We start from the raw sequence: 56,102 nt of genomic DNA, 5'->3' as shown, positions 1-56,102 counted from the left end.
GGACCACAACCGCAACGTCACCAAATGGCGCGAGGTCCAGCAAGGCCGGCAGCCGGAGCATGGCGAAACGTCATCGGATTGACGGCCGATAACGATCCGCTTGGTTGCGCGCATTTTAGGAATTCGGCAGTCTTTGCATCGCAGCGAAACTGACCACCATTCCCCGGGGAGATGTAATGAGCGTGGATGTCGAACAGCGCATCCGTGATCGCGCCTATGCGATCTGGCTGGAAGAGGGCTGTCCCCACGGCCGCGATGCCGACCATTGGGTCCAGGCCGAACGCGCGGTCCTGGCCGAAGCGGTTGCCGTTCCCGATCATGCGCCGGTCGTCGCCGTGGTGAAGGCTCCGCGCAAGACCACCAACGCCAAGCCGCGCAGTGTGGTGAAGCCCGCCGAAGCGGAAGCCGCGCCTGCCGAGCCCCCGAAGACGCGCAAGCCGCGGACCCGCAAGGCGGTCACCGCCTGATCGGTCGCAGGATGGCTTCCGGGGTCAGGCGGCGTTCGAAGCCTGCGGCAGTTGCAGGTTGGAAATGACCATCACCCCGGCGGTCGTGCCGTAGGACTTGCGGGCGGCGCGCAGAGCCTCCAGCGCCTCCGTAAGGCTTTCCTCGGCGAAGCCCGGAGCCAGCCCGGCCAGTTCCCGCTCCGTCAAATCGATGAAGGCGTCCAGCAGGCGCGCGTGGATGCGGCTGGCCAGGCGGACTTCATCGGCGACCTTCTGTGCGGGCATGGGGAACTCCCTTGGTGTCGTGTGGGTCTAATGTTCGGTAGAGCGTCTTCTCGGGATCGAGCGTTCCCGCAAACCGATTAGGCGTGGAATAGGGTTAAAAGAACTTTAAATGCCATATAATCCGGGATGGGATTAAGAATTACCACTTCAGAGACTGCAGCTGGTGGTCCTGCGCAGCAGCATGCAGCACCGGAAACGCTTCCGGGTCTCGCTTCCTGTTCAGAACTTCGGCAAGGGCCAAGCGTCAGCCGGCCTGGAAGCGCGACACCTGACGGCGCGTTTCATCGGCGAGGCGGGAGAGATGCACCATCGTCGCGGCAATCTCCTCCGACGCGGCGGCATTCTTGGAGGCGACGGTGCGCACGCTCTCGACCGACCGCTCGATCTCGCGGACGGAGGCCTGCTGTTCCTCCATGGCGACCGCGACCGACTGGAAAGCGCTGTCGATGCGGTCGACCCGTTCGGCCAGACCGTCCATCCGGCGCCGTGCCTGTTCGGTGACGGTCTTGCCCTCTTCGGCCAGTGCGGCGGCCGCTTCGATGATCTCGGCGATCTGGCGGGCGCTTTCGACGGCGTTGTCGGCGAGCTTGCCGACCTCCTCGGCGACCACTTCGAAGCCCTTGCCCTGTTCGCCGGCGCGGGCGGCTTCGATGGAGGCGTTGACCGACAGGATGTTGGTCTTCACCGCGATCTGGGTGATGGCCTCGGTGATGCGGCCGATGCGGCGGCTGTTGTCGGCGATGGTCTGCGAGACGCGCAGCAGCCGCGCCATGTCCTGCCGCCCGCCATCGGCGAAGCCGGCGGCATCCTTCACCATGTCGGACGCATCGCGTGTGCTGTCGGTGACATGGGCGATGGCGCGGGCCGATTGCCCGACCGCCGTCGCCACCTGATCCAGATCGTCGGTCTGTTCCGATGCACCGTCCGACACATGGGCGATGGCGGTGCTGGCCTGCCCGGCGGCGACGGCGACCTGGGTCGCCTGCTCGCCGATGGTGCGGAAGGCCGTGCCGGTTTCCTGCAGCAGGTCCACCATCTCGCCATAGGCCCCATGGAAGTCCGGTGCCTGCCGCGTCCCGACCGTCTCAAGCGATTCCACCGGCTTGCCGGACAGCCTGTGCATCTCACCATGCAGTCCGTGCAGCACCTGGATGACGGTGGCGAGGGCACGGCCGATGGAGCCCAGCTCGTCCTGCCGGCCGGTGTTGGGCACCGCCACCGTCAGATCGCCGTCCGACAGGCGCTGGACCGCCGCGGTGGTGGCGGCGATGGGGCCGGTCAGGCTACGGGCGATCAGGATGGACAGGATCGTGCCGGCGGCCAGCGCGCCGAGCGCCCCGCTCCACAACAGCATGACCGCGCGCGACCGTCCGGCCTCGCGCTCGGCCGTCTGGGCGGCCACCAGCTGCGTCACCTGATCGTTGACGGTTCTGGCGGCGTCGCGCATGGCGTCCCGCGCGGCGTTGCGCCGTGCGACGATGTCGGCCACCAGCAGGAACTCCGTCTCCACCCCCATGATGGAGGCGGTCAGCTTCTCCGACTCGCGCAGCGCTTCCCCGTCGTTGGCCGCCTTGCGGACATCGCCGACGACCGCCAGCAGCCGGTCGATGCTGGCACTGAGGGAGTTGCGGCCGGAACCGCCATGGTCGATCAGGAACTGCTGCACGTCCAGCAGCGCGCCGCGGGTGTCCTGGATCAGCCGCCCGGCGATGGAGACCAGCAGCGCCGAGGATTCCAGCGCCGTCACCGCCGCACGGTCGCCGGGATCGGCCTTCACCCGCGCCAGCGCGTCGGCATAGCGCGCCGACTGCTCGTGCGTCAGTGTCTGCGCGATCACCAGCAGGGCGGCGGTCTGCTTGCGCAGCTTCGCCAGGCTGGCGAAACGGTCGACCTCCAGCCCGACCACCTCGTCGAAGGACTTGCGGTAGGCCGCCAGCTTCTCCAGCGCCTCGCGCAACGCCTCCGGGGGGACTGCATGATCGGGCAGGGCCAGCAGCGCCTCGGCCTCCGTCCTCAACTGGTCGGTCAGCTGCCGCACCCGCCGGCTGGCGGAGGGATCGACGTCCAGCAGGTAGCGCGACTCCTCCTGCCGGGCGCTGTACAGCAGCGTGTCCAGACGGGCGGTCTGGGCGGCGATCTCCACCCGCGAGGCGTAGGTGTTCAGCCCGCTCCAGCCGACGACGGCGACGGCGAGCGTCAGCAGCAGGACGGCGGCGAAGCCCAGGGCGATGCGGGTGGCGATGGACATGCCGGTGGAGGTCCGATCAAGGCTGCCCCGAGGGCGGCGCCGGGTTGAGCGATGGGCGGACGGCGGAAGCCCCGCGTGAACTGCGGCATCTCAGTCCATCTGCCGGATTCACCTTGCTTCGGTTGGGGTGCATCCGGCAAGTCATAAGGGTGGCGTGCGGTCTCCGCGAGATGTCGCGGGATGCCGCTGGTCGTTCGTGAGGAGCCTGTACTGCGATGTCCCTTCCGGCCAGCTTGCGGATCCTTCCCCGCTTCGGACTCGCCGTTCTTCTGCCCACGGCGGCAGCGCTCGTTCCCCTTCTGCTTCCCCAGGCGGTTCCGGATGCCGCGCCGCAGACCGTCTGGCTTGCCACAGGCGGCGCGCTTGCCCTGGCGCTGCTGATCGGCTGTGTCCTGGCGCTCGATCTGTCGGATGCGATGACGCGGCTGGTGGCTGCTGCGGACCGCCTCGCCGCCGGAACGCCGGACACCGGAACGCCGGACCCCAGGATGCCGGACGATGCATCGGCGCTGTCCGTCCGCGGCGACGAGGCCGGAGGCATTGCCGCGGCGCTCGCCCGTGTCGCCCGGATCCAGGGCAGTCTCCATGGGACCCTCCGCCGCCTGACGCACGAAGCCGGCGGCGACGCACCGGCCGCAGAGCCTCTCCCCGGCCGCTATGGCGAGATGGCGGCGCTGGTGGAGGACGCCCGTGCCTCTTTCCGGAACATCGGCCAGCAGGCCGCCCAGGTCGCTGTCGCCGCCGGGCAGGCCAGCACCGCGGTGTCGCAGGTCGCCGACGGCGCCGCCATCCAGACCGAGGATCTCGACCGGGTGGTGAATGCGGTCGGCCGCTCCGTCCGGGCCATCGCCGACGTCACCGACAGCACCCGCGCCGCCTCCGACATGGTGCGCGTCACCGCGGGTTTCGCCGACCGCGGCAAGGCGGAGATGGCGCGGCTGGTCCGTGTTTCCCAGACCATCGGGGACAACAGCCGCCGCATCGGCCGCATCACCGAGGCCATCACCCAGATCGCGGTGAAGACCAACATCCTGTCGGTCAATGCCTCCATCGAGGCCGCCCGTGCCGGCGAACAGGGCAAGGGTTTCGAGGTGGTCGCCGAAGAGGTCGGCAAGCTCGCCGACAACGCCGTCGAAAGCGCCCGTCAGATCGCCGAGATCGTCGAGGCCGCCGCAGCACTGGCGGAGGAGGGGATGGCCGCCACGGCGGAGGTGGTGCAGATGATGGACGGCATCGCCGAGCGGGTCACCCAGATCGACCGCATGGTCCAGTCGGTCGCCGCGGCCATGGCCCACCAGCAGGACCATATCGTCGAGATCGAATCGAACGTCGGCAACATCCGCACCGTCGCCTCCAAGAATGCCGCCGCGTCGGAGGAGATCACCGCGACCATGGTCCACCTGTCCCGGCTGGCCGACGACACGCGGCGGCTGGCCGAACGCTTCTGGGCGTCGTGACCGGCGGCGCCGCTCCTCCTCCTGCCGGTTCGGATGGCCCGCTGCACGATCTGGTGCGACGGCTGCTGGAGGATGTCCGGCGCAAGGCGGGCATCCGCCACGACCGCCCGCTGGAGCGCAAGCTGGTGCGCATCCTGGCGGCGATGCCGCTGGCGGTGCTGGAAGAGTGGGTGGCGCAGATCGAAGGGGCGCCGGCCGACAGCCCGGACTGGCTGAGCCTGATCGAGAATCTCACGATCCATGAAACCTACTTCTTCCGCGACCTGCCGCATCACACCTATCTGCGCGGCCATCTGCTGCCCCGCCTGATCGCCGAACGCGCCACCACCCGGATTCTGCGGCTGTGGAGCGCCGGCTGCGCCACCGGGGAAGAGGCCTACGGTCTCGCCATCGTGACGCTGGAGGCGCTGGCCGACGCCGGGCACGCACGCCGCACCGCACAGGGGCTGGAAACCGACTGGACCGTCGAGGTCCTCGGCACGGACCTCAGCCGCATCGCCGTGCGGCAGGCCGCCAACGCCTGCTATGGCGGCGAGGGGCTGGGCCCCTTCCGCGAAATGCCGTCGGATTACGAGAGCTGGTTCGTGCCGCTGGGGGCGGAGGCACCGCTGCACCGGCGGGTGCATGGCGATGCTCGCCGGGTGGTGCGCTTCGCCCGCCACAACCTGATGGATGCAGCCCTGCCGGATGGGGTGCCGGCCGGTGGCTTCGATCTCGTGTCCTGCCGCAACGTCATGATCTATTTCGATGACGACAGCCGCGAGCGGGCGCTCTCCCTGCTGACCGCTGCGGTGGCGCCGGGCGGCTGGCTGGTGCTCGGCACCACCGACCGGCTGCCGGACAACTGCAGCCGTGTCTGCGGCTTCGAGCGCCATCGCGGCGACCGCGCGCTCGCATACCGGCGGGGAGGGGCGGCGGTATGACGACCTGCGGCTATCTCACCTTCGACATCGCCGGCACGCCCTTCGCCGTCGCCGCGGATCGGGTGGAGGAAGTGGCGGAGCCGACCGGCGTGACCCGGCTTCCCTTCGCCCCGCCGCAGGTGGAGGGGCTGGCGAATGTGGCCGGCCGCATTCTGCCGGTGCTGGACGTCACCGGCTATCCGTCGTTGCGGCTGGCCTGGGGCGGCGGACGGCGCGGCGGACTGCTGATCGTGCTGCGCGCCGGAACCGGTGTGCTGGCACTCCGCGCCGGCCGCATCGGCGGCACGCTGACGGCGGAGCGGGTGGGGCTGTGCGCGGCGGAGCCGGAGGACGGCGGTACGCCTGTGGCCGGCCGGCTGCGCCATGGCGACCGGTCCCTGCGGCTGCTAGACCCCGACCTGATGCAACTGGGGCGCGGCGGGGCGCTCGCCATTCCGAGACTGGCGGATGCAGATGCGCTGTCCGGCGGTGCTGCCGAGCCTCCCGACCCGTCGCGCGAGCGTGCCAGCATCCGCCTGCTGATGGTGGAGGTCGCCGGCCAACCCCATGCCCTGGAGATGGCCGATCTGCTGCTGGTCTTCCCCGTCGGCGACCTGCATCCGCTGCCCCATGCGCCGGCGCTGGTGCGCGGTGTGGCGCGGGTGCAGAAGCGGTCGATCCTGGTTACCGACCCGCTCGGTGCCGGTGCCGGTATTGAGGATCGGCCCGGCGGCTACGCCGTCGTCCTGCGGACGCGCCGGGGGCCGGTGGGCGTGCGGGTGGATGGGGTGCGCGGCGTGGTGCGCGTGCCGCTGGACCGTCTGCGCGCGGGCGAGGCCGGGGCGGCGGCCCGGATCGTGGATTACGATGGACTCTGGCTCGACGTGAGGAGCGTGTCGCGCATGCTGGGCGATCAACTCGACGACATCGGCCGTTTCGTGCCCGAGGGTGGCGATCCCGACGACGATCTGACGGAAAGCCGTCTGCCGCGCCGTTTCTACCGCCGCTTCCTCACCCTGGTGGTGGAGGCCCGCATCTATGCGCTGGAGTTCGAGAGGGTCCGCCGCGTGGTGGAGGTGTCCGACCGGCTGCGCCTGCCGCAGGGCGCCGAAAGTTTCGACGGGCTGACCGATGTCGACGGCCGCATCCTCCCGGTTCTCGATCTGCGCCGTCTGCTGGCGCGGGCGCCGGTCGGCGCGCCACCTGCCACGCCCGGCATCGCCGTTCTGGTGGAGATCGACGGCGGAACCGTGGCGGTGATCGCCGACGAGATCCAACGCATCCGCAAGATCGACAGCGAGGATGTCGACCCGCTGTCCGACCGGCTGACCGCCGCGGTGATCCGCCTGGACAATGCCCTGATCCCGGTTCTGCGGCCCGAGGGCTTGACCGCCGCCGCGGCTGCCGGCACCAGGGTGCTGCCCATCGGAGACGCCCGGAGCGAGGCTGCCGCGCCATGACCGACCCGCGCATCCGCCTGTTGGTGGTGGACGACAGCAACTTCGTCCGCATCGCGCTCCGCAAGATGCTGGAGCCGGCGCCCGACATCGAGATCGTCGGCGAGGCGCGCAACGGAGCCGAGGCGCTGCGCCTGTCGCGGAAACTGAAGCCGCATGTCGTGGCGATGGACCTGAACATGCCGGTGATGGACGGAATCGAAACGGTTCAGGCCATCGCCGCAGAAAAGGGACCGCCCTGCATCATGGTTTCCAACGAAACGTCGGAGGGGGCGGCCGCCACCATCCGGGCGCTGGAAACCGGGGCGGTGGATTTCGTCTGCAAGAACAGCTCTTTCATCACCTTCGACATGGCGTCCATCGAACGCCAGCTGACCGAGAAGGTGCGCCATTGGGGCCGCTGGCGCATGGCCCTGACGGGGGAGCGGGCTGCAGATTCCGTTCCGGCTCCCGTGGCCGACCTCACACCCGAACCGCCTGCATCTCTCCGCCCATCCGTCCGCGGACACCGCCCCGACCTCGTCGTCGTCGGCGTGTCCACCGGCGGGCCGGTAGCGCTGGCGGAACTGCTGGGCGCGCTTGGGCCGCTGCCCTGTCCGCTGGTGGTGGCGCAGCATATGCCGGCCAGCTTCACTGCCGGTTTCGCCGCGTCGCTCGCCCGTTCGCTCGGCCGGCCGGTGGCGGAGGGGGCCGACGGCGAGACGCTCGACGCAGAAGCCGTCACCATCCTGCGCGGCGGCGGCGACTGGACGGTGCGCCGCGGCACTTCCGGCCGCTTCACCCTGCATGCCGCCGACCCGGCCGGCGCCATCTACCACCCCTCGGCCGACCGGCTCTTCCGCAGCGCCGCGGAAGCGGCGGAGTCGCCGGTCGCCGTCGTCCTGACCGGCATGGGCGACGACGGCAGCAGCGGGGCGGCGGCCTTCGCGGAACGCCGCTTTCCCGTTCTGGTCCAGGATCCGGCGACCTGCGCGGTCGACGGCATGCCCAGGGCGGCAATCCGTACCGGTATCGCCACGGAGGTGTTGCCGGTTACGTCAATCGCCCGCAAGCTGAACGCTCTCTTCACACTCTCCTGACAGTCAGGCAGACCCCGGAATCCGACAGGCGCTGCAAACATAGGAAGCTTTTACTCATGGCGAAGCCGACGATCCTGCTGGTCGATGACTCGGTGCTGATGCGCACCATCATCGGCGACATCGTGCGCGCCGACGACGAACTGTCTCTCGTCGGCGCGGCCGAAAACGGCAAGGTGGCTCTGGAGATGGTCAAGAGCCTGAAGCCCGACATCGTCCTGCTCGACATCGAGATGCCGGAGATGTCGGGTCTGGAGGTGATGGAGCATCTGTCGCTGATGTCGCGCGCCAAGGTGATCATCATCTCCTCCGTCGCGCAGGTCGGCTCGCCCGAAGCGAACGAGGCCCGCGCCCTCGGGGCGGTTGAGATCATCGCCAAGCCGTCCGGCACCATGAGTCTCGACCTTGCCCACAAGAAGGGTCACGACATCGTCGCCGCCATCCGCCGCGCCGCCGGTTTACCCCCGCCCGCGAAGCCCTGAGTTTCCGGTTCGGCGCCTCCTTTCCAGAGCGGTGATCGATGAGCGGTGACCCATGAGCAGCGAACTGATCGAGACCCTGTGGCGACAGTTCGGCGTCGAGGCCGGCGAACATTTCGACCTGCTGGAAAAGCTGCTGTCCGCCGGCCCCGGCGATGGGCCGGAGGCGGAGCGGATCGCCGCCCTGTTCCGCTCCTTCCATTCGCTGAAGGGGGCCGCCCGCGCCATGGACCTCTTTGCGATGGAGGCGGTGGCACACCGGGCGGAAACCATCCTCGGCCGTGTGCGCAGCGGCACGCTCGCGCTGACGGAGGAGGTCGCCGCCCCGCTGCTGGAGGCTCTAGACGCGCTGCGTGGACTTGCCGAGGCTGGCATGCGCGACCGCCGCGATGGGCAGGCGCCGGCCGACCTGCTGGCGCGGCTCGACGCGCTGGGCGGGGAAAGCCCCGCCGCCAAGCCCGCCGCCGCCCCACCGCCGCCCCCGCCGGTGCGTCTGCACGAGAATGAGCGGATGCTCGGCCTGTTCGTCGGGCTGCTGCATGACGGGATGGCGACGCTGACACGCGCGCTCGACCTCGACACCCTGGACGAGGAGGGACTCCGCAGCGTCGATGACACGGCCGACCGGCTGGAGCTGGCCTGCGAGCGGCTGAACTTCCTGCCCTTCGCCGACACGCTGCGCCGGTTCCGCGAGGCGCTGGCCGCCCGTGATGCCGACGCCATCCTGCGCGAGCTTCAGGCCGTCGCCACCGCCAGCGCCCGCATCGGGCGGCTGACCGGCAAGGATGCCGGCGCGGCGATCCTGGCGACCCTGCTGGCCGACCACAACGCCCAGCTCCTTGCCCAGGGTGGCGCCCGCGCCGATGCGTTGCTCGCCGATCCGGCGGCGCTGGCCGATGCGTCCGCTGCCGCTGAACTTGCCGGGTTGCTCGACCGCATGGCGGCGATGCTGGACATCGTCCGGCTGCCGCGCGGCTCCGCCCTGCTGCGGGTGCTGGCCGATGTGATGCGCCGTGCGGCCCCCACCGACCCTGCCCCCAACTCTGCCACCAACCACGACGGTTGGCCGCTCCTGCTGGCCGATGCCCGCACCATCCTTGCCGATCTGGCGGCGCGGGCCGCGCGCGATCCGGCCGAGGATCTGGACGCCGACGGGGTGGCTGCGCTGGAAGGCCGCCTGCGCGCCTTTGTCGATGCCGTCTCGGCGGAGCGGGAGGCGGGCGAGGCGCGCCGGCCGCTGACCGCCGACGAGTTGTCGGCCCTCGGACTCGATCCCGGCCTGCTGCGCTTCCTGTCGCCCGACAGCACCGCCGACCTGCGCGCCGCCATCGCCGATCCGGAGATGCGGCTCTTTGAGGTCACCGCCTTTCTGGAAACCTCGCCGGAGGTCGCGTCCGGCTTCGTCCAGTGGATGGGCAGCAAGGTGCGCGCCATCACCAACTGGCCGGAGTTCATCGACGGCAAGACGTGGCTGCGTGTGCTGATCGCCTCCCCGCAGGAGCTTCCGGCCCTGGCGGATGCCCTGGCCGGCATCGACCCCGGCGGCGGCTTCCTGCGCATCCGCGCCTGCGCGCCGTCCGACCCGGACGAGGATGGCGCGGAGCTGGTCACACCTGACGTGCCGGTCCCTGCCGACGCGCCGTCCCTGCCTGCGGTGCAGTCCGCCGGTGCGCCGGTGACGACCGCCGCCCCGCCGCCGCCTGCCGCCCCAGCCGCCCGCCCGGCGGCGACCGCCGCGGGGGGCGTGCTGCGCGTGCCCGGCGAGGTGATCGACCGCTTCATGGCCCGCATCGACGGCATGGTCCTGCTGTCCGGCGACCTGAACGCCACCGCCAACGACCTGCGGCTGGAGTCCGCACTCGCCGCTTTGACGGAGCGGCTGGGTGCCGGCGATCCCGACCTGCGTGCCCTCCGCGAGGCGGTCGAGCATCACCGCCGCGACCTGCTGGACCTCGACACCCAGCTCAGCCGCTCGGTCGACCGCCTGCGCGAGGCGGCGCTGGACCTGCGCGTCGTTCCCATCGAAACCCTGTTCAACCAGTTTCCCCGTGTCGTGCGCGAACTGGCGCGCGGGCAGGGCAAGTCGGTCCGCTTCGCCACCGAGGGCGGCGAGGTCCGCATCGACAAGAGCATGGTGGAGATGCTCTACGACCCGCTGATGCACATGGTGCGCAACGCCATCGACCATGGCATCGAGCCTGCCGCCGACCGCGAGGCGATGGGCAAGCCGGCGCAGGCCACGCTTTCCCTGCGCGCCATCCAGCGCAACAGCCGCGTCGTGGTCGAGATCGTCGACGATGGCCGCGGCATCGCGACGGAGGCGGTGCGCGCCAAGGCGGTGCGCCAGGGACTGATCGGCGAGGAGGACAGCCTGCATTTGTCGCCCGATGCGGTGCGGGAATTCATCTTCGCCCCCGGTTTCTCCACCGCCGACACGGTGACCGAAACGTCCGGCCGCGGCGTCGGCATGGATGTCGTGCGCAATGCCATCACCCGGCTGGGCGGCAGCATCGCCATCCGCACGCGGGAAGGGGCGGGCACCGCCTTCGCCATCGACCTGCCGCTGTCGGCGGCGATCCTGCGCACGCTGCTGGTCCAGGTCGACGATCAGGTGCTGGCGATCCCCGACCGCTTCGTCGAGGAGGTCTGCGGCTTCACTGCCGACGATTTCCACCGCGTCTCCGGCTGCTGGACCGTCATGCGCCGCAAGCGGGTGCTGCCGGTGGTCCGCCTCGCCGATGCGCTGGGATTTCCCGCCGACGGGGAGTGGCCTCCGTCCGGTCCCGGCCAGCGGCTCGTCGTCGTGCTGCGCCAGGGCAGCCGCCGCATCGGGCTGGAAATCGACAAGCTTTTGCGCCGCGGCGACCTGTTCGTCCGCGAAAGCCATCCCGGCCTTGCCGAGGTGCCCGGCGTCGGCGGCGTCTCCCTGCTGAACGACGGCCGCATCGTCATCATCCTGGACGGCGACGAACTCTATCGCCTCGCTGCCATGGCCCAGCGGCGGGAGGCCGACGCGCCGGCTTGATGCACCCGTTCGGCTTGGCCGGTTCATGAAGGGAAATTCATGGTTGGGTCAGGTTGGGGACAGGGCGGACGGGCTAATGTCCTTCTTGTGACGCGGTCGGGCCAGCCCCCCCGAAACACCGGCCCGTCACAGTTGAGCGTCTTCTTATCTGGTGTCTCTTCCCGATGGTTCCCTGCCATCGGACCCGACCGTCCGGTTCTCCCGTTTGCCTCCGGACGGTACCTATCGGCGGAGCGCGTCCAAGCCAATTTCCAGGCCGACGTTGCCCCCCACCATAGGCCCCCTGGCCTTGGGTGCGCTCCGCCGTCCCTTCTTTTCCCCGCCTTTTCCCCGATGCCGTTCAGCAGCCTTGACGCCGCTGGGTCCTCCCGGCTTTCTGGTGGCCGTCGAAGGCTTTCCCGGTAGCGACCCGCCCGTGCGTCCCGCCATACTGTTTCCGCTGTTCAAACCGGTCACGGCACTCCCCGGCCTCGGCCCCCGGCTGGGCAAGCTGGTGGAGAAGCTGGCCGGCGCCCATGTGGTCGATCTGCTGTGGCATCTGCCCTGCGGCGTGGTCGACCGCCGCTTCTCGCCGAAGATCGCGCAGGCGCCGCATGGGCGCATCGCCACCCTGACCGTGCGCATCGACTCGCACGCGCCGCCGGTGAACCCGCGCCATCCCTACAAGATCCGCTGCACCGACGAGACCGGCGTGCTGGAACTGGTCTATTTCCATGTCCGCGGCGACTGGCTGTCGAAGCAGATCCCCGCCGGCACCACCATGGTGGTTTCCGGCAAGGTGGAGTGGTTCAACGACACTGCCCAGATCACCCATCCCGACGCCGTCGTCCCGGTCGACGCGAAGGAAGAGCTGGAACTGGTCGAGCCGGTCTACCCGATGACCGCCGGCCTGCCGGCCAAGACTCTGCGCAAGGCGGTGCGCGCCGCATTGAACGATGTCCCACCACTCGACGAATGGCAGGACGCGGCATGGCTGTCCCGCCGCCAATGGCCGACCTGGGCCGAGGCCCTGAAGCGTGCCCACACGCCGGAGGACGAGGGTGACCTCGCCGCCACCGCGCCCATCCGCTGCCGCCTCGCCTATGACGAGCTGCTGGCGAACCAGCTGGCTCTGATGCTGGTGCGAGCCAGCCAGCGCCGGCTGGCCGGGCGGGCAACCCAGGGCGACGGCAGCCTGCGCCGCGCCGCGCTGGCGGCGTTGCCCTTCTCCCTGACCGGCTCGCAGGCTGGATCGCTGGAGGAGATCTATGCCGACATGGCCGCCGAACGGCGGATGCTGCGGCTTCTCCAGGGCGATGTCGGCAGCGGCAAGACCGTGGTCGCGCTGATGGCGATGCTGAACGCGGTGGAGACCGGCGCCCAGGCCGCCCTGATGGCGCCCACGGAAATCCTTGCCCGCCAGCATGCCGAGAGCCTGGCGCCGCTGTGCAGGGCGGCCGGTGTCGAGATCGGGCTGCTGACCGGGCGCGATAAGGGCAAGGCGCGCCAGGCGGTGCTCGACCGGCTGGCGTCCGGCGAGCTGCCGCTGCTGGTCGGCACCCATGCGCTGTTCCAGGAGGATGTCGCCTTCAAGGATCTGGCGCTGGCGGTGATCGACGAGCAGCACCGCTTCGGCGTCCACCAGCGCCTGCAACTGTCGGCCAAGGGGCGGGCGGTCGATGTGCTGGTGATGACCGCCACCCCGATCCCGCGCACGTTGACCCTGACCGCCTATGGCGACATGGACGTGTCGCGCCTGACCGAGAAGCCGGCGGGCCGCAAGCCGGTGCAGACCGTCACCATCGCCCTCGACCGGCTGGAGGAGGTCGTCCACGGCATCCAGCGCAAGGTGACGGAGGGCGCACGCGTCTATTGGGTTTGCCCGCTGGTCGACGAATCGGAGCAGAGCGACCTCGCCGCCGCGACCGAGCGCCATGCTTTCCTGCGCGCCACCTTCGGCGACCGTGTCGGGCTGGTCCACGGCAAGATGCGCGGGCCGGACAAGGATGCGGTGATGGCCGCCTTCGCCGAGGGCAGCCTGGACGTGCTGGTCGCCACCACGGTGATCGAGGTCGGCGTGAACGTGCCGGAAGCGACGGTGATGGTGATCGAGCATGCCGAACGCTTCGGTCTTGCCCAGCTTCACCAGCTGCGCGGCCGGGTCGGCCGTGGCGAGAAGCCGTCGAGCTGCCTGCTGATGTTCGAGTCGAACCTGACGGAGACGGCGCGGGCGCGGCTGAAGACGCTGCGCGACACCGAGGACGGCTTCGTCATCGCGGAGGAGGATTTGCGCCTGCGCGGTGCCGGTGAGGTTCTGGGCACCCGCCAGTCGGGCCTGCCGGGCTTCCGGATGGCCGACCTCGCGGTGCATGGCGACCTGCTGGCGGTGGCGCGCGACGATGCCCGGCTGGTGGTGGAGCGCGACCCCGACCTTGCCAGCCCGCGCGGACAGGCGCTGCGGACCCTGCTCTACCTTTTCGAACGCGATGCGGCGGCCAAGACCTTGCGGTCGGGCTGATCGCCGTCCCGATCCTCATCGTCGGGTTCGGCCGGCGATTCCACCAGGGTGGGGCGGCGGTCGGGCGGGACGACGATGCCGCCGGACATCACCAGCTTCAGCCCATCCTCGACGGTCATGTTCAGCACGGTCACCTCGCGCCGCGGCACCATCGCCAGATAGCCGGCGGTGGGCGGCGCGCAGGGGATGAAGACGTTGACGATGTCGTCGGCTTCGCCGGCCAACTTCACCTGCACCTCGGGATGGGCGCTGCCGGTGATGAAGCCCAGCGACCACACGCCGGGGCGCGGATACTGGATCGCCACCACCTCGCGGAAGGCATTCGACTTCTTGGCCAGCACCGTCTCGAAGATCTGCTTCACCCCGCCATAGACGGAGCGGACGACCGGCATGCGTCCGACCACGCCTTCGCCGACGCCCAGCACCAGCCGGCCGACATAGCCGGCGGCGAAGGCGCCGATCAGGGTGACGGCGATGATGACCACCAGAACGCCGATGCCGGGGATCGAGAAGGGCAGATAGTTTTCCGGATTGTAGACGCTGGGGATCAGCGGCCGGATATAGCCGTCGATCAGCGAGACGAACCACCAGGCGATATAGACGGTGATGGCGATGGGGGCCGTTACCAGGATGCCGGCCAAAAAATAAGCCCGCAGGCGCCCCATCAACCCGATGCCTTCGCGGCGATGCCGCGCCGGCTCCCCCGTATGGCCTTTCGCCTGGGGCTTGCCTTGGGCTTTCGGGTCGGCCTTCACCTCGGCCTTCGGTTCAGTCTGATCTCCGCTCACGCCTGCCCATCCGCCCATCGTCCATCCGCGCCATAGTGGGGCAAGCGCGGTCCGCTCTCAACTGCCGCGTAAGGAGACGCGGGAATTGGGAAAAGTGTCAGCCGACCAGCGAGCTCGCGATCACCGACAGCAGCGTGACGGCCCCGGCGATGGCGGCGCCGTCGACATGGTTGGGGAAGGCGCGCCAGAACTCGTCCTTCGAGACCGGTTCCGGTGCGTCGTATTCGTCCATCGACAGGCCGGCGGCGAGGCTGCCACAGGTGTGGTCGGCGATGGCGCCCGACAGATGCGCCATGGCGACGGCGAGATAGCAGAACTTCACGAAATCCAGCAGGAAGCCCAGAGTGCTGCTCGCCTCGCCCAGCGGGCTGGCGGTGAAGCCGGTGGCGGCGACCGTGCTCGCCATGGCGATGGCTGCCGCGAAGGGGATCAGGGCGACCGACAGCAGCCGTTGCCGGTCGATGCGGCGGGCGGTGGGCACGGGGAACAGGCTCGGCATGGTCGGCGCTCCGGACAACGATGGGACTGGCGAATGGGAAATGGCCAATGGGAAATTCGGCGAGGCGTCACCCCCTTCTGCGCGCTCGGCGTTAACGGAGGGTTGACACCGGCCAATGGTCACAGCGCCTTCCACCTTTGCGCAGGTCACGCTATCCTTCGGGGCAACATACAGTCCGGGGCGAAGCCGGAATCTTCCGTGCCAAAGACCGACATGACGAAACCAGAATGACAAAACCCGACAGCCCGGCCGATGGGCTGGCCGAGGCATCCGCCGCCGGCCTGGACCGCATCGCGCTGCTTCGCCCGCTGTCCGCCGACCAGCGCGCCGGGGTGGCGCGCCAATGCCGCTGGCGCCGCTTCGCTCCCGACGAGCAGCTGATCGACCATTGGGCCGACACCCGCGACGTCGCTTTCGTGGTCGAAGGGCGGGTGCGGGTGCTCAGCCATTCGGCCGGTGGGCGCGAAATCAGCTTCAACGACATCGAGGCGGGGGAACTGGTGGGGGAGATGTCGGCGCTGGACGGCCGTCCGCGGTCCGCGTCGGTGGTGGCGCTGGGGGAGGGCGCCTTGATCGCCTTCCTGCCGGCCAAGCCTTTCCAGGCGCTGGTGACCGCCCATCCGGAACTGGCGATGGCGACGATGCTGCGGCTGTGCGACAAGCTGCGCGGCGCCACCGACCGCATCATGGAACTGTCGACGCTCGGCGCCAACAACCGCGTTCATGCCGAACTGCTGCGCCTCGCCAAGCGTGGTTCGCGCCAGGGTGCGTCGGCGTTCATCGCCCCGATCCCCGTTCATTCCGACATTGCCGCCCGCGTCAGCACCACGCGTGAAACCGTCGCCCGCGTGCTGAGCGACCTGACCCGCGACGGGATGCTGGAACGCCGTCCCGACGCGCTGGTGGTGCGCGATCTGTCACGGCTGGAAATGCTGGTCGAGGATGTCCGCGGCGGCGCCTGAGCGCGCCGGCAGGGAGGCGTACCCTGAAACGGACCCTTAAAAATGAAAAGGCCGCGGCAACCCGTATGGTCGGGCCGTGCCGCGGTCGCCTTTCAAACCCTCAAGACTTTTTTTGCTTTTGTTCCGCGATCAGCGGTGCAGAGACCGGACCAGGATCGCTACCGGGGTGGCCATGGCCCATTCGGTCAGGAACGCGGCGACCGGACGCAGCAGGATCGCCGCGGGGGTGGCTTCGAACCAGTCGGCGGCGAACTCGCGGACCGGATGCTGGGTCTGGGTGTCGCCATGGATGCCGTGATCGCCATGATGAAGGCTGAGGATGCTCATGATCGTCTCCGTCGGCTGGAAATGTCGGAAGGGGTGGCGGGGTGTCAGCGCTTCAGCAGGCCGAGCAGGTAACCGGCCGGGGTGGCTGCAACCCATTCGCGCAGGAAGGCGCCGATCGGACGCAGGACCAGATAGGCCGGGGTGGCTTCGAACCAAGCCACCGGGAATTCGGCGACGGCGTGCAGGGCATCGGTCGAAGCGTGGTGTTCGGTGCCGGGCTGGAAAGTGGTGGTGGTCATTGTCGTCTCCTTCGGGCTGTTGAGGAGACTATATACTGGTATACCCAATGCCAAATACGTTGGCTTTGCATTGCTGGATGCTGCAAAAATTACAGCTATACAGAGGTTTCCTTTGGCAAATCGTCTTTGGACAAATCAATCAGCCTTACGAACTATAAACCCTTGGCGACGCCATCCGGACTGCTCCCCCGCGCCCGCCGGATGTTCGGCCGACCAACCAACATCTTGACAGTGCTGCCGGAAAAAACGACTTCAGGGGGATGGTTCAGTATATCGGCCCCGATCCGCTCCGCAGTCTCTACGACGCCGTCCAAACGATGCGGCGCGAACCTTCCGCCATTCCCGAGACCTCCCGCACCGGAAAGCTGCTGGCCCAAGGCCGCGCCCGCATGGCGCGCAAGGTGGGAGAGGAGGCGATCGAGGTGGCGATCGAGGCGATGCGCGGCGACCGAGGCGCGCTGGTGATGGAGGCGGCGGACCTGCTGTACAATCTGGTGGTCCTGCTGGCCGACCTGGATGTCGCCCCCGACGAGATCCTGGCGGAGTTGCGGCGGCGCGAGCTGGCCTACGGCATAGCTGAGAAGTTGCCGAAATCGGACGACCCCATCAACGGTGTCGCCGCCAGCCATGACAAGCCGCTTCCCCCCAAGCCCAATTCCGACAAACCCAATCAGGCCAAGCGCTGCAAGCGTTAGGCGGGGTCCGCCTCCTGCGGGAAGACCAGATCGAACCGCGTGCCCGCGCCCCTGGCGAAATGGTATTCGCCGTGGATTTGCCGGGTGAAGGCCCGGATCAGATCCATGCCCATCGACCGCCGTCCGGGCGGGGCGGCATCCTCCGGTTCCAGCGCGCCGGTGCCGTCATCCTCGATGGTCAGGTGCAGCGATCCGTCTTCCGCTGTCACCGCGATATCGATGGTGCCGGAGCAGCGGCCTGTGAAGGCATGCTTGTAGGCGTTCGACACCACCTCGTTCAGGATCAGGGCGAAGGGCACCACACGGTTCAGGTCGAGGCTGACGGGCTCGACCCGGTGCCTGATGACGATGGTCCGGCCGGGGCGGCTATGGAAGCTGTTGAGGTGCCCGGCCAGCGCCTCGACGAAATTGTCGAGCCGGACCACCGACACGCCGGTCGACCGGTAGATCTGCTCGTGGATCAGCCCCATCGTGTTGATACGGGTCAGGGCTTCGCTGAACGGCGCTTCCAGTTCAGGCGACCGTTGCGCCTGCAACTCCAACAGGCTGAGAATGACCTGCAGGTTGTTCTTTACCCGGTGGTGAATGTCGCGCAGCAGCACTTCCTTGTCGGCAAGCGCCTGATCGAGATGGCGGGTGCGCTCGGCGATGCGGCCCTCCAGCGCCTCGTTGGCGCGGCGCAGCGCCTCCTGCGCATTGACCGCCTGCCGCGACCGGTGCAACGCGATGCCGCCCAGCAGGCCCAGCAGGCCGAGCGCCGGGAAGGCCGTCAGCACATAGGGCAGCACCCGGTCGCGCCAGGCCGCCTCGATGGAGGCGACATCGGTGCCATAGACCACGTAGACGGGCAGGTCGGGCACCTTGCGGCGGGCCAGCAACCGCTCGACCCCGTCGGAGGGCGTAACCGCGCGGAAGATGCCGTTCCTGTCGGGGGCGGAGATCAGTTCCGGAAACCGGCCGATGGCGGCACTGTCCTCCGGCGCGATCATCGGATTGCGGACCAGCGCCTCGCCATCCTCGCGCATCAGCAGGATCACATCGCGGGACCCATGCAGGACCGAACGGTAGAAGTCGGTGAAATAGCTGGGAAGCAACGAGATCTGCGCCACACCCTGGAACCGGTGGTCGGGCAGTTCCATCCGGCGGCTCAGGGTAAAGAAGACCTCCGATACGATCTTGCCGTTCAGCCGCGGGCCGATGTGAAGCATCGTGCCGGGATTCAGGTGGGCGCGGAAATACTCGCGGTCTCCCGCGTTCAGCGGGCGCATCGGCCATTCGTAGCTGCTGGCGCGAACCCGCCCGGTCTCGTCGGTGATCCAATAGGACTGGACCTCCGGCGATTGCGCGACCATCGCCTTCAGCCGCTCGAACAGCAGGGGAGTGCCGTCGATCCGGTCCCAGCCCAGGTCGTCCACCATCCATTCCATGTGCGACAGGGTGGAGGCATGGATACCCAGCGTCCTCGCCGCATGTTCCTCAAGAACGCGGGCGATGGCGATGCTGCGGTTCTCCGCCTCGGAGATCACCTGGCTGCGATACTGGTAGGCTGAGAACACCAGCAGGGCGGCGGTGAGGCCTAGCGACACCGCCAGCAAAGCACCCACAGCCAGGGACGCTGCCTTGCGCCTCTCCTGTTCCGCATCCCGGCTTCCTGCGGCATGTGAGTCCTGTTCGAGGCCAGCAGGGGTCATAGGGGTGAGGTCGTCCTTCCGCAAAGGGGATGGCCGTAATGGAGATGGGTTGGGCGCGAGAATAGCTCAACCGTTGCATTCCGTCATCCGACAACCATGTCGGGTTAAACATTTATACTATTTCTCCGAATGGTAGGCTTCGTCCTCTCTTCCGTCCAATCCGGCATGAATGCCCTGAAACTTTGGCCGAGGGAGCATCCCCGCAGCATGGGAAAGGGAATCCTCCATCCCCTCTCCCGGTGGGCAGCCGTCCCGTGATCAGTGTCGCACCCGCTCTGTCCTTTGCACAGCTTCCGTTGTGTGTGGGCGCAATGAACTCTTGCGAAACATTGATGAACCGGCACGACGCTGTTCGCTCATATGCGACAAATTGAAACGAATGCTGCCAATTCGTCCGATCGGACTTGGAGCCGGCACCGGACGGTGGTTCCATTGTGCTGTGGTGAGGGCGGTCATGCGCAGTGGTATGGGGGTGGCGGATGATGGGGATGGACGGTGGGCTGGACGACGAGCTGCTGTTCGGCCCGGAAGACGGCGCCGTGACCGTGGCAACGCCCCAGCGGCCGTGCGGGCTGCCCTGGCCCGTTCTGGTGGTGGACGACGATCCCCAGGTCCATGCCATGACCGCGGTTCTGCTGCGCGACTTCGATTTCGACGGACGTCCGTTCGAGGTAGTGAGCGCGCTGTCGGCGGAGGAGGCAAAGGCGGTCCTCGCCCTGCGGCCGGACCTGCCCATCGCCCTGCTCGATGTGGTGATGGAGACGGAGGATGCCGGCCTGAAGCTGGTCCGCCACATCCGGGAGGAACTGGGCAACCACCGCATGCGCATCATCCTGCGCACAGGCCAGCCGGGACAGGCGCCGGAACGCGACGTCATCGTCGGCTATGACATCAACGATTACAAAGCCAAGAGCGAGCTGACCGCCCAGCGTCTTTTCACCACCCTGGTCAGCGCGTTGCGCGCTTGGCGCGACATCGTGACGATCGAGCGCAACAGGCAGGGGCTGGAGCGGATCCTCAGCGCGTCGGCTCCGCTGTTCGAGATGCGGCCGATGCGTAGCTTCGTCGAACGGCTGGCGGAGCAGATCGCCCGCGTCGTCGATCACGGCGCCGCGCCGGCGGTGCTGGCCTGCCGGCCGGTTGCGCGTGCCGACGGTGGCCTGACCGTCGAAATCGTCGCCGGGCTGGGTCCGTTCGCCGGCAGCATCGGCATGCCGGTGGGCGACGTCCTATCTGCCGCAGCCGCCGCGGAGGTGGCGAATGCGCTCGCCACCCAGTCCAACCTCTACCGTGACGACCACTGCGTCCTGGTTTTCCGCACGCGTGAGCACGGCGTGACCATCTTCCGGCTGGAACGGACGGAGCCCTATATCGCCGACGAGCAGCGCCTGCTGGAGCTGTTCTGCAACCGCGTCGCCATCGGGTTCGACAATGTCTGCCTGTATGAGGAGCTGATGGCGCTGAACCGCTCGCTGGAACAGCGGGTGGAGGATCGCACGCTGGAACTGGCCGCCAACCAGAAGGCGCTGATCCTGGCGAAGGAACGGGTGGAACGGGCGCTGGAGCGCGAATTGCTGGCGCGCGACCAGCAGCGCCAGTTCCTGGGCATGGTCAGCCACGAATTCCGCACGCCGCTCGCCATCATCGACAGCGCCGCCCAACTGCTGGCGATGCGGGCGGGGCAGGTCGAGCCGGAGATGCTGGAACGGCTGGCAGTGATCCGCGGCAGCGTGCAGCGCCTGACCGGCCTGATCGACTCCCATCTGACCGACGAGCGGCTGCAGAGCAATGCCCTCGTCGTGGAGCGGGCCGAGGTCGACCTTCCGGACCTGATCCGCACCGTCGTCCAGCCTTTCCGCGTCGCCTACCCCGACCGCGAATTCCGGCTGACCCTGGACCGTTTGCCGCGGCGGGCGGAGATCGATGCCAACTTGATCGGTCTGGTGATCAGCAATCTGGTCAACAACGCCCTCAAATATTCCGGACCGGGTGGGCCGATCCTCCTCAGCGGCGACACCGACGGCGCCATGGCGGTGATCGAGGTGACGGACCATGGCCGCGGCATTCCCGAGGTGGAGCTTCCGCGCCTGTTCGACCGTTTCTTCCGCGGGGCAGGCGCTTCCGGAGTGCCGGGCACCGGCATCGGACTGCACACCGTCCAGCAGATCGCCCTGCTGCATGGCGGCGCGGTCGCCGTCGACAGCATGCTGGGAAAGGGATCGACCTTCCGGGTCGTGGTGCCGGTGTGATACAGCGCGATGTCGCGGCTGCTCCCAGGTTGCCTCTCCGAAAGTCTATGGTCCTTTGTCATAGGAGGTGACATAGTCGGGCGGAACCCTGGTACCGGTGGAACGTCAGGCCGCAGCCATGCTCGCCCAGCAATATGCGTCGATTAAACGCGATCTCGACGACAAGGGGATCGTGTTCTCTTTCAGCGGATATTTGTCGGAGGGGATACTTTACTCCCTGGGTGAGGCTCTGCGCGAGAAGCTGGCCTTGGAGGCGGCCGACGGGCCGACCATTCGCCGCGTCTTCTCGGTCTTCGTCGAGCAGATGCAGAACATCATCCGCTATTCGGCGGAGAAGATGTCCGGCACCGCCGGCCGCGCGGTGGAGCTCAGCGCCGGAATGGTCACCATCGGCATGGAGCGCGGCAAGGTCTTCATCGTCTGCGGCAACACCGTGCGCAACAGCGAGGTGCCCCGCCTGAAGGAACGGCTGGACCATCTGAAGAGCCTGGATCGCGACGGCATCAAGACCTACTACCGCGAGCAGCTTCGCGAGGAACCGGACGACGGCAGTCGCGGCGCCACGCTGGGATTGATCGAGATCGCCCGGCGTGCCAGCGATCCCATCGATTACGATTTCAACGCGATGGACGCCGACCGCAGCTTCTTCTGCCTCAAGGTCAGCGTATGAACGTCCGAGCCGAGCACCACGCGATGGACTGCCTGACCATTCCCGCCACCGGACGGACGCCGGGCGTGTCGTTCGACTTCGCCAGCGGCCATTTGCGCATGACCGGCGAATCCTATCCCGACGATGTCGCGGCCTTCTTCGGCCCTGTGTTCGAGGCGCTGCGCGGCTTCCTCGACGATCCCGACGGCGGTCCCATCCGCTTCGACATGGAGCTTCTCTATTTCAACAGCTCCAGTGCCAAGGCTCTGATGAACATATTCCAGATGCTTGAGACGGTGGCCAAGGGCGGGCGGCCGGTGACGCTGACATGGTGCGTCGAGGAGAATGACGAGTCCATGCGCGAACTGGGCGAGGATTTCGCGGAGGATTTGCGGCACGTCGTCTTCCAGATGCGGGAGATGCCCGCCGGCGGCCCGCCATGAGCTTCAATCTCTTCGCCGCGGAGGAGGAGGCCCTCGCCAAGGCCCGCGCTCTGGAGACGAGGCTGGGCGCGCTGGCGCCGGACTGCCTGCCCGAATTCCGCGACCTGATCGCCGCCTTCGAACTCAGCACGCGGGAGCAGCAGCGGCTCGTGCGGGTCAGCGACCGGTTGCAGGCCCAATTGAGCGACGCCATCCACGAGCTGGACCGCCAGCGCAGCGAGGCGGAAGCGGCACTCGATCACCTGCGCGAGGCGCAGGAGGCGATGGTCCAGTCGGAGAAGCTGGCGTCGCTCGGCGCGCTGGTCGCCGGCGTCGCCCATGAAATCAACACGCCGGTCGGCATCGCCGTCTCCTGCGCCTCGCATCTGGCCGACGCCACCCAGGCGATGCGCCGGCGGGCAGACGGCGGGACCTTGGGCAAGGCGGAGTTCGCCCGCTATCTCGCCACGGCGGTCGACACCACCGATCTGATCCTCGGCAATTGCGAAAGGGCGTCGCAGTTGATCGCCGGCTTCAAGCAGGTGGCGGTAGACCGCGCCAGCGCGGTGCGGCGCACCGTCAATCTCGCCGCCTATATCCAGGACACGCTGGTCAGCCTTCAGCCGAAGTTCCGGCCATCGGGCCATGTGGTGGCGGTCTATTGTCCCGCCGACCTGGAACTGGACAGCTATCCCGGCGTGCTGTCGCAAATTTTGACGAATCTGGTGATGAATGCGCTGACCCATGCCTTCGCCGACGGGCAGGCTGGGGGGATGGCGATCACGGTGGATTGTCCGGACGCCGAAACCGTACGCATGTGCTTCGCCGACAATGGCCGCGGCATGAGCGAGGAGCACAGCGCCCGGGTGTTCGAACCCTTCTTCACCACCAGGCGCGGTCGCGGCGGCAGCGGGCTTGGGCTCCACATCGTTCACAATCTGGTGGTCGGTGTTCTGATGGGCTCGATCACGGTGTGCAGCGCGCCCGAGCTGGGCACCAGTTTCACCCTGCAGTTCCCCCGCCGGACACCCGACCGCGACCTGCCGGTCGAAGCTCTGACGATGTAAAAACCGTGCTCAGCCCTGGCCCGTCCCGACCACCCGGATCGGAGCGGAGAACACGTAACCGACGCCATGCACCGACTTCAGCGGCGCAGGACCGCCGATGGCGCCCTCCACCTTGTGGCGCAGGCGGCCGACGACGGTGTCGATGGAACGGTCTTCCGGGTTCCAGCGGCGATTGTACAAAGCCTGGGAGATCTGGTCGCGGGTCGCCGGCTTGCGTGCCTGGGCGGCAAGCAGGCTGGTCAGCTTCATCTCCATGCTGGTCAGGCTGATGCGGATGCCGGCAGGATTGGTCAGGCTCCATTCCGTCGGGTCCAGGGACCAGCGCGCCTCGTCCGCCCCATCGCCGGCGGTTTCGCCGGACGCCGCACCGTTGGCGGACTGGGCGGCCGATTCCGCGGCGCGCTCGCTCAGCCGCCGCAGCAGCGACTTCACCTGCGCCTCCAGTTCGCGAAGCTCGACCGGCTTCACCAGATAGGCGTCGGCGCCGATCTCCAGCCCGACGATGCGGTCGACCGTCGAACTGCGGGCCGTGACCATGATGATGCCGGCGCCATGATGGTCGCGCAGCCGGGCCGCGATCTTGAACCCGTCCTCGTCCGGCAGATTTACATCCAGGATGACGATGGCGGCGGTGCGGGTCTGCAACAGCCGATCCAGTTCCGTCCCGTCGCGTGCGCCGATGGCATTGAATCCGCAGCTCGACAGATACTCCACCATGTCGGACCGCAAGGAATTCTCATCTTCGACCACGACGATCGTCGGACCGGCCATGCCGTGTTCTCCCTATCACCACTCCAGCGGGTGCAACATACCCTGGAATGCCTAAATTTTAAAACAAACTTGAGAGGTAGTCGCTGCTCCCGCTGCTCCCGCTGCTCCCGCTGCTCCCGCTGCGTCTGCGTCACAACCCGTCACAATATATGACATGTCTGTAACAGATTCGCACAATCGGTCCAGGACTTTTACGCCGCCCAGCGGCCGGACCCTGTGCTGGAACAAGCGACTGCGTCCGTCAGCCGCACGCGGAAACCGAACAGGGTGATGTCGTCACGCTGTTCGCGGCCGCACTGGAACCGGTCGAGCGAGCTTTCCACATCGGTCTTCAGCCGGTCCAGTGGGCTGTGGGCGCCTTGGCTCAACAGCTCGTGCAGCCTGATCCGACCGAAGCTGCGTCCGCGCTCCCCGCCATTCTGGTCGACCAGACCGTCGGTGCCCATCAGGAAGGTCTGGCCGGGCCGCAGGGCAATGCTCTGGTTGGTGAAGGGCGACTCGGCGCCACACCCGACCGGCTCGCTGCCGGTCGCGCGAAACGCGCTTGGACGATAGCCCAGGCTGCGACGGTTGCCCCGCAGTTCCGTCAGGCCGCCGTCGGCGACGACCAGCAGCGGGATACGGGCGCCGGCGAAGACCAGTTTGCCCTCGGCCGGCCGGATGTGGCACAGCCCCAGGTCGAGGCCGTTGTCGAAACAGTCGGCTCCACCGCGCGCTTCCTCCTCCTGATGCAGGGCGGCGCGGACCTTGCGGTCGACGGCGGCAAGCACCGCGGCCGGGTCCGCTGCGCCAAGCTGGTCCAGCACATTGTTGAGGATCGCGCTGGCGGTCATGGTCATGAAGGCGCCGGGAACGCCATGCCCGGTGCAGTCGGCCACAGCGACCACGAACCCGTCCTCGACCTCGCGGCAGACATAGAAGTCGCCGCTGACCACGTCGCGCGGGCGCCACAGAACGAAATGTTCGGTCAAGCCGGCCGACAGCGTGCCCGCGGACGGCAGGATGGCCGACTGGATCAGCTGGGCGTAGTTGATGCTGTCCATGATGGCGCGGTTGGTGGCGGCCAGCGCCTCGGTCCGGTCGCGGACCCGACTTTCCAGGGTGCTGGTGTGATCCTGCACCGTCGTCGCCATCCGGTTGAAGCCATCGGCAAGCACACCGATCTCATCGCTCCGCCCGGCATCCATGCGGGCGCCGTACTCTCCGCGGGCCATGGCGCTGGCCAGCTGCGTCAGGCGGCGCAATGGGCGCAGCACCATCCGGTTCAGCGTCAGCCCCAGCGCCGCCATCGCCCCCAGCAGCGACAGCAGAAGCAGCCCGGCGACCGGGATCAGCGCATCCAGCGTGGCTTGCCGCACCTCGGCCGTCGAATAGGCGATGCGCAGATGCCCGACCGTCTGCACCCGCCCTTCGCGCCCGTGCAGAAGGATGGGGCGCTCGACGGTGACGATGCCGTCGGCATCCTCGGTCTTTCCTGCGGTTTTTCCGACGGCGGTCCGTGCCAGCGGTTGCTCCCGGTCCGTCTCGAAGACGGCGATGGAGCGGATCGCCGGATCGCGGGCGGTCAGCGCCTCGATCATGCGCTGGGCGCTGCGGTTGTCCATTTCCCAGACAAAGCCGCTGAGCGCGTCGGCCTGGGTGGCGGCGACCAGCTCGGCCCGCCGCAGCAGATCCTGATGGCGCTGTCCCTCGACGATCTGCTCCGACAGCAGCATCGCGATGCTGCCGATGCTGGCCGTCGTCAGCAGGATGGCCCCGGCCACCCGCGCAAGCAGGGAGGATCGCCGGTTCAAGACAAAATCCCGCTGCGCCGCCACAGCGTTCCCAGCTGCCCGTCCGCCTCCAGACAGTCGAGCAGCCCATTGAGCCAGCCAGTGGTGAGCGCCGCGCCGTGCCGGATCAGGATGGTGTGCTCGTAAATCTGATCGGTGCGGTCGGAGACCAGGACCTGCCGGGCAAGCTCCGGCTCGCGCTGAAGGAAACGGGTCAGGAAGGATCGGGTGACGATGGCGAGGTCGGCCCGCCCGGCGACGACGCTGCGGACGTTGCCTTCATGCGTCACCGTGACGCGGGTGCGATAGCGCTGCTCCAGCCGCTTGGGGTCGGCATCGAAGCCGGCGAAGGCATAGTGATAACCGAGCCGGCCGAGGATCGTCTTCCCGGTCAGGTCGTCGAAATAACGCTGGTCGATTCCCGGCGCCGCCCTGGCGATGAACACCTCCGCATCGCGCAGGAAGGGACGGGTGGCATCGACCGGGCGGTCCTGCCAGCCCCAATTGCGGCATTCGAAGGCGATCATGTCGAACCGCCCCTGTTCCAGATCCTCGTAACGGCGCTGCGGGGCGGTCCTGACCGTCTCGAACCGGAATTCTCCCTGGACGCCGTTCAACAGCTCCAACAGATCGCGCGTGACGCCGGCGCCCGTTTCATCGACATAGGGTGGGAACTCATAGGCGCCGACCTGGATGACCGTGACGGCCGCGTGGGCCGGAGCCGGCCGGAGCCCAAGGAGCGGAAGGGTGCAGAGAAGGGGCAAGGCGGTTCCAAGAACCGTCCGGCGGGATATCGGTCCCGACATTGCGCCCCTCTCGTGCTAGCTCGAACAGATCAGGATAAGTCTACCCCGGTATGCACCCACGCCGCAATGCAGGACATTTCCTTATCAAGTCCGGCAAGACAGTCTCTCCGGTGCGGTAACGTCCTCTCAAAGTCTCAAGCCGCCTCGGTGGCCCTTTCCGTCTGGGCATCGGCCAGCGCGGCGATCTCGCCGCCGGTCAGGGTCTCTCGCTCCAGCAGGGCCTGGGCGATGCCGTCCAGGGCGGCGCGGTCGGTGCGCAGCAGCCGGCGGGCATGTTCCATGCCTTCGTCGGTGATGCGCCGGACCTCCTCGTCGATGCGCCAAGCCGTCCGTTCGGACCGGGCTCCGGGCTCGGCCGCCGCATGGGCGACGAAGCCGATCTCCTCGCTCATCCCCCAGGCGGTGACCATCCGCCGCGCCAGATCGGTGGCGGCGCGGAAGTCGGCCTCGGCCCCGGTGGTGACCTGATCGGCGCCGAAGGCGATCTCCTCCGCGGCGCGGCCGGCCATGGCGACGGCGATGTCTGCCATCAGCTTGGCACGCGAGACCGAGACGCGGTCGCCTTCCGGAAGCCGCACCACCATGCCCAGCGCGCCGCCGCGCGGGATGATGGTGGCTTTGTGGATCGGGTCGGCCTGCGGGCAGCGCAGTGACACCAGCGCGTGCCCCGCTTCATGCACCGCGATCAGCCGGCGCTCGTGGGCCGTCAGGGCGAGGCTGCGGCGCTCGGTGCCCATCAGTACACGGTCCTTGGCGGCCTCGTAATCGGCCATGGTGACGATGACGCGGCCCTGGCGCGCCGCCGACAGCGCCGCCTCGTTGGTCAGGTTGGCGAGTTCCGCACCGGAGAAGCCCGGCGTGCCGCGCGCCACCGTGCGGGCGCAGACGTCGGGGGCCAGCGTCAGACGCCCGGCATGGACGCCCAGAATGGCCTCGCGCCCGGCAACGTCGGGCAGGCTGACATGGATGTGGCGGTCGAAGCGGCCGGGGCGCAGCACGGCGGGGTCCAGCATCTCCGACCGGTTGGTGGCGGCGATCACCACCACCTCGCCGCCTTCCACGATGCCGTCCATCTCGACCAGCAGCTGGTTCAGCGTCTGCTCGCGTTCCGAATGGCTGGTCGATTCGCCGCGCTTGCCGGCCAAAGCGTCGATCTCGTCGATGAACAGGATGCAGGGGGCGTTGGCGCGGGCGGTCTTGAACAGGCTGCGCACGCGGGCCGCACCCAGCCCGACGAACATCTCGACGAAATCGGAACCCGACGCGGCGAAGAAGGGGACGCCGGCTTCGCCTGCCGCCGCCTTGGCCAGCATGGTCTTGCCGGTGCCGGGCGGGCCGACCAGCAGGATGCCCTTCGGCACGCGCGCACCGGCCATGGCGAAGCGGCGCGGGTCCTTCAGGAACTGCACCGTCTCGCGCAGCTCCTCCTTCGCCTCGTCCACGCCCGCCACGTCGGCGAAGACGGTCTTGGTGTCCTCCGGCCGCACGCGGGTGGCGCGGCCCATGCCGAAGAACTGCCCGCCGCTCATCAACAGCCCGCCGATCAGCAGGGCCACCACCACGAAGGGGGCGGCGCGGTCCAGCACACCCACCGTCTGCGCCATCAGCCCGCCGGGCCCCTCGTCGAAGGCGATGGCGACCTTGTGGGCGCGCATCTCCTTCAGCAGATCGTCGGTCACCGGCATGACGACGCGATAGCGGCTGCCGTCCGTGCCGACCGCATGGCCGGTGCCGTTGGCGAAAGTGATCGAACCGAGTTCGCCCCGCCCGGCCTGTTCGATCAGCGCGCTGTAGGTGGCCGGCCGCTCATCCGCCCGCTGGTGGTGATCGTACCAGGCGGCGAAGCCGAGCCACACGGCAAGCAGGGCGGCCAGAACAGCAAGTGCGATCAACGGGCGTTTCGGCAGCGTGGGCATGTCGGCTCCGCAAAGGGAAAAGGACTGGCTTTCGATCTATGCCATTGATGCTGGAGGGTGGGGCATGACGGCAACCGATAAGGCCCCGCGTCCCTTCTTTGACACCGTAAGCGGTGCGTTTCCGGAATGGCTCCTTTCGGATTCTACGGAGATCTCAAGCGGTTGCCGATAGGCTTCTCTTCGGACAGTATGGTCCTCCAACCAAAGTGCACCGCCCGCCGGCGCATATCGCCCGAACGATAAGGACCACACCGACATGGCCGAGGCCGCCGCCGCGGCGCCCGCCCTCCAGCTGGAAGGCGTGACCTGCACCTTTCCCTCACCCGACGGCCGGGGACGTTCCTACACCGCCGTCCAGGGTGCCAGCTTCACCGTCGCCGACGGGGAGTTCGTGTCGATCGTCGGCCCGACCGGCAGCGGCAAGTCGACGATGCTCAACGTCGCCGCCGGCCTGCTGAAGCCCAGCGAGGGCCGTGCGCTCTCCTTCGGGCAGCCGGTCACCGGCATCAATCCGAAGGCCGGCTACATGTTCCAGGCCGAGGCGCTGATGCCCTGGAAATCGGCGCTCGACAATGTCGCCGCCGGGCTGGAGTTCCGTGGCGTGTCGAAGGCCGAGGCGCGGGACCGTTCGCTGCCCTGGCTGTCGCGCGTCGGGCTGGAGGGGTTCGGCGACCGCTTCCCGCACCAGCTCTCCGGCGGCATGCGCAAGCGGGTGGCCCTGGCCCAGACGCTGATCGTTGATCCGAAGATCATCCTGATGGACGAGCCCTTCTCGGCGCTCGACGTCCAGACCCGCCAGATGATGGAGAACGAGCTGCTCGACCTGTGGGCGGCCGACCGCAAGTCGGTGGTCTTCATCACCCACGACTTGGAGGAGGCCATCGCCATGTCCGACCGGGTGCTGGTGCTGTCGGCCGGGCCGGGGGCGCGGCTGATCGGCGAATACCGCATCGACCTCGACCGTCCGCGCGACGTGGCGGAAATCCGCATGACCCCGCAGTTCCTCGCATTGCACCAGGAGATCTGGGCGCAGCTGCGCGACGAGGTGCTGAAGGGCTACGCCCAGACCAAGCTGCGGTGACGACATCATGAGATCCCACGCCAAACGCCTGCCCAGCCGTCCGGTCATCCTGCTGCTGCAGCTGGGCGTCCTGATCGCCTTCTTCCTGATCTGGCACGTCCTGACCGACACCAAGATCCTCAGCCCCTTCTTCTTCGGCACGCCGGGGGCGGTTCTGGCCCGCACCTGGGCCGACTTCGCGTCGGGCGTCATCTGGTACCATCTCGGCATTACGCTGCTGGAGACCGCGCTGGCCTTCATCATCGGCACGGTGGCCGGCATCGCCTTCGGCTTTTGGTTCGCCCGTGCGCCGTTGGTCTCCGTCGTCTTCGACCCCTACATCAAGGCGGTCAACGCGCTGCCTCGCGTGGTGCTGGCGCCGATCTTCGCGCTGTGGCTCGGGCTCGGCATCTGGTCGAAGGTGGCGCTGGGGGTGACGCTGGTCTTCTTCATCGTCTTCTTCAACGTCTACCAGGGCGTGAAGGAGGTCAGCCCGGTGGTTCTGGCCAACGCCCGCATGCTGGGCGCCAGCTCCCGCGACCTGTTCCGCCACGTCTATCTGCCCTCGGCCCTGTCCTGGGTCTTCTCCTCGCTGCACACCGCCGTCGGCTTCGCCATGGTCGGTGCGGTGGTGGGCGAGTATCTGGGATCCGCCGCCGGGCTCGGCTACCGCATCCATCAGGCGGAAGGCGTGTTCGACACCGTCGGCGTCTTCTCCGGCATGCTGGTGCTGACGATCTTCGTCGTCCTGATCGATGCCGCCGTCACCATGATCGAGAAGCGGCTTCTGCACTGGCGCCCGCAGGACACCGGCGGCGGGCAGCATTGAAATCCAATAGGAAAATTCAAAAGGGAGGCAACCAATGACGCTCAAATCGCTGATCGCGGCCGCCGCGGTCGCCCTGACCCTGGGAACGTCCGGCTTGGCCGCGGCCCAGGGCAAGCTTGAGAAGACCGACATCAAGATCGCCGTCGGCGGCAAGCCGCTGCTCTATTACCTGCCGCTGACGCTGGCCGAGCGGCTGGGCTACTTCAAGGACGCCGGGCTGACCGTCGAGGTCAGCGACTTCGGCGGCGGCGCCAAGAGCCTCCAGGCCCTCGTCGGCGGCTCGGCCGATGTCGTGACCGGCGCCTACGACCACACCATCCAGATGCAGGCCAAGGGCCAGCCCATCGTCGCGGTGACGCAGCTCGGCCGCTATCCCGGCATCGTCCTGGCGTCGGTCAACAAGTCCGGCACCGTCAAGTCGGTGCAGGACCTGAAGGGCAAGAAGGTCGGCGTCACCGCCCCCGGTTCCTCGACCAACTTCATGCTGAATCACGTGCTGACCTCGCTCGGCATGAAGCCGGAGGATGCCTCGGTCATTGGCGTCGGCGGTGGCCCCAGCGCCATCGCGGCGATCAAGCGCGGCGAGATCGACGCCATCGTCAATCTGGACCCGGTGATCAGCCAGGCCCAGGCCGACGGCGACATCACCATCCTGGCCGACACCCGGACCGAGAAGGGCACGATGGACGTCTATGGCGGCCCTTATCCCGCCGCCGTGCTCTACATGAAGCCGGACTTCATCAAGGAGAACCCGAAGACCACCCAGGCGCTGGCCGACGTCTTCGTCCGCACCATGCTGTGGCTGAACAAGGCCAGCACCGACGACGTGCTGAAGGTCCTGCCGGAGGAGTATTTCCTGGGCAATAAGTCGCTCTATGCCCAGGCCTTCGAGCATTCCAAGCCGACCTACTCGCCGGACGGCCGCTTCACCCAGGAGGGCGCCGACGCTGCCCTGAAGGTGCTGAAGGCCTTCGACCCGGCGGTGGCGTCCGCCAGCATCGACCTGTCCAAGACCTACACCAACCAGTATGTCGAGGACGCGCTGAAGCGCCTGCAGAAGTGAGCCTCCGGGCTCGCTTAGGAATACCCATAGAAAAAATGTGGGCGCGGCATTCTGTCGCGCCCTTTTTCATGCTGCACCGCCGTTAGACTGGACGAAATCGGTCCTGATTGCTCCCCGGATCAGGGCCGCCCATCCAGCAGCGGAGTGTCCCATGGCCGAAGTGATTTTCTACGGACTGGCCGGTTGCACGGCGAACGCCAGGCAGAAGCAGCAGCTGGCCGCCGCCGGCCACAGGCTGGTCGAATGCGACCTTGCCACCGCCGAGCTGACCGCCGCCGAGCTGCGTGCCTTCTTCGGCGACAAGGAGGTCGATGCCTGGTTCAACCGCCGCGCCGCAGCGGTGAAGTCCGGCGCCGTGACGCCCGGCGCCCTTGACGAGTCTGCCGCGCTGGCGGCGATGCTGGCCGACCGCGACCTGATCCGCCGTCCGCTGATCCAGGTCGGCGACCGCCGCGAGGCCGGCTTCGACCCGACCACTCTGCATGGCTGGATCGGCCTGACCTCCGGCGAAAGCTGCGACGACAAGCACGCCCGCGGCCAGTGCGACCACGGCCACCAGCATTTCGTCAAGGCGCCGGCGGCTTAACCGGACTTACTCCGAAGGCACTTCGCGCGGCTTGCGGTCCTCGCCGATGGCGACATAGGTGAAGACGCCCTCCGTCACCTTGATCGGGTCGGAGCCGGACCGTTCGCGGCGCACCCAGGTCTCGATGCGAACGCGCAGCGAGGTGCGGCCGACCTTCTCGATCCGGGCGAAGCAGCTGACCTCGTCGCCGACGAAGACCGGCTTGTGGAAGGTCATCGCCTCGATGCCGACGGTGGCGACGCGGCCATGGCTGCGCCGCACCGCCACCGTCCCGCCGGCCAGATCCATCTGTGCCAGCAGCCATCCGCCGAAGATGTCGCCGTTCGGATTGGTGTCCGCCGGCATCGCAATGGCCCGCAGGGCAGGGCCGTTGTCGAAGTCGTATGCGTCCGCTGCACTCATGCTTCCTCCGGCGTCAAAAAAATTCATCCACAAAACCATGTGGCGACGCAGTATAAGCGGCCCAGGATGCGCTTGCGCACCCCTGACGAAATTCCTATCATCCCGTCATGAGCGATCTTTTCGAGAACACGGCCCCCAAGGCCGACAGCTATTCCGCCCAGGACATCGAGGTTCTGGAGGGGCTGGAGCCTGTCCGGCGCCGGCCGGGCATGTATATCGGCGGCACCGACGACCGCGCGCTGCACCATCTGGTGGCCGAGGTCCTGGACAACGCCATGGACGAGGCGGTGGCCGGACATGCCAGCCGCATCGACCTGGAGCTGACCGCCGACTATACGGTGATGGTGCGCGACAACGGTCGCGGCATCCCCATCGACGACCACCCGAAATATCCGGGCAAGTCGGCGCTGGAGGTCATCATGACCACGCTGCACTCCGGCGGCAAATTCTCCAACAAGGTCTACCAGACCTCGGGCGGCCTGCACGGCGTCGGCCTGTCGGTGGTGAACGCCCTGTCGGACCGGCTGACCGTCGAGATCGCCCGCGAAAAGCAGCTCTACGTCCAGGAGTACAGCCGCGGCCTGCCGCAGGGGCCGCTGGCCCATCGCGGCAACGTCAACCGGCGCGGCACCACCATCCGTTTCCACGCCGATCCGGAAATCTTCGGCGAGACCGCTCATTTCGAACCGCACCGGCTGTACCGGCTGGCCCGCTCCAAGGCCTATCTCTATCGCGGCGTGGAAATCCGCTGGAGCTGCGATCCGGCCCTGCTGTCGGTCGACGCCACCACGCCCGCGTCGGAAACCCTACATTTCCCCGGTGGGCTTCAGGATTACCTGAACGCCGCGCTGAAGGACCGCAAGACCCTGACGCGCTTGCCCTTCGCCGGCGCGCTCGATTTCCCCAACGGCCAGGGCCGGGTGGAATGGGCGGTGGCGTGGCCCGACGATGACGAGGGCTTTTCGCACACCTACTGCAACACCGTGCCGACCCCGCAGGGCGGCACGCACGAGGCCGGCCTGCGCACCGCGCTGACCCGCGGCCTGAAGGCCTATGGCGAGCTGACCAGCAACAAGCGCGCCGGACAGGTCACCGCCGACGATGTGATGGGCGACGCCTGCGTCCTGCTGTCCGTCTTTATCCGCGAACCGCATTTCCAGGGCCAGACCAAGGAGAGGCTGGTGACGGCGGAGGCCCAGCGCCTCGTCGAGACCGCGGTGAAGGACCATTTCGACCATTGGCTGTCCGGCGATCCGCAGAGCGCCAACGGTCTGCTGGAACGGCTGATCGAAAAGGCCGAGGAACGGGCGCGGCGCAAGCAGTCCAAGGAGATGACGCGCAAGTCGGCCACCCGCCGCCTGCGCCTGCCCGGCAAGCTGGCCGACTGCTCGCGGAATTCTCCCGAGGGCACCGAGCTGTTCCTGGTGGAGGGTGACTCGGCCGGTGGTTCCGCCAAGCAGGCCCGCCAGCGCGAGACCCAGGCGATCCTGCCGCTCCGCGGCAAGATCCTGAACGTCGCCAGCGCGTCCGTCGACAAGATGAAGGCCAATCAGGAGCTGAACGACCTGACCCAGGCGCTCGGCTGCGGCATCGGCAAGGATTTTTCGACCGACAAGCTGCGCTACGAGCGGGTCATCATCATGACCGACGCCGATGTCGACGGCGCCCACATCGCGTCACTGCTGATGACCTTCTTCTACCGCGAGATGCCGGGCCTGATCCAGGAGGGCCACCTCTACCTCGCCCTACCGCCGCTCTACCGGCTCAGCCACGGCAACAAGCAGGTCTACGCCCGCGACGACGCCCACAAGGACGAGCTGCTGTCGAAGATGTTCAAGGGCAAGAAGCCCGACATCAGCCGTTTCAAGGGTTTGGGCGAGATGATGCCGGCCCAGCTGCGCGACACGACGATGGACCCGTCCAAGCGGTCGCTTCTGCGCGTGGTCGTGCCCAACGCCGCCGATCCGGAGGAAAAGCCGGAATGCGAGCGCACGCGGTCGCTGGTGGAGGATCTGATGGGCAAGCGTCCGGAACTGCGCTTCAAGTTCATCCAGGACAATGCGAAGTTCGTGAAGGCCGACGACATCGACGTGTGACGGGGGGCATCACCCCGCCTCTCGGCCGTTCGGCGAGGGGCAGCGGAGTTCCGCTGCCCAACGGCCGTCTTCCAAGCTGTCTGATCCGTACTTCTGATCCGTACTACGGCCCGGATCCCACCTGAAGATCGGGTGGCAAAACCTGTGCAAATTTCCCGGTTACAGAGAATGAGGCCCTGATATATCCTCCCGTGAACGGCCGGCTTGAGGGTTTTTCCCGCATCATGGCCTGTCCCTCCAGGAGGCATATGCATACCCCAGCATTTCCCGGAACAGATATCCCGGTTGACGCCATCCCGCCCGAGTTTCTGGCAGACGCGCTGACTCCGCTGATCCCATTCGTCACTGACCTTTTCATACCACAGTACCAATCCTGCGAGGTTGGACGCTGGCGGCTTCAGGTGGTTCCTCTGCTGCTGAGTCCCGGATACTGGAATCCGGCCCGGCTGACCAGGGATACCGCGATTCTCAGCCGGCGCGAGGTCGGTCAGGGCTATCGCACCTGGATGTCGATGACACCGATGGAAATCGAAAGCCAGGAGATCGGCGTGCGTGCCGCTACCGGCCACACGGTGGTGATGGGTATGGGCATGGGTTGGGCTGCGGTGAACGCGGCGCTAAGACCGGAGGTGACGCGGGTCACCATTGTCGAATTGGACCCCGACGTCATCGAGGTGAACCGGCTAATCGGTTTGTTCGACCAGCTTCCGGCCGACATCGTGGCAAAGATCGAGGTGGTCAATGCCGACGCGATGAAATACCGCTCCGACACCCCTGCCGACATGCTGATGACCGACATCTGGCTGCCGATCAACGGTGACGAGCGGATGGAGCAATCCCGGACGATGGCGCGCAACACCGGCGCGCGAAACGTCTATGTTTGGGGTCAGGAACTCGCCATTGCCCGTCGCGCTCGTGGTCTGGGGCTGGAATTGACGCACCGGACGGTCGCCCGAATTGCAGCGGAGTTCGACCTTCCCTTGGTTGGCCTGGACTGTCCCGACTATCCGGACCTGATTGCCCGCGCCGCAGACAAGTGGTTGAGAGACGTGTGACGGGCAGGAAGGCGGAGCAGGGGAGCACTCGCCCTTCCGGCAGCCGCACCCCATATCCGGCCAAGCGATACCGATGCCAGCCACACCGACGGACACCCCGATCATGCGAATGTTCCCGCCGCTCGCCGCCCTCCTGCTGGGCGCTTCCGTTCTCGCCGCCTGCACCAACGAGCGGGTCGTGGCGAGCGAGCCGACGCCGGCCTACACGCGCAGCGAGGTGGCCTATGCGGCGAGCGACCGCGACCTTCGGGTGGTGCTGCATGGCAACCCCTTCGGCCTGACGCCCGACCGCTTTGCCGAGAAGGTTCTACCCCATATGCAGGACCGGGTGTTCGGTGTGAGGACCAACCTCACCACCACGCCCAACGACACGGCTCGGCGCGATTACAAGGTGGTGCTGGCCTTCAACGTATCGGAAAACATGCTGAATTCCGCCCTCTGCACCGAAGGTCCGATCCCGACCGCTCCGCCGGGCGGACCGATCATCGTGCAGGGGGCGTTCTGCCGGTCGGGTGGCGCGCTGACCTCCGCCACCGGCTGGCTCGACCGGCCGCAGGGACCGGACGATCCGGATTTCCGCAGCCTGATCAGCGACATGACCTTCTCGCTGTTCCCGAGCCAGCGGTCGGATCTGCTCTGCGGCAGACCGGACTGCTGATCCCGGACTGCTGAGCTCCAATCGCCGCCCAGGCCGCTCAATCGCGCAGCAGCCAGTCACGCATCAGGGCGGTGACCGCCTGCGGCTGTTCCATCGCCGACAGGTGGCCGCATTCCTCGATCACCACCAGCCGCGCGCCAGGAATGGCTTCCGCCATCTCCTCATGCAGGGCCGGCGGAGTCAGGATGTCCTGGCGGCCGCAGACGACCAGCGTCGGGCAGCGGATGGCGGCAAGACCCGGCCGGCTGTCCACCCGGTTGATGATCGCCTCCTGTTCCCGCGCATAGCCGTCGACGCCCACCCGTTCCATCTGAGCCAGGACGGAGCGGACGAAGCCTTCGTCGGCCAGCCGCTCGGGATGAATCAGGCGGGGCAGGGCGGCACGGACGACCTGCCCGTAGCGGCCCTGGCGGGCGAGCGCCACCGCCTCCCGCCGGGTCGCGCTTGCCTCCGCTGTGTCGGGGCGGGCGTTGGTGTCGAGCAGGGCGAGCCGCTCCACCCGCTCCGGCGCCCGGCGCAGGATTTCCAGCGCTACATAGCCGCCCATCGACAGGCCGGCGACGGCGAACCGTTCCGGCGCCTGGGCCAGCACCTTGCCGGCCATTGCCGCGATGCCGTCGCAGTCGGCCAACTCGACCACCTGCGGATCCGCCACCTCGCTGAGATGCCGGACCTGATGGTCCCACAATGCGGCGTCCAGCGGCATGCCGGGCAACAGGATCAGGGAACGGCGGGCGGCGTTCGCAGACGCGGAGTTCGGGGGCGTGGAGTTCGGAGACATGGGGATTTTCCTGCGCTCACTTCACCAGCGCGCTGACGAGCTTGAAGACGGGAGTGCCGGCGCGCTCCATCCACTCGAACAGAACCATTTCGGTGGTGACGATGGTCACGCCGGCAGCGCGCATCCGCTCCAGCGCCATGGCGCGGTTGTCGGGCGTGCGCGACGACACGGCGTCGGCCACCAGATAGACCGCATGGCCCTGCTGGCGCAGTCCGAGCGCCGTCTGCATCACGCAGACATGGGCTTCCGTCCCGCACAGCACGATCTGGGGGCGCTTCAGCTCCGCCAGCGCGGCGTTGAAGGCCGGCTCGCCGGTGCAGCCGAAGGTGATCTTCTCGATCACCGGAGTTCCGGCCGGCAGGTCGGCGCGCACCGCCTCCACCGTCGGACCCAGGCCGCGCGGATATTGTTCGGTCAGCAGCACCGGCACCGACAGGGCGGCAGCGCCCTTCAACAGCATTCCGGCATTGCGGACGACGCGGGCGGAGTCGTGGATGGCCGGCAGCAGCCGTTCCTGCACATCCACCACCACCAGCACCGAGTCCTGGGCACGAAGAATCATCAAATGCTCTCGACCGTTCCATTTAAAGCGGACCACCCCGTTTCAGGGTGCCGGCAAGCGCCGCGACTCGCGATGTTGCCGGACGACAGCCTAGCGCAGGGGACGGATTTCGCCAACGCGGCGTATTTTCGCGTCAATTTTCGGTCGCCGAACATCGGATCTATTGACATGTAGCTTTGACTTCCTATTCTTCGGCCTCATCCAGGCATCGGGCGTCGAACGCTCGATTTCCGCACTCCAGAACAGAAACAGGTTGGATGCTTTTTTCGGAACTTGGGCTTGGCCCTGACGTCCTGCGCGCCATCGAGGACAAGGGTTACACCCAACCGACGCCCATTCAGGAACAGGCAATTCCCTGTGTCCTGCAACGCCGCGACGTGCTGGGCTGCGCGCAGACGGGCACTGGCAAGACGGCGAGCTTCACCTTGCCCATGATCGACATCCTGGCGTCGGGCCGTGCCCGCGCGCGGATGCCGCGGTCGCTGATCCTGGAGCCGACACGCGAGCTGGCCGCCCAGGTGTCGGAAAGCTTCGAGACCTACGGCAAGTACCACAAGCTCAGCATGGCGCTGCTGATCGGCGGCGAGACCTTCACCGAACAGGTGAAGAAGCTCGACCGTGGTGTGGATGTTCTGATCGCGACTCCGGGTCGTCTCATCGACCTGTTCGAGCGCGGCAACATCATGCTGAACGACATCAAGGTCTTCGTCATCGACGAGGCCGACCGCATGCTCGACATGGGCTTCATCCCGGACATCGAGCGCATCGTCAGCAAGCTGCCGAAGAACCGCCAGACGCTGTTCTTCTCGGCGACCATGCCGCCGGAAATCCGCCGTCTGGCCGATGCCTTCCTGACCCAGCCGCTTGAGATCTCCGTCGCTCCGCCCGCCTCGCCGGCGGAAACGGTGACCCAGGCCCTGACCCTCGTGCATGAGATGGACAAGCGCAAGGCGCTGCGCCATCTGCTGCAGACCGAGGATGTCAAGAACGCCTTCATCTTCTGCAACCGCAAGCGCGACATCGCCGTGCTGCAGAAGTCGCTGGAACGCCACGGCTTCAATGTCGGCGCGCTGCATGGCGACATGGTGCAGTCGAAGCGGACCGAGACGCTGGAACGCTTCAAGCAGGGTGAGATCACGCTGCTGGTCTGCTCCGACGTCGCCGCCCGCGGCATCGACGTCCAGGGCCTCAGCCACGTCTTCAATTTCGACGTGCCGCTGACCCCCGACGACTATGTCCACCGGATCGGCCGCACCGGCCGCGCCGGCAAGCAGGGCCGTGCCTTCATGCTGGCGACGCCCGACGACACGAAACTGGTCGGCGCGATCACGCGCCTCATCAAGCGGGAGATCCCCATGATCGCCATCGACGGCCTGGAGACGGCCGAGTTCGGCGAGGAAGACAGCAGCTCCCGCGGGCGTGGCCGCGGCCGTGGCGGTCGTGGAGCCAAGCCTGACTCCCGTTCGGAAGCCCGTCCGCCCCGTGGTGGCCGTGAAGAGCGCGCCCCACGCGACGAAGCCGCTCCCCGCGAAGAGCGCGCCGCCCGCGAGGAACGTCCGGTGCGTGAGGAGCGTCCCGTCCGTGAGGAGCGCCCGATGCGTGAAGACCGTCCGGTCCGTGAGGAGCGTCAGCCCCGCGAATCGCTGGCTGCCGCCGAGTCCCGCCGCAACAACGAGCCGCGCCGCGATCGCGACCGTGATCGCCGCCGTCGCCGTGACGACGACGATGACGACGTGCCGGTGATCGGTTTCGGCGATCATATGCCGGCCTTCATGCTGCGCTCGGCCCGCCCGCGTCCGTCCAGCGAGACCTCGACCGATCCGTCGCAGGAGGGCTGAGCCCGTGCAGACCATCTTCGTCATGGTCAAATGCGATCTCGGACGCGCCTATGAGGTTGCCGATCAGGCTGTGCAGCTGATCGAACAGGTGTCGGAGGTGCATTCCATCTCCGGCCAGTACGATCTGCTGATGAAGTGCTACCTGAAGCAGGACGACGACATTGGCCGCTTCGTGACGGAGCATGTGCAGACTCTGCCCGGCGTACGGGACACCTTCACGCTGATTGCGTACAAGGCGTTCGCATAGAGGCTTCTGGCGCGCGAAACTGGAAAGGCCGGGCAAATTGCCCGGCCTTTTTCGTTATCGATGGCGCCGGTTACTTGTCCGGTCCGCATCCAGGCCCGACCGCCGGATCGCTCGCGAAGCTCCCGTCATCGACCTGACTGTCCGCGCCATAGTCTGGATTGGTCCCCGCCGCCAGCGCCGCCAGACGGTGGGCGGTCGCCACATGCGCTTCGCGTTCGACCGCACGGTAATGGTCGATCACCTGTTCGCCGAAGGCGGTCAGCACCGTGCCGCCGCCATGCTTGCCGCCGACCGCGGCGCTCACCACCGGTTCGCTGAAGATGCGGTTGAGGTCGTCCACCAGCAGCCACGCCCGCCGGTAGGACATGCCCAGCGCCCGTCCGGCGGCGGAGATGGAGCCGGTGTCGCGAATCTGCTCCAGCAGCGCGATCTTGCCCGGCCCGATCGAGCCGCCGCTTTCGAAGTCGATGCGGATTCTCATGCGGGTCATGGTGATAGGCTCCCCTTCAGCGCTCGGCCGAGTCCAGACCGTCGCCGCTCCAGGCGCCGGTGCGGAAGAACGCGTCGATCCGCTCGCACCAGGGATCGATCTCCAGCCCGGCGGACTCCAGCCAGTCGCGGTTGAAGTAGGTCCCCATATAGCGGTCGCCCGGATCGCAGATCAGCGTGGCGACGCTGCCCTGTCGGCCCTCGCGCATCATCCCGGCGATCAGCTCGATGGCGCCCATCAGATTGGTGCCGGTGGAACCGCCGCAGGCGCGGCCCAGCCGCTCGCGCAGCACCCAGACGGCGGCGATGCTGGCGGCGTCGGGCACGCGGATCATCCGGTCGATCACCGTCGGCTGGAAGGACGGCTCCACCGTCGGACGCCCGATGCCCTCGATGCCCGAGCCGCGGCTGACGCTGGCCTTCGGATCGTTGTCGCGGAAGCCGGCGAAGAAGGCGGAATGCTCTGGATCGGCGACGCAAACCCGCGTCGGCAGCCGGCGATAGCGCACATAGCGTCCGAAGGTGGCCGAGGTGCCGCCGGTGCCGGCGCCGCAGACGATCCAGTCCGGCACCGGATGCGGCTCCTGCGCCAGCTGTTCGAAGATCGACTGGGCGATGTTGTTGTTGCCGCGCCAATCGGTGGCGCGCTCGGCATAGGTGAACTGGTCCATGAAATGGCCGTCGCAATCGCGGGCCAGCCGCTGCGCCTCGGCGCAGACCTCCGACGCACGCTCCACCATATGGCAGCGGCCGCCATAGAACTCGATCTGCGCGATCTTGGCCGGCGAAGTGTTGCGCGGCACCACGGCGACGAAGGGCAACTCCAGCAGCTGGGCGAAATAAGCCTCGGACACCGCGGTGGAGCCGGACGAGGCCTCGATCACCGTCGTGCCCGCGCGCACCCAGCCATTGCAGATCGCGTAGAGGAACAGCGACCGCGCCAGCCGGTGCTTCAGGCTGCCGGTGGGATGGGTCGACTCGTCCTTCAGGTACAGCGTGATCCCCTGCGCCGCCGGGATCGGCATCCGCAGCAGATGCGTGTCAGCGGAGCGGTTCACGTCCGCCTCGATCCGGCGCAGAGCCTCGTCGAGCCAGCCCCGGCGGGCGACGGTGGGAGCGGCTGCGGCGGGGGAGGGGATGGTCATGGCGTCATATCCGGCGATTGGCTGCCCCATCCATAGCGCGGAATTTTACCGAATGCATCCGGTAGAACATCCCTCCCCGCCATGGTGGACGGTCAGCCCTGCCGGATGCGGGCGACGAAGGCCGACACCTCGCCCAGCATGCGGTCGGCGCGCTCGCCCACCGCGCGGGCCGCAGCGGCCACCTCGGCGGAGGCCTGACCGGTGGCCGTCGCGTGGCTGCACACCAAGTTCAGGCTGTCGGACACCGAGCTGACGCCCTGCGCCGCCTCGTTGACGTTCTGGCTGATGTCGCGGGTCGCCGCCCCCTGCTCCTCAATGGCGGCGGAGATGCTGGAGGCGACGTTGTTCACCGTCTCGATGGCGCCGCCGACGCCGCGCATCGCCTCGACGACGGACGAGGTGGCGTCGGTCATCGCGGCGATCTGCGCCTGCACGTCGTCGGTGGCCTTGGCCGTCTGGTTGGCGAGATTCTTCACCTCGCTGGCGACCACGGCGAAGCCCTTGCCCGCCTCGCCGGCACGGGCCGCCTCGATGGTCGCATTCAGCGCTAGCAGGTTGGTCTGCTCGGCGATGGAGCGGATCAGGTCCACCACCTCCACCGTGCGGCGGGCGACACCGTCCAGCTGTTCGATCAGGGCATAGGTGCGGCGCACATCCTCGACCGCCCGGGCGGAGCCGGTCGTCGACTCGGCGATCTGCTGGGCGATCTCGCGGATGGAGGCGGCCAGCTCCTCGGTGGCGCCCGCCACCGCCTGGACGTTGCCGGAGGTGGTCCCGGCGGCGCGGGCGGCGCCGTCCATCAGCCGGGTGGTCTGTTCCGCGCCGCTGCTCATCGCGCCCGAGGTGTGGGTCAACTGTCCGGCCGACTCGGCGACGGAATGGACCAGCGCACCGACCGTGCTTTCGAACTCGTCGGCCAGCCGCCTCATGGTGGCGCGGCGGCCTTCCTCGGCTTCCCGTTCCAGCGCGGCATGGCGGCGGCGCAAATCCTCGGCTTCGATGGCGCTGAGCCGCAGCGTCTCCACCGAGCGGGCCAGGGCCCCCACCTCGTCGGCACGGTCCGCGCCGGCAACCTGGGCGGCCAGATCGCCCTTGGCGATGCGGTCGGTGGCGTCGGCGATGCCGTCCAGCCCCTTGCCGATGCGCGACACCAGACGGAAACCGAATAGTCCGAGCAGCAGTGCCGCCGCCAGCGTCACCAGCAGCGTCTTGATCAGCGTGGCACGGAAGGCGGCGTCGACATCGTCGATGTAGACGCCGGTGCCGATCATCCAGCCCCACGGCTCATAGATCGCGGCATAGGCCAGCTTCGGCATCGGCTCGGTCCCGCCGGCCTTGGGGAAATTGTAGATCAAGGTGCCGTCGCCGCCGCGGGCCGAATCGATCAAGCCGCGGATCACCAGCACGCCGTTGCTGTCCTTGAAGTCGGCGAGCTTGCGGGTGCCCTCCAGGTCGGGACGCACGCCGTGGAACACGTTGGTGCCGTCGAACTCGTACCCGAACATGTATTCGTTGCCGAAGAAGCGCAGGGCCCGCAGCGCACCCTTGGCGCGGTCCTGTGCCTCTTCCCGGCTGAACTCGCCCTTGGCGGCGCGGGCGTCATAGGACTTCATGATCGATAGCGAGGTCTGCACCACCGCCTGGATAGAGTTGCGGTAGCCCTCCACCATGGTTTCGCGCTTCGATGTCGCGGACCAGATGCCGCCCACCAGAATGGCGACGAGGAACAGCCCCTGAAGGATCAGGAGCTTTGCCTTGATGCTGTGAAGTTTGCCGATCATCGCCCTGTTCCACCCCATGCGCGCGATGCCGCATCCGCCGCCCGACGGCGCATGACAATACGGTTCGCTAATCAAACGAACTCTAATACAACAAGTCAGTCATACTGGAGTATTGTTCGTCGACGCAATGCCCGACGTCGAGCCAGGAGTAATCCGGATGGTCGCGAAACCGGTTGTGACCATTGGAGCACTAGGGTTACACCGGATAAAGAAGTCTGTCAGGATGCCACGCCATGACGCTGATCGCTTATCCCCTCTCGGGCGCGATGCCCGACATCCGCCCGGCCCGCCCGACCCGCGACTGGATCGACGCCCTTCCGGAGCAGTACGGCTACCGCTGCCTGCCGCTGAACATCGCCAGCATGCACGGGTGGGAGGTCTGCTGCCCGGTGCGGGTCACCGCCGTGTGGGATGGCGGAACGGGGCTGGACGCCATCACCGTTACGGCCGACGAGCCGCATCCCCTGCTGCCGGCCAGCCATTTCGGCAGCGGTGTCCTGACCTTTCATGTCGCGGCCCTGTTCCGCACGCCGCCGGGCGTCAACCTGATGGTCACCGGCCCGCTGAACCATCCGAAACACGGAATCCTGGGCCTGTCGGGAATCATCGAGACCGACTGGTCGCCTTACCCCTTCACCATGAACTGGAAGTTCACCGCTGCCGGCGTTCCGGTGACCTGGGAAAAGGGCGAGCCCTTCGCCCATCTCATGCCGATCCAGCGCGGTCTGGTGGAAAGCCTGACGCCGGAGGTTCGCGACCTCGACAGCGATCCGGAGACTGCTGCGCAGTACCGTGCCTGGGCGACCTCGCGCAGCCAGTTCAACAACGAACTGCGGACTCCGGGCAGTGCCGCGGCACAGGAACGCTGGCAGAAGGGCTATTACCGCGGCAAGAAGCCGGACGGCAGCGAAGGCCCGCCCGACCATGAAATCAAGGTGCGGGCGCAGCCGTTTCCGAACAAGTAGTTATCGCTCAGACAGTTAGAGCGTGTCCTGAATGCTGCGCACGAACTCCGGCAGGCCGATCTGACGGCGGCGGCGCAGCCGTTCGGCATGCAGGATGGACTCGACCGCGGCGATGCTCTCGGTCACGTCGCTGTTGACGATGACATAGTCGTATTCCGGCCAGTGGCTGATCTCGTTGGACGCCTTCGCCATCCGGTTGGCGATGACCTCCTCCGAATCCTGGCCGCGGCCGCGCAGGCGGCGCTCCAGCTCGCTGACCGACGGCGGCAGGACGAAGACGCTGACCAGATCGTCGCGGGCGTTCTGCGCCAGCTGCTGCGCGCCCTGCCAGTCGATGGCGAACAGCACGTCGCGGCCGGCGCCCAGCGCGTCCTCCACCGCCACCCGCGGCGTGCCATAGCAGTTGCCGAAGACGCGGGCATGTTCCAGCAGGTCGCCGGTCTCGGCCATGCGGTCGAAGCGCTGCTGATCGATGAAGTAATAATCCAGCCCTTCGACCTCGCCCGGACGCATCGCGCGGGTGGTCACCGACACCGACATGGTGATGCCGGCATCGCGGTCCAGCAGCCCGCGGGCGATGGTGGTCTTGCCGGCCCCCGACGGGGAGGACAGCACCAGCATGAGGCCGCGGCGGTGGATCGGGGAGGTGTTGGTCGCAGCCATGGCGGTCACTCGCAGTTGCCTGTCATTCGAAAACGGTCGTCATTCGATGTTCTGGACCTGCTCGCGAAGCTGCTCGATGGAGGCTTTCAGCGACAGGCCGATGCGGGTCAGTTCGACATCCGCCGATTTGGAGCAGAGCGTGTTGGCCTCGCGGTTGAACTCCTGGCACAGGAAGTCGAACCGGCGGCCGATGGCGCCGCCCTCCGCCATCATGTCGCGCGCGGCCTGGATGTGGGCGCGCAGGCGGTCCAGCTCCTCGCGCACGTCGGCCTTGCCGATCAGGATCGCCGCCTCCTGGGCCAGCCGCTCCTCCGACAGGGCGGGGAAGGAACCGAGGATCGCCGCGACCTGGGTCCGCAGCTTCTCGCGCAACGCTTCCGGCTGGGTCGAGGCGCAGGCCGACGCCGCATCCACCAGCCGGGCGATCTCGTCGAGATGGCCGTACAACACCTCGGCGATGCGCGCTCCCTCGGCGAGGCGGTTGACCGCCAGCTGGTCGATCAGTTTGGACAGGTCGCCCTTCAACGCCGACTCGACACGTTCGCGAGCCTCGGTTTCATCCTCTTCCACCGGCTCGATGATGCCCCGGACGGCCAGCAGCGAATCCAGACGTGGCGCGGCGGCCCCGGCCCCCTCGATCTCCCGCGCGATCTCCAGGACCTGGGCCAGAAGCTCGCGGTTGATGCGCAGCTGCGACACCGCCTGGGCGCGGTTGACGGTCAGCGTCAGGTTGACGTTCCCACGGGCCAGCCGCTTCGGCACATCGGCCCGGGCCGCCGCCTCGACGCTGTCGAAGCCGGACGGCAGGCGGCAGCGCAGATCCAGGCTGCGGCCATTGACGCTCTTGGCTTCGAAGGTCCAGGAATAGCCGTCGCCGTGCCCGTCGACGCGTGCGAAACCGGTCATGCTGGCAATGACGGGGCGATGGGCTGGCAACGGCGGCCTCACTTGAAAAGCGGTGTCGAATGATGTCGTGCTTATAGATCGGATCGTGCCAAATCGGAATCGATTTGGAGCATGACTTCGATCGACGAACAGGACGCTACGAACTCGACATCACCCCACAACAGGCTTCGGCGCCATCGGGCAGCCGACGGGCAGGGCGCAAATCCCATGAAACAGCCGCGTTCCATCGTCATAACCGGAGCCTCCAGCGGCATCGGCGAAGCCCTTGCCGTCCTGTATGCCGCCCCCGGCGTCGGACTTGCCCTGACCGGCCGCGACTCCGCAAGGCTGGAAAGCGTGGCGCAGCGCTGCCGCGGCGCCGGTGCCCTGGTCGAGACGAAGGCGATCGATGTGGCCGACCGCAAGGCGATGGCGGACTGGTTGGCTCGGGTCGATGCGACCTCGCCGGTCGACCTGCTGATCGCCAACGCCGGCATGTCGGCGGGCACCGGCGATGGCGGGGAGACGGAGGAGCAGGCGCGGCGCATCCTGGCGGTGAACATCGACGGCGTTCTGAACAGCATTCACCCGCTGCTTCCGGTGATGCGGGAGCGGCGGAGCGGACAGATCGCCATCATGGCCTCGCTGGCCGGCTTCCGCGGCCTTCCCGGCGCGCCCGCCTATTGCGCCAGCAAGGCGATGGTCCGGGTCTATGGCGAGGCGCTGCGCGGCGATCTGGCCGGGGAGGGGATCGGTGTCTCAGTCATCTGTCCGGGCTTCGTCAAAAGCCGGATGACGGCGGTGAACCGCTTCCCGATGCCGTTTCTGATGGAGACCGATGCCGCAGCCCGGATCATCCGCCGCGGGCTGGAGCGCAATCGGGCGCGAATCGCCTTCCCCTGGCCGATGATGGCCGCGGTCTGGCTGCTCGCTCTTCTTCCCCCGGCCTGGACCGACGGTCTGCTGCGCCAGGCCCCGCGCAAGACTTGACCGCGCTTAGTCCACCTTCGCGTGGGCGATGGCTTCGCGAACGCTGACGCCCTTGCGCATGATGTTGTCGACCGCGCGGCCCTGGACCAGATTGATCCCCATCTTGTGGGCATAGACCAGGCTGGTGACGCTGTCGCAGCGGGCCAGGATGAATTTGCAGCGGTCCTGTTCGGCGATGCGGTCGCGGAAATACTTCTCGAACGACGGGTCCATCTCCAGCATGTCGTTCGACCAGAAGATCTTGGCGTAGTCGGCGTTCAGATATTCCAGGTCGAAATTCGTCACCCAGAACGGGTTCAGCCCATCGACCGCGATCTGGTAGCGGCGGTCCTGGGCGAACTCCACCACCTCGTTGAACAGCGACAGGTTTTCGATCAGGTCGCCCTTCGACACCTCAAGCACCACCTGCCCGCGGAAGTCGATCGGCAGCCGCTCGTCGAACTTCACGAATCCGGTCGAAATGACGGTGGACAGGTTGATGTTGATGCCGATCCGCCGGCCCCGCATGAAGCTCAGCCCGTGGTTCAGGGCGCGCAGCACCGACTGGTCGAGATTGGCAGTGAAGTAGTTGAACAGCCACTTGTTGGCGGTGATGTCGTAATCCGGGCAGAGCCGCTCCTGAAGAAGTTTGATCGAGATGTAGAGTTCGAAATACTCCATCTCGGCTTCGCCGCTGCCGATGTTGGCGATGCCCTGATTGAACAGGAAGGGCGACAGGTCGAACATCTGCATCGAGCGTTCGAGCTTGCCGAGTTCTTCCAGTGTGATCGGCGGCTTGGTCTCGGTGACGTGGTTGCCGGTCTCGCTCGCCTGCAATTCCTCGATGAAACGGATGACGTTGATGAAGTTCAACGCCAGTTCCATGATCGAATAGAGCGAATATTCCTTGTAGGGGTTGGGCCCCGTCAGCGTCGTCTTCGACAGGAAAACCTGTTCGACCGTCTGGCAGACGTCGGTCACGCCGGTCAGCTTCAGCCCCTTGTAGAGGATGATGACGTCGCCGTTGGAAATGTTGAAGGACTGCAGATAGGACGCCTTGGTCGCCAGTTCCTGGATGATGGACCGCACCATCATCTGGCTGCTGGGGTCGCGGTCCTTCAAAAGCGACAGGTGCATGTGGATCAGGCGCATGCCCTGCAGTTCGTTCTTCGCCGACCGCAGCAGATTCAGCAGTTTGTCGTTGTCGAAGTCCGGCTTCTGATCCTTGGCGGCGGCGACGGCGGCCTGCTTCTCCGTGGTGGAAAGCCGGACACGGTCCCGTCCAATGGGTGGTCTGCCGCCAAACTTGCTCATACCTTGCTCACTCCCACAACAAGCGTCACGCCTGCCAACCACCCGTATCTTCGGCCGCTCGTTGTTCGGCAGCCTTTTGTTTTCCATCCGGGCCAGTCTGCCCGGATGGCGTTGTCGGCAGGCCGCCAGGCCGGGCATGCCTCGGTCGGCATACCCCGGTCCGCTCGATGCTGCGAAGCCGAACCGATCTTAACGGTAACTTTCTTTAAAAAGCCCTTAAGGCTGAAGTCCGGGCGCAGGAGGTACCCGGACCGCAGCAAAAGACGTCACAGTCATCGAAGCGACGCCATCCGAAAAGGTCAAGTTTCCGGTTCCGGCGGAGCCGCCGACGGGCGTGGTTCGCCAGCAGGAACGATGCGGACGCGACGTTCTATGACCGCAAGTCCGATCTTTCCATGCTTCAAGGCAAGTGCATCATTGCCGAAGAGTTCGCGCCGCCATCCCTGCATCGCCGCAATGTCTGCGCCATCGTCGGCCGCCAGAGCTTCCAGATCGGCGGACGACGCGACCAGCTTCGCCGCGACGTTGTTCTCGTCGCACTTCATCTTCAGCAGGACGCGCAGAAGCTCAACGATCGGTTGCAGGCCGGGCGGCGGTTCCTCGCGCGGTTCGACGCGGGGCAGGGCGCTGTCCGGCAGGTCCAGCCCGCCCTTCACCGCGGCCAGCACGTCGGCGCCCTGGCGCCCCTCGGCAAAGCCGCGGCCCAGCCCGCGGGTGCGGGCGAGGTCATCGACGGTGGTCGGCGCATGGGCGGCGATTTCCAGCAGGGCCTCGTCGCGCAGGATGCGGGACCGCGGCTGGTCGCGGCGCTGGGCCTCGCGTTCACGCCAGGCCGCCAGCTCCTTCAGGATCGCCATGAAGCGCGGCTTGTTGGTGCGCACCTTCAGCCGCAGGTAGGAGCTTTCCGGATCGACCTGATATGTGGCCGGATCGGTGAGGATCGCCATCTCCTCCTCCAGCCAGTGCGACCGGCCGGAGCGGGCGAGGCGGCGCTTCAGCTTCTCGTAGGCCGGGCGCAGATGGATGACGTCGGACAGGGCGTAGGTCAGCTGCCGCTCGGTCAGCGGGCGGTGCGACCAGTCGGTGAACCGGCTGGACTTGTCGATGCGCGCGCCGGCCAGCTTGGTCACCAGCGTTTCGTAGCCCACGCTCTCGCCGAAGCCGCAGACCATCGCCGCGACCTGGGTGTCGAACAGCGGATGCGGGATCTGGCCGGACAGATGCCAGAAGATCTCCACATCCTGTCGGGCGGCGTGGAACACCTTCAGGACCGACGGGTCGCTCATCAGCGCGAACAGCGGCGCCAGGTCGATGCCCTCGGCCAGCGGGTCGATGGCGACCGCGCCGTTGGGCCCGCCGACCTGGACGAGACACAGTTGCGGCCAATAGGTCTTTTCCCGGAGGAACTCGGTGTCGACCGTGATGTATTCGGTCCCTGCCAGCGACTGACAGAAGGCCTGGAGGGCGTCGGTTGTCGTGATGAGCGTCATGGTTGCTTCATACACGACCGAACGGGTGCTTGAAAGTCCGCCGACGCGCGAAGGCGATGCGTTTCTCGGGACGGCCGTCCGGGCGGGTGGGGGAGCGGACAGTCCCGGCCCGATTTTGCCGCTCCGCTTATCCCGCAGCCGCCACGGTGTTAAACTCGGGTTCGACGGCCGGCACGCCGACGGATTGAACAGGTGAACAGGGGCGCGCAGAGTGTTTCATAGCGTTCCAAATGTCGCGTTCCGGCCCTGCCGGCTGCACGCTCCGCCCTATCGCGGCTTGACTTTCGCCCGCGTCCGGTGTGGTGTGTCGGACCGCTTTTTCCGCCGGAATCCGCCCTTTTCAAGGTGTTTCGACCCATGCACCCCTACCGCACGCACACCTGCGGCCAGCTTCGTGAAGAGAATGCCGGTGAAACCGTCCGCCTGTCGGGCTGGATGAACCGGAAGCGCGACCATGGACAGCTGCTGTTCATCGACCTGCGCGACCATTACGGCCTGACGCAGTGCGTGGTCGATACCTCCAACCCGGCCTTCGAGGTCGCGAACCGGCTGAAGCTGGAATCGGTCATCACCGTCACCGGCAAGGTGGTGAAGCGCACGGCCGAGACCATCAACGACAAGCTGCCCACCGGCCGCATCGAGATGCAGATCGCCGAGCTGACCGTGGAAGGCGAGGCGGAGCAGATTCCGCTGCAGGTCAACCAGGACACCGATGCCGGCGAGGACGTTCGCCTGCGCTACCGCTTCCTCGACCTGCGCCGCGAGCGCATCCACGAGAACATCATGCTGCGCTCGCGCGTGATCGCCTCGGCGCGCCGCCGCATGATCGACCAGGGCTTCACCGAATTCCAGACGCCGATCCTCACCGCCTCCTCTCCGGAAGGCGCGCGTGACTATCTGGTGCCCAGCCGCAACCATCCCGGCAAGTTCTACGCCCTGCCGCAGGCGCCGCAGCAGTTCAAGCAGCTGCTGATGGTCGCCGGCTTCGACCGCTACTTCCAGATCGCCCCCTGCTTCCGCGACGAGGACGCCCGCGCCGACCGCAGCCCGGGCGAGTTCTACCAGCTCGATTTCGAGATGTCCTTCGTCACCCAGGAAGACGTCTTCGCCGCCATCGAGCCGGTTCTGCACGGCATCTTCGACGAGTTCGGCAGCTTCCGCCGCGACTCGAAGCCGGCCATCGACGGCCTGCCGTTCCGCCGGATCTCCTTCGCCGAGTCGATGCTGAAGTACGGCAACGACAAGCCGGACCTGCGCAACCCGCTGGTCATCACCGACGTGACCGAGGTGTTCAAGCGCGACGACGTGGAATTCCGCGCCTTCAAGCAGACGCTGGAGAAGGGCGGCGTCGTCCGCGCCATCCGCGCCCCGAAGGTCTCCGACCGTCCGCGCAGCTTCTTCGACAAGCTGAACGACTGGGCCCGCGGGCTCGGCGCTCCCGGTCTCGGCTACATCGTCATGGAAGCCGGCGGCGGCAAGGGCCCGATCGCCAAGTTCGTGCCGGAAGCCGCCCAGGCCGCCCTGCGCGAGTTGGCCGGCCTTGAGGACGGCGACGCGATCTTCTTCGTCTGCGACCAGCCCGGCCCGGCGGCCAAGCTGGCCGGCTTCGCCCGCACCCGCATCGGCGAGGAGCTGGACCTGATCGAGAAGAACGCCTTCCGATTCTGCTGGATCGTCGACTTCCCGATGTACGAGCTGGACGAGGAGACCAACAAGATCATCTTCAGCCACAACCCGTTCTCCATGCCCCAGGGCGGCCTGAAGGCGTTGCAGGAGAAGAACCCGCTGGAGATCAACGCCTACCAGTACGATATCGTCTGCAACGGCGTGGAACTGTCCTCGGGCGCGATCCGCAACCATCTGCCCGAAGTGATGTACAAGGCCTTCGACATCGCCGGCTACCCGCCGGAGGAACTGGAAGCCCGATTCGGCGGCATGCTGAGCGCCTTCAAGCTGGGCGCCCCGCCGCACGGCGGTTCGGCTCCGGGCATCGACCGCATCGTCATGCTGCTGGCCGACGAGCCGAACATCCGCGAGGTCATCGCCTTCCCGCTGAACCAGCGGGCCGAAGATCTGCTGATGCAGGCCCCGGCACCGGTCGACACCGCCCGTCTGCGGGAGCTTCACCTGAAGCTCGACCTGCCGAAGCCCAAGGTGGCCGCTCCGGCGGCGCCGCAGGCTTAAAGCCGGACAGCCCGCAGTTATCGAGAAGGGCCGCGTTTTCGGGCGCGGCCCTTTTTCTTATGGAAGAACGCTTTTCTTTCCGGCGACCTTCTTCGCCCTGGCCGCGACGACCGCATCGAGGAAGCTCTGCCGGGTCGCTTCCCTGCCGAACTCGGCCTCGATGGGCCTGAGCGTAAACATCACGGCGGCCATCGCCTGATAGAACGACATGTAGGTCAGGTTCAGCCCGGCCCCCGCCACCGCGCCGGCAATCGGCACCGACTGCGCCACGATCTTGGGCGACAGCGTTATCGCGAAGCGGCCGGCGACTTTTGTGATCATCTCGGCCACCCGCGGCGCAGCCATATTGGCGCCGACTCGCGATGCCACGAAGAGAGCGTCGGCCTCGTCGTCATCGTCCAGCGGCCCGCCGAGCGCGAACACCTGAAGACAGGCGACCTGTATCGCCGGATCCTTCAAATCCGTGCCTTTGGAGCGCGCCACGTCGGCAATCGACCGGAGAATGGCCGTGGTGGTGACGGGCAATTCCGCCAGAATCCCCGGCGCTCCAAAGAAGCCGCCCGCCGCACCGGTTGCAGCCCCCAGCAACCTGTACAGGCCTTTCGATGCTTCCTTGCCCGCCTCGTCATCCATGTTCAGGATCGCGACCTTGAAAGCCCGCTCGAGCGCGGAGCGAAGCGTGTCGTGCAGAGAACCGCGAATACCCTCGGGCAGCAAATCCATCGCGCCTTCGACCGTGCTGCCCAGCTTGGCCACGGCGGACATCAGGATCCCCTGGGCCGCCACATACCGTTCTGCGGCGTCATTCACCACGGACAAGGCATTCGAATCCAAAGTCATCTGATTCATCCGTAAAAAAGAGAATGACCGAAGCAAGCTACACCATAGGTTTTCAGGCGATCAACGCGCCGGCCGTTCCGGGTGTGTGAAGCCATGAGTTGAACCTTTTGGTCTTCGGCGATCCGATGGAGCTTGGGTGAACGGAAGCAGGCGGGCCTGGCCGTCCGTCGATGTCATAACGCTGAAAATGAGGGGCGCGGTTCACGGCGACAAAAACACTCGTCATGTCCGCGTGGCTGTTGCCAAAGTGATGCAAGAGAGCTATGTAAGCGCCGTCGTCAAAACCTCACGCGGGCTGGCGGACCCTCGGTTTTACCCCGATGGCCCGATCCGGTGTCTTCAGCCATGGTTTCCATGCGCTGTCGACAATGCCCGCGGCGGAGCAACCGGAAAAAGGGATTTTTTCCACATGACCATGCCCACCTTCACCATGCGCCAGCTGCTGGAAGCCGGTGTCCACTTCGGCCACCACACCCGCCGCTGGAACCCGAAGATGAACCAGTACATCTTCGGCGTGCGCAATGGCGTGCACATCATCGACCTCGAGCAGACCGTCCCGATGCTGCACCGCGCCCTGCAGGCCGTGCGTGACGTCGTCGCCGGCGGTGGCCGCGTCCTGTTCGTCGGCACCAAGCGCCAGGCCCAGGAGCGTATCGCCGAGGCTGCCGCCAAGTGCGGCCAGTACTACGTCAACCACCGCTGGCTCGGCGGCATGCTGACCAACTGGAAGACGATCTCCCAGTCGATCAAGCGCCTGCGCGAGATGGAAGAGCGTCTGGGCGGCGACACCTCGGGCCTGACCAAGCGCGAAATCCTGGAGCTGACCCGCGAGCGCGACAAGCTGGAGCGTGCGCTGGGCGGCATCAAGGAGATGGGCGGCCTGCCGGACGTCATCTTCATCATCGACACCAACAAGGAGTCGATCGCGGTCAAGGAAGCCAACAAGCTGGGCATCCCGGTCATCGCGGTCCTCGACAGCAATTCCGATCCGGACGGCGTGGCCTTCCCGATCCCGGGCAACGACGATGCGCTGCGCGCCATCGAGATGTACTGCGACCTGACGGTCGGCGCCGTGCTTGACGGCCTGCAGGCCGAGATGAGCGCTGCCGGCATCGACGTCGGCGCCGCCGAGGACGCCCCGGCCGAGCAGCTGCCGGAAGAAGAGGCCGCCGAGACCGCCGCCCAGGCCTGACCCTGACGGTTGAAGGGCAGCCGGGCCTTATGACCTATGGCCCGGCTGCCTTTTTTATGGGCTGCCTTTTTGATGGGTTGCCACCCGTTTTGACTTTGTGACTCAATCCGATCCGCCTGCCGGATCGCTTGGAAGGAAGAGGGCGCAACATGGCCGAGATTACCGCCTCGCTCGTCAAGGAACTGCGCGAGAAGACCGGCGCGGGCATGATGGACTGCAAGAAGGCGCTGAACGAGACGCAGGGCGACCTCGAGGGCGCCGTCGACTGGCTGCGCAAGAAGGGCCTCGCCGCCGCCGCCAAGAAGTCGGGCCGCGTCGCCGCCGAAGGTCTGGTCGCCGTCGCCACCGCCGGCACCAAGGGTGCCGTCGTCGAGGTGAACGCCGAGACCGACTTCGTCGCCCGCAACGACAAGTTCCAGGCTTTCGCCGCCAAGTGCGCCGAGCTGGCCCTGGTCACCGGTGGCGATGTCGAGGCACTGAAGGCCGCCGCCTATCCGGGCACCTCGCACACCGCCCAGGACGAACTGACCAGCCTGATCGCCACCGTCGGCGAGAACATGAACCTGCGCCGCGCCGTCACGCTGTCGGTTTCGGCCGGTGTCGTCGTCAGCTACGTCCACTCGGCCATCGCGCCGGGCCTGGGCAAGATCGGCGTTCTGGTCGCCCTGGAGTCGACCGGCGATGCCGGCAAGCTGGCCGACCTCGGCAAGCAGATCGCCATGCACATCGCCGCCGCCCGTCCGGACGCGCTGGACATCGCCGATGTCGACAGCTCGTCGCTGGAGCGTGAGCGCAGCGTGCTGGCCGAGCAGGCCCGCGCTTCGGGCAAGCCGGAGAACATCATCGAGAAGATGGTGGAAGGCCGCGTCCGCAAGTACTACGAGGAAGTCTGCCTGCTGGAGCAGACCTACGTGATCGACGGCGAGACCAAGCTCCGCAAGGTGGTTGAGAACGCCGCCAAGGACATCGGCGCCCCGGTCAAGGTCACGGGCTTCACCCGCTTCGCGCTGGGCGAAGGCATCGAGAAGGCCCAGTCGGACTTCGCCGCCGAAGTCGCCGCCGCCGCCGGCGGTCAGGGCTGAGGCCGGTAAGGTCGAACGCTTAGGTCCGCAAGCCGCATTCTGAAACAGCAAGGGAGCGTTCCCCCCATGGTCGATACCACCGGGACCACCACGCCGGCCGGGAGCGCCCGCTACAAGCGCGTTCTCCTCAAGGTGTCGGGCGAAGCGCTGATGGGTCAGCGCGACTACGGCCTGGACCCGGAGATGGTCAACCGCATCGCCAACGAGGTGAAGGCGGTCATCGGGCTCGGCGTCCAGGTCTGTCTGGTCATCGGCGGGGGGAACATCTTCCGAGGTGTGAAGGGTGCGGCGAGCGGCATGGAGCGTGCCTCGGCCGACTATATCGGCATGCTCGCCACCGTGATGAACGCGCTCTCGATGCAGAGCGCGCTCGAACGGATGGGTGTCAGCACGCGGGTGCAGTCGGCGATCCCCATGTCGACGGTCTGCGAGCCCTACATCCGGCGCCGCGCCGTCCGTCACATGGAAAAAGGCCGGGTGGTGATCTTCGCCGCCGGCACCGGCAATCCCTTCTTCACCACCGACACCGCCGCGGCGCTGCGCGCTTCGGAAATGGGCTGTGACGGTCTGCTGAAGGGGACGCAGGTCGATGGCGTCTATACCGCCGATCCGAAGAAGGATCCGGCGGCCGAGCGTTACGAACGCCTCACCTACATGGACGTCCTGACCAAGGAACTCCAGGTGATGGACGCTTCGGCAATCGCGCTGTCGCGCGAGAACCACATTCCCATTCTGGTCTTCTCGATCCACACGCCCGGCGCCTTCGCCGAAGTGATGCAGGGCCGTGGCAAGCACACCATCATAACGGAAGAAAGGGAGTAGGCCCGTGGCTGCGCCCGACCTATCGGATCTGAAGCGCCGCATGGAAGGCGCGCTTGACTCGTTTCGCAAGGAACTGGGCGGTCTCCGTACCGGCCGCGCCTCTTCCAATCTGCTGGAACCGGTGATGGTGGAGGCCTATGGCAGCCGCATGCACCTGCGCGAGGTCGCGACGGTCTCCGTTCCGGAGCCTCGCCTGATCTCGGTCCAGGTCTGGGACCGGGGCATGACCAAGGCGGTCGAGAAGGCCATCCGCGACAGCGGTCTGGGCCTGAACCCGCAGGCCGAAGGCCAGGTCATCCGCGTGCCTCTGCCGGACCTGACCCAGGAGCGCCGCGCCGAACTGGCGAAGGTCGCCCACAAGTACGCCGAGCAGTGCCGC

General features: G+C 67.2%; 53 protein-coding genes (2 of these 53 cut by a window edge). 31 read left to right on the top strand and 22 right to left on the bottom strand.

Annotated features, from left to right (window positions below; all coding sequences use genetic code 11):
• Both mltG and ABNQ40_RS24525 read left to right on the top strand, forming a co-directional pair.
• A protein-coding gene (mltG, locus tag ABNQ40_RS24530) for an endolytic transglycosylase MltG (protein WP_109047684.1) crosses the window boundary here: on the top strand, window positions 1-82 show its 3' end. It extends 926 nt beyond the left edge of the window; the window shows 82 of its 1,008 coding nt (coding positions 927-1,008); the start codon falls outside the window, past its left edge; its stop codon occupies window positions 80-82.
• A 94-nt stretch (window positions 83-176) separates the two neighbouring features.
• Window positions 177-467 carry a DUF2934 domain-containing protein gene (locus ABNQ40_RS24525; RefSeq protein ID WP_109047685.1) on the top strand — a complete coding sequence of 97 codons (291 nt, stop codon included), beginning with the start codon at window positions 177-179 and terminating at the stop codon, window positions 465-467.
• A gap of 24 nt (window positions 468-491) precedes the next feature.
• On the opposite strand, the gene ABNQ40_RS24520 is transcribed toward ABNQ40_RS24525, so the two are convergent.
• Window positions 492-731, bottom strand: coding sequence for a hypothetical protein (locus tag ABNQ40_RS24520; RefSeq protein WP_109047686.1), 240 nt, complete (start codon window positions 729-731; stop codon window positions 492-494).
• Window positions 732-975: 244 nt separating this feature from the next.
• On the bottom strand, window positions 976-2,979 hold the full coding sequence (locus tag ABNQ40_RS24515) for a methyl-accepting chemotaxis protein (protein WP_391347582.1): 2,004 nt from the start codon (window positions 2,977-2,979) through the stop codon (window positions 976-978).
• Window positions 2,980-3,194: 215 nt separating this feature from the next.
• Between ABNQ40_RS24515 and ABNQ40_RS24510 the strand changes: the two genes are divergently transcribed.
• From ABNQ40_RS24510 to recG, 7 genes are all read left to right on the top strand, one after another.
• Window positions 3,195-4,436 (top strand): methyl-accepting chemotaxis protein, encoded by a 1,242-nt coding sequence (locus tag ABNQ40_RS24510; RefSeq protein ID WP_391347579.1) that lies wholly within the window; start codon window positions 3,195-3,197, stop codon window positions 4,434-4,436.
• On the top strand, window positions 4,433-5,359 hold the full coding sequence (locus ABNQ40_RS24505; protein ID WP_391347577.1) for a CheR family methyltransferase: 927 nt from the start codon (window positions 4,433-4,435) through the stop codon (window positions 5,357-5,359). Before ABNQ40_RS24510 ends, ABNQ40_RS24505 begins: the two co-directional genes overlap by 4 nt.
• Complete coding sequence (locus ABNQ40_RS24500; RefSeq protein ID WP_109049769.1) at window positions 5,356-6,798, top strand: chemotaxis protein CheW; 1,443 nt, start codon at window positions 5,356-5,358, stop codon at window positions 6,796-6,798. Before ABNQ40_RS24505 ends, ABNQ40_RS24500 begins: the two co-directional genes overlap by 4 nt.
• On the top strand, window positions 6,795-7,874 hold the full coding sequence (cheB, locus tag ABNQ40_RS24495) for a chemotaxis-specific protein-glutamate methyltransferase CheB (RefSeq protein WP_109049770.1): 1,080 nt from the start codon (window positions 6,795-6,797) through the stop codon (window positions 7,872-7,874). Before ABNQ40_RS24500 ends, cheB begins: the two co-directional genes overlap by 4 nt.
• Window positions 7,875-7,930: 56 nt before the next feature.
• Window positions 7,931-8,353 (top strand): response regulator, encoded by a 423-nt coding sequence (locus ABNQ40_RS24490; RefSeq protein ID WP_109049771.1) that lies wholly within the window; start codon window positions 7,931-7,933, stop codon window positions 8,351-8,353.
• 52 nt (window positions 8,354-8,405) lie between these two features.
• On the top strand, window positions 8,406-11,375 hold the full coding sequence (locus ABNQ40_RS24485; RefSeq protein ID WP_109049772.1) for an ATP-binding protein: 2,970 nt from the start codon (window positions 8,406-8,408) through the stop codon (window positions 11,373-11,375).
• Between the two features lie 415 nt (window positions 11,376-11,790).
• Window positions 11,791-13,872: an ATP-dependent DNA helicase RecG gene (recG, locus tag ABNQ40_RS24480; RefSeq protein ID WP_109490922.1), complete on the top strand. Its 2,082-nt coding sequence runs from the start codon at window positions 11,791-11,793 to the stop codon at window positions 13,870-13,872.
• On the opposite strand, the gene ABNQ40_RS24475 is transcribed toward recG, so the two are convergent.
• Together ABNQ40_RS24475 and ABNQ40_RS24470 are read right to left on the bottom strand one after the other, a co-directional pair.
• Entirely contained in the window at window positions 13,824-14,660 is an 837-nt protein-coding gene (locus tag ABNQ40_RS24475; protein ID WP_391347573.1) for a DUF502 domain-containing protein, read from the bottom strand. The two genes, recG and ABNQ40_RS24475, sit on opposite strands and share 49 nt — an antisense overlap.
• A 97-nt stretch (window positions 14,661-14,757) precedes the next feature.
• Window positions 14,758-15,159, bottom strand: a complete 402-nt coding sequence (locus ABNQ40_RS24470) for a hypothetical protein (RefSeq protein ID WP_109050032.1) — start codon at window positions 15,157-15,159, stop codon at window positions 14,758-14,760.
• A 227-nt stretch (window positions 15,160-15,386) separates the two neighbouring features.
• On the opposite strand from ABNQ40_RS24470, the gene ABNQ40_RS24465 reads away from it, so the two are divergent.
• Entirely contained in the window at window positions 15,387-16,121 is a 735-nt protein-coding gene (locus tag ABNQ40_RS24465; RefSeq protein ID WP_109050031.1) for a Crp/Fnr family transcriptional regulator, read from the top strand.
• A 129-nt stretch (window positions 16,122-16,250) separates the two neighbouring features.
• On the opposite strand, the gene ABNQ40_RS24460 is transcribed toward ABNQ40_RS24465, so the two are convergent.
• A complete protein-coding gene (locus ABNQ40_RS24460; RefSeq protein WP_109050030.1) occupies window positions 16,251-16,448 on the bottom strand; it encodes a hypothetical protein in 198 nt (65 codons plus the stop codon).
• A 44-nt stretch (window positions 16,449-16,492) separates the two neighbouring features.
• The gene (locus tag ABNQ40_RS24455) at window positions 16,493-16,687 is read right to left on the bottom strand and encodes a hypothetical protein (RefSeq protein ID WP_109050029.1); all 195 of its coding nucleotides are present in this window, start codon (window positions 16,685-16,687) and stop codon (window positions 16,493-16,495) included.
• Window positions 16,688-16,947: 260 nt separating this feature from the next.
• On the opposite strand from ABNQ40_RS24455, the gene hisE reads away from it, so the two are divergent.
• A complete protein-coding gene (gene hisE / locus ABNQ40_RS24450; protein ID WP_247879805.1) occupies window positions 16,948-17,382 on the top strand; it encodes a phosphoribosyl-ATP diphosphatase in 435 nt (144 codons plus the stop codon).
• Here hisE and ABNQ40_RS24445 read toward each other — a convergent pair.
• Entirely contained in the window at window positions 17,379-18,968 is a 1,590-nt protein-coding gene (locus tag ABNQ40_RS24445) for a sensor histidine kinase (protein WP_247879804.1), read from the bottom strand. The genes hisE and ABNQ40_RS24445 overlap by 4 nt on opposite strands.
• Window positions 18,969-19,552: 584 nt before the next feature.
• Here ABNQ40_RS24445 and ABNQ40_RS24440 point away from each other — a divergent pair.
• The 4 genes from ABNQ40_RS24440 to ABNQ40_RS24425 all read left to right on the top strand — a co-directional run bounded on the left by ABNQ40_RS24440 (window position 19,553) and on the right by ABNQ40_RS24425 (window position 23,460).
• Window positions 19,553-21,322, top strand: a complete 1,770-nt coding sequence (locus tag ABNQ40_RS24440) for a DUF3369 domain-containing protein (protein ID WP_109050027.1) — start codon at window positions 19,553-19,555, stop codon at window positions 21,320-21,322.
• 97 nt (window positions 21,323-21,419) lie between these two features.
• Window positions 21,420-21,992, top strand: coding sequence for a SiaB family protein kinase (locus ABNQ40_RS24435; protein ID WP_247879802.1), 573 nt, complete (start codon window positions 21,420-21,422; stop codon window positions 21,990-21,992).
• The gene (locus tag ABNQ40_RS24430; protein ID WP_247879801.1) at window positions 21,989-22,414 is read left to right on the top strand and encodes a DUF1987 domain-containing protein; all 426 of its coding nucleotides are present in this window, start codon (window positions 21,989-21,991) and stop codon (window positions 22,412-22,414) included. The genes ABNQ40_RS24435 and ABNQ40_RS24430 overlap by 4 nt, the downstream gene beginning before the upstream one ends.
• Window positions 22,411-23,460, top strand: a complete 1,050-nt coding sequence (locus tag ABNQ40_RS24425) for a sensor histidine kinase (protein ID WP_109050024.1) — start codon at window positions 22,411-22,413, stop codon at window positions 23,458-23,460. Before ABNQ40_RS24430 ends, ABNQ40_RS24425 begins: the two co-directional genes overlap by 4 nt.
• 9 nt (window positions 23,461-23,469) lie before the next feature.
• Here the strand turns inward: ABNQ40_RS24425 and ABNQ40_RS24420 are convergent, their stop codons facing one another.
• From ABNQ40_RS24420 to ftsH, 4 genes are all read right to left on the bottom strand, one after another.
• Window positions 23,470-24,231 carry a response regulator transcription factor gene (locus ABNQ40_RS24420; RefSeq protein WP_109050023.1) on the bottom strand — a complete coding sequence of 254 codons (762 nt, stop codon included), beginning with the start codon at window positions 24,229-24,231 and terminating at the stop codon, window positions 23,470-23,472.
• A gap of 191 nt (window positions 24,232-24,422) precedes the next feature.
• Complete coding sequence (locus ABNQ40_RS24415; RefSeq protein ID WP_391347564.1) at window positions 24,423-26,024, bottom strand: SpoIIE family protein phosphatase; 1,602 nt, start codon at window positions 26,022-26,024, stop codon at window positions 24,423-24,425.
• Window positions 26,021-26,767, bottom strand: a complete 747-nt coding sequence (locus tag ABNQ40_RS24410; RefSeq protein WP_247879800.1) for an ABC transporter substrate-binding protein — start codon at window positions 26,765-26,767, stop codon at window positions 26,021-26,023. Before ABNQ40_RS24410 ends, ABNQ40_RS24415 begins: the two co-directional genes overlap by 4 nt.
• Window positions 26,768-26,943: 176 nt before the next feature.
• Complete coding sequence (gene ftsH / locus ABNQ40_RS24405) at window positions 26,944-28,725, bottom strand: ATP-dependent zinc metalloprotease FtsH (RefSeq protein ID WP_109050020.1); 1,782 nt, start codon at window positions 28,723-28,725, stop codon at window positions 26,944-26,946.
• 256 nt (window positions 28,726-28,981) lie between these two features.
• On the opposite strand from ftsH, the gene ABNQ40_RS24400 reads away from it, so the two are divergent.
• The 4 genes from ABNQ40_RS24400 to ABNQ40_RS24385 all read left to right on the top strand — a co-directional run bounded on the left by ABNQ40_RS24400 (window position 28,982) and on the right by ABNQ40_RS24385 (window position 32,263).
• Window positions 28,982-29,806, top strand: coding sequence for an ABC transporter ATP-binding protein (locus ABNQ40_RS24400; RefSeq protein ID WP_109050019.1), 825 nt, complete (start codon window positions 28,982-28,984; stop codon window positions 29,804-29,806).
• Window positions 29,807-29,813: 7 nt separating this feature from the next.
• Window positions 29,814-30,614 (top strand): ABC transporter permease, encoded by an 801-nt coding sequence (locus ABNQ40_RS24395; RefSeq protein ID WP_109050018.1) that lies wholly within the window; start codon window positions 29,814-29,816, stop codon window positions 30,612-30,614.
• Window positions 30,615-30,648: 34 nt separating this feature from the next.
• Complete coding sequence (locus tag ABNQ40_RS24390) at window positions 30,649-31,677, top strand: ABC transporter substrate-binding protein (protein ID WP_109050017.1); 1,029 nt, start codon at window positions 30,649-30,651, stop codon at window positions 31,675-31,677.
• A 151-nt stretch (window positions 31,678-31,828) separates the two neighbouring features.
• Complete coding sequence (locus ABNQ40_RS24385; RefSeq protein WP_109050016.1) at window positions 31,829-32,263, top strand: ArsC/Spx/MgsR family protein; 435 nt, start codon at window positions 31,829-31,831, stop codon at window positions 32,261-32,263.
• Window positions 32,264-32,269: 6 nt separating this feature from the next.
• Here ABNQ40_RS24385 and ABNQ40_RS24380 read toward each other — a convergent pair whose 3' ends face one another.
• The gene (locus tag ABNQ40_RS24380) at window positions 32,270-32,665 is read right to left on the bottom strand and encodes an acyl-CoA thioesterase (RefSeq protein ID WP_109050015.1); all 396 of its coding nucleotides are present in this window, start codon (window positions 32,663-32,665) and stop codon (window positions 32,270-32,272) included.
• A gap of 107 nt (window positions 32,666-32,772) precedes the next feature.
• Between ABNQ40_RS24380 and parE the strand changes: the two genes are divergently transcribed.
• The 3 genes from parE to ABNQ40_RS24365 all read left to right on the top strand — a co-directional run bounded on the left by parE (window position 32,773) and on the right by ABNQ40_RS24365 (window position 36,474).
• Window positions 32,773-34,761 carry a DNA topoisomerase IV subunit B gene (gene parE, locus ABNQ40_RS24375; RefSeq protein WP_109050014.1) on the top strand — a complete coding sequence of 663 codons (1,989 nt, stop codon included), beginning with the start codon at window positions 32,773-32,775 and terminating at the stop codon, window positions 34,759-34,761.
• A gap of 248 nt (window positions 34,762-35,009) precedes the next feature.
• On the top strand, window positions 35,010-35,816 hold the full coding sequence (locus ABNQ40_RS24370; RefSeq protein ID WP_247879799.1) for a hypothetical protein: 807 nt from the start codon (window positions 35,010-35,012) through the stop codon (window positions 35,814-35,816).
• 103 nt (window positions 35,817-35,919) lie between these two features.
• Window positions 35,920-36,474 (top strand): hypothetical protein, encoded by a 555-nt coding sequence (locus tag ABNQ40_RS24365; protein WP_109050013.1) that lies wholly within the window; start codon window positions 35,920-35,922, stop codon window positions 36,472-36,474.
• A gap of 37 nt (window positions 36,475-36,511) precedes the next feature.
• Here the strand turns inward: ABNQ40_RS24365 and ABNQ40_RS24360 are convergent, their stop codons facing one another.
• Both ABNQ40_RS24360 and ABNQ40_RS24355 read right to left on the bottom strand, forming a co-directional pair.
• Window positions 36,512-37,255: an alpha/beta fold hydrolase gene (locus ABNQ40_RS24360; protein ID WP_109050012.1), complete on the bottom strand. Its 744-nt coding sequence runs from the start codon at window positions 37,253-37,255 to the stop codon at window positions 36,512-36,514.
• Window positions 37,256-37,271: 16 nt separating this feature from the next.
• Window positions 37,272-37,817: a hydrolase gene (locus tag ABNQ40_RS24355; protein WP_098739995.1), complete on the bottom strand. Its 546-nt coding sequence runs from the start codon at window positions 37,815-37,817 to the stop codon at window positions 37,272-37,274.
• Between the two features lie 257 nt (window positions 37,818-38,074).
• Between ABNQ40_RS24355 and ABNQ40_RS24350 the strand changes: the two genes are divergently transcribed.
• Both ABNQ40_RS24350 and ABNQ40_RS24345 read left to right on the top strand, forming a co-directional pair.
• A complete protein-coding gene (locus ABNQ40_RS24350; protein ID WP_391347555.1) occupies window positions 38,075-39,655 on the top strand; it encodes a DEAD/DEAH box helicase in 1,581 nt (526 codons plus the stop codon).
• A 4-nt stretch (window positions 39,656-39,659) separates the two neighbouring features.
• On the top strand, window positions 39,660-39,902 hold the full coding sequence (locus tag ABNQ40_RS24345; protein ID WP_085089209.1) for an Lrp/AsnC ligand binding domain-containing protein: 243 nt from the start codon (window positions 39,660-39,662) through the stop codon (window positions 39,900-39,902).
• Window positions 39,903-39,972: 70 nt separating this feature from the next.
• Here ABNQ40_RS24345 and ABNQ40_RS24340 read toward each other — a convergent pair whose 3' ends face one another.
• The 3 genes from ABNQ40_RS24340 to ABNQ40_RS24330 form a co-directional block, all read right to left on the bottom strand.
• On the bottom strand, window positions 39,973-40,392 hold the full coding sequence (locus ABNQ40_RS24340) for a winged helix-turn-helix domain-containing protein (protein WP_109050010.1): 420 nt from the start codon (window positions 40,390-40,392) through the stop codon (window positions 39,973-39,975).
• A 16-nt stretch (window positions 40,393-40,408) separates the two neighbouring features.
• Window positions 40,409-41,536: a PLP-dependent cysteine synthase family protein gene (locus tag ABNQ40_RS24335; protein WP_109050009.1), complete on the bottom strand. Its 1,128-nt coding sequence runs from the start codon at window positions 41,534-41,536 to the stop codon at window positions 40,409-40,411.
• Between the two features lie 92 nt (window positions 41,537-41,628).
• Window positions 41,629-43,317 carry a methyl-accepting chemotaxis protein gene (locus ABNQ40_RS24330; protein WP_391347551.1) on the bottom strand — a complete coding sequence of 563 codons (1,689 nt, stop codon included), beginning with the start codon at window positions 43,315-43,317 and terminating at the stop codon, window positions 41,629-41,631.
• 233 nt (window positions 43,318-43,550) lie between these two features.
• On the opposite strand from ABNQ40_RS24330, the gene ABNQ40_RS24325 reads away from it, so the two are divergent.
• Window positions 43,551-44,282: a DUF6065 family protein gene (locus ABNQ40_RS24325; RefSeq protein ID WP_391347548.1), complete on the top strand. Its 732-nt coding sequence runs from the start codon at window positions 43,551-43,553 to the stop codon at window positions 44,280-44,282.
• 15 nt (window positions 44,283-44,297) lie between these two features.
• Here the strand turns inward: ABNQ40_RS24325 and gmk are convergent, their stop codons facing one another.
• A complete protein-coding gene (gene gmk / locus ABNQ40_RS24320; RefSeq protein WP_391347546.1) occupies window positions 44,298-44,945 on the bottom strand; it encodes a guanylate kinase in 648 nt (215 codons plus the stop codon).
• 39 nt (window positions 44,946-44,984) lie between these two features.
• A complete protein-coding gene (locus ABNQ40_RS24315; protein WP_391347544.1) occupies window positions 44,985-45,851 on the bottom strand; it encodes a YicC/YloC family endoribonuclease in 867 nt (288 codons plus the stop codon).
• A 207-nt stretch (window positions 45,852-46,058) separates the two neighbouring features.
• On the opposite strand from ABNQ40_RS24315, the gene ABNQ40_RS24310 reads away from it, so the two are divergent.
• Window positions 46,059-46,820, top strand: a complete 762-nt coding sequence (locus ABNQ40_RS24310; RefSeq protein WP_391347541.1) for an SDR family NAD(P)-dependent oxidoreductase — start codon at window positions 46,059-46,061, stop codon at window positions 46,818-46,820.
• 6 nt (window positions 46,821-46,826) lie between these two features.
• Here the strand turns inward: ABNQ40_RS24310 and ABNQ40_RS24305 are convergent, their stop codons facing one another.
• Both ABNQ40_RS24305 and rnd read right to left on the bottom strand, forming a co-directional pair.
• The gene (locus ABNQ40_RS24305) at window positions 46,827-48,113 is read right to left on the bottom strand and encodes a hypothetical protein (RefSeq protein ID WP_109050003.1); all 1,287 of its coding nucleotides are present in this window, start codon (window positions 48,111-48,113) and stop codon (window positions 46,827-46,829) included.
• Window positions 48,114-48,412: 299 nt separating this feature from the next.
• On the bottom strand, window positions 48,413-49,603 hold the full coding sequence (rnd, locus tag ABNQ40_RS24300; protein ID WP_109050002.1) for a ribonuclease D: 1,191 nt from the start codon (window positions 49,601-49,603) through the stop codon (window positions 48,413-48,415).
• Between the two features lie 357 nt (window positions 49,604-49,960).
• On the opposite strand from rnd, the gene aspS reads away from it, so the two are divergent.
• Complete coding sequence (aspS, locus tag ABNQ40_RS24295) at window positions 49,961-51,787, top strand: aspartate--tRNA ligase (RefSeq protein WP_109050001.1); 1,827 nt, start codon at window positions 49,961-49,963, stop codon at window positions 51,785-51,787.
• A 57-nt stretch (window positions 51,788-51,844) separates the two neighbouring features.
• On the opposite strand, the gene ABNQ40_RS24290 is transcribed toward aspS, so the two are convergent.
• Complete coding sequence (locus ABNQ40_RS24290) at window positions 51,845-52,627, bottom strand: EcsC family protein (protein ID WP_158285585.1); 783 nt, start codon at window positions 52,625-52,627, stop codon at window positions 51,845-51,847.
• 409 nt (window positions 52,628-53,036) lie between these two features.
• Here ABNQ40_RS24290 and rpsB point away from each other — a divergent pair, with 409 nt between their 5' ends.
• The 4 genes from rpsB to frr form a co-directional block, all read left to right on the top strand.
• Window positions 53,037-53,819, top strand: coding sequence for a 30S ribosomal protein S2 (gene rpsB, locus ABNQ40_RS24285; protein ID WP_109049999.1), 783 nt, complete (start codon window positions 53,037-53,039; stop codon window positions 53,817-53,819).
• A 149-nt stretch (window positions 53,820-53,968) separates the two neighbouring features.
• Window positions 53,969-54,901 carry a translation elongation factor Ts gene (gene tsf, locus ABNQ40_RS24280; RefSeq protein ID WP_109049998.1) on the top strand — a complete coding sequence of 311 codons (933 nt, stop codon included), beginning with the start codon at window positions 53,969-53,971 and terminating at the stop codon, window positions 54,899-54,901.
• 66 nt (window positions 54,902-54,967) lie between these two features.
• Window positions 54,968-55,723, top strand: a complete 756-nt coding sequence (gene pyrH / locus ABNQ40_RS24275; RefSeq protein WP_098739980.1) for a UMP kinase — start codon at window positions 54,968-54,970, stop codon at window positions 55,721-55,723.
• Window positions 55,724-55,763: 40 nt separating this feature from the next.
• Window positions 55,764-56,102, top strand: the 5' portion of a protein-coding gene (frr, locus tag ABNQ40_RS24270; protein WP_211099175.1) for a ribosome recycling factor. Its footprint extends 183 nt past the window's final position; only the first 339 of its 522 coding nucleotides appear in the window; it begins with the start codon at window positions 55,764-55,766; its stop codon lies beyond the right edge, outside the window.

This window comes from Azospirillum sp. A23, assembly GCF_042938965.1.
GTDB classification, from domain to species: Bacteria; Pseudomonadota; Alphaproteobacteria; order Azospirillales; family Azospirillaceae; genus Azospirillum; species Azospirillum melinis.
This window is presented reverse-complemented; position numbering and strand designations above follow the sequence as displayed.

Bases quoted from the DNA above. Each gene is read 5' to 3' on its own strand.
- ABNQ40_RS24325 (WP_391347548.1), top strand. From the start codon at position 43,551: ATGACGCTGATCGCTTATCCCCTCTCGGGCGCGATGCCCGACATCCGC.
- ABNQ40_RS24365 (WP_109050013.1), top strand. From the start codon at position 35,920: ATGCGAATGTTCCCGCCGCTCGCCGCCCTCCTGCTGGGCGCTTCCGTT.
- ABNQ40_RS24470 (WP_109050032.1), bottom strand. From the start codon at position 15,159: ATGCCGAGCCTGTTCCCCGTGCCCACCGCCCGCCGCATCGACCGGCAA.
- rpsB (WP_109049999.1), top strand. From the start codon at position 53,037: ATGACCATGCCCACCTTCACCATGCGCCAGCTGCTGGAAGCCGGTGTC.
- ABNQ40_RS24455 (WP_109050029.1), bottom strand. From the start codon at position 16,687: ATGACCACCACCACTTTCCAGCCCGGCACCGAACACCACGCTTCGACC.
- ABNQ40_RS24335 (WP_109050009.1), bottom strand. From the start codon at position 41,536: ATGACCATCCCCTCCCCCGCCGCAGCCGCTCCCACCGTCGCCCGCCGG.
- parE (WP_109050014.1), top strand. From the start codon at position 32,773: ATGAGCGATCTTTTCGAGAACACGGCCCCCAAGGCCGACAGCTATTCC.
- ABNQ40_RS24290 (WP_158285585.1), bottom strand. From the start codon at position 52,627: ATGACTTTGGATTCGAATGCCTTGTCCGTGGTGAATGACGCCGCAGAA.
- rnd (WP_109050002.1), bottom strand. From the start codon at position 49,603: ATGACGCTCATCACGACAACCGACGCCCTCCAGGCCTTCTGTCAGTCG.
- ABNQ40_RS24380 (WP_109050015.1), bottom strand. From the start codon at position 32,665: ATGAGTGCAGCGGACGCATACGACTTCGACAACGGCCCTGCCCTGCGG.
- ABNQ40_RS24395 (WP_109050018.1), top strand. From the start codon at position 29,814: ATGAGATCCCACGCCAAACGCCTGCCCAGCCGTCCGGTCATCCTGCTG.
- cheB (WP_109049770.1), top strand. From the start codon at position 6,795: ATGACCGACCCGCGCATCCGCCTGTTGGTGGTGGACGACAGCAACTTC.
- tsf (WP_109049998.1), top strand. From the start codon at position 53,969: ATGGCCGAGATTACCGCCTCGCTCGTCAAGGAACTGCGCGAGAAGACC.
- ABNQ40_RS24490 (WP_109049771.1), top strand. From the start codon at position 7,931: ATGGCGAAGCCGACGATCCTGCTGGTCGATGACTCGGTGCTGATGCGC.
- ABNQ40_RS24355 (WP_098739995.1), bottom strand. From the start codon at position 37,817: ATGATTCTTCGTGCCCAGGACTCGGTGCTGGTGGTGGTGGATGTGCAG.
- ABNQ40_RS24420 (WP_109050023.1), bottom strand. From the start codon at position 24,231: ATGGCCGGTCCGACGATCGTCGTGGTCGAAGATGAGAATTCCTTGCGG.
- ABNQ40_RS24310 (WP_391347541.1), top strand. From the start codon at position 46,059: ATGAAACAGCCGCGTTCCATCGTCATAACCGGAGCCTCCAGCGGCATC.
- aspS (WP_109050001.1), top strand. From the start codon at position 49,961: ATGCACCCCTACCGCACGCACACCTGCGGCCAGCTTCGTGAAGAGAAT.
- ABNQ40_RS24465 (WP_109050031.1), top strand. From the start codon at position 15,387: ATGACAAAACCCGACAGCCCGGCCGATGGGCTGGCCGAGGCATCCGCC.
- ABNQ40_RS24360 (WP_109050012.1), bottom strand. From the start codon at position 37,255: ATGTCTCCGAACTCCACGCCCCCGAACTCCGCGTCTGCGAACGCCGCC.
- gmk (WP_391347546.1), bottom strand. From the start codon at position 44,945: ATGGCTGCGACCAACACCTCCCCGATCCACCGCCGCGGCCTCATGCTG.
- ABNQ40_RS24400 (WP_109050019.1), top strand. From the start codon at position 28,982: ATGGCCGAGGCCGCCGCCGCGGCGCCCGCCCTCCAGCTGGAAGGCGTG.
- ABNQ40_RS24520 (WP_109047686.1), bottom strand. From the start codon at position 731: ATGCCCGCACAGAAGGTCGCCGATGAAGTCCGCCTGGCCAGCCGCATC.
- ABNQ40_RS24350 (WP_391347555.1), top strand. From the start codon at position 38,075: ATGCTTTTTTCGGAACTTGGGCTTGGCCCTGACGTCCTGCGCGCCATC.
- ABNQ40_RS24440 (WP_109050027.1), top strand. From the start codon at position 19,553: ATGATGGGGATGGACGGTGGGCTGGACGACGAGCTGCTGTTCGGCCCG.
- pyrH (WP_098739980.1), top strand. From the start codon at position 54,968: ATGGTCGATACCACCGGGACCACCACGCCGGCCGGGAGCGCCCGCTAC.
- ABNQ40_RS24315 (WP_391347544.1), bottom strand. From the start codon at position 45,851: ATGACCGGTTTCGCACGCGTCGACGGGCACGGCGACGGCTATTCCTGG.
- hisE (WP_247879805.1), top strand. From the start codon at position 16,948: ATGGTTCAGTATATCGGCCCCGATCCGCTCCGCAGTCTCTACGACGCC.
- ABNQ40_RS24525 (WP_109047685.1), top strand. From the start codon at position 177: ATGAGCGTGGATGTCGAACAGCGCATCCGTGATCGCGCCTATGCGATC.
- ABNQ40_RS24430 (WP_247879801.1), top strand. From the start codon at position 21,989: ATGAACGTCCGAGCCGAGCACCACGCGATGGACTGCCTGACCATTCCC.
- ftsH (WP_109050020.1), bottom strand. From the start codon at position 28,725: ATGCCCACGCTGCCGAAACGCCCGTTGATCGCACTTGCTGTTCTGGCC.
- ABNQ40_RS24330 (WP_391347551.1), bottom strand. From the start codon at position 43,317: ATGATCGGCAAACTTCACAGCATCAAGGCAAAGCTCCTGATCCTTCAG.
- ABNQ40_RS24390 (WP_109050017.1), top strand. From the start codon at position 30,649: ATGACGCTCAAATCGCTGATCGCGGCCGCCGCGGTCGCCCTGACCCTG.
- ABNQ40_RS24485 (WP_109049772.1), top strand. From the start codon at position 8,406: ATGAGCAGCGAACTGATCGAGACCCTGTGGCGACAGTTCGGCGTCGAG.
- ABNQ40_RS24385 (WP_109050016.1), top strand. From the start codon at position 31,829: ATGGCCGAAGTGATTTTCTACGGACTGGCCGGTTGCACGGCGAACGCC.
- ABNQ40_RS24425 (WP_109050024.1), top strand. From the start codon at position 22,411: ATGAGCTTCAATCTCTTCGCCGCGGAGGAGGAGGCCCTCGCCAAGGCC.
- ABNQ40_RS24460 (WP_109050030.1), bottom strand. From the start codon at position 16,448: ATGAGCATCCTCAGCCTTCATCATGGCGATCACGGCATCCATGGCGAC.
- ABNQ40_RS24340 (WP_109050010.1), bottom strand. From the start codon at position 40,392: ATGACCCGCATGAGAATCCGCATCGACTTCGAAAGCGGCGGCTCGATC.
- ABNQ40_RS24500 (WP_109049769.1), top strand. From the start codon at position 5,356: ATGACGACCTGCGGCTATCTCACCTTCGACATCGCCGGCACGCCCTTC.
- ABNQ40_RS24370 (WP_247879799.1), top strand. From the start codon at position 35,010: ATGCATACCCCAGCATTTCCCGGAACAGATATCCCGGTTGACGCCATC.
- ABNQ40_RS24510 (WP_391347579.1), top strand. From the start codon at position 3,195: ATGTCCCTTCCGGCCAGCTTGCGGATCCTTCCCCGCTTCGGACTCGCC.
- ABNQ40_RS24305 (WP_109050003.1), bottom strand. From the start codon at position 48,113: ATGAGCAAGTTTGGCGGCAGACCACCCATTGGACGGGACCGTGTCCGG.
- ABNQ40_RS24515 (WP_391347582.1), bottom strand. From the start codon at position 2,979: ATGTCCATCGCCACCCGCATCGCCCTGGGCTTCGCCGCCGTCCTGCTG.